The sequence below is a fragment of the uncultured Clostridium sp. genome, assembly GCF_947039605.1.
Classification (GTDB): domain Bacteria; phylum Bacillota; class Clostridia; order Clostridiales; family Clostridiaceae; genus Sarcina.
Window position 1 is genome coordinate 1 of sequence record NZ_CAMQZG010000018.1, and the last position, 57,671, is coordinate 57,671.

At 28.4% G+C, this 57,671-nt stretch carries 69 protein-coding genes and 1 other RNA gene; 58 read left to right on the top strand and 12 right to left on the bottom strand.

Features of this window, described 5'->3' with window-relative positions:
* The first annotated feature begins 163 nt into the window (after nt 1–163).
* Entirely contained in the window at nt 164–2,152 is a 1,989-nt protein-coding gene (locus tag Q0V24_RS08310) for an ATP-dependent helicase (protein ID WP_297520352.1), read from the top strand.
* Between the two features lie 72 nt (nt 2,153–2,224).
* Here the strand turns inward: Q0V24_RS08310 and Q0V24_RS08315 are convergent, their stop codons facing one another.
* Nucleotides 2,225–2,410, bottom strand: coding sequence for a hypothetical protein (locus tag Q0V24_RS08315; protein WP_297520354.1), 186 nt, complete (start codon nt 2,408–2,410; stop codon nt 2,225–2,227).
* Between the two features lie 357 nt (nt 2,411–2,767).
* Between Q0V24_RS08315 and Q0V24_RS08320 the strand changes: the two genes are divergently transcribed.
* The 3 genes from Q0V24_RS08320 (at nt 2,768) to Q0V24_RS08330 (ending at nt 5,980) form a co-directional block, all read left to right on the top strand.
* Nucleotides 2,768–3,292, top strand: a complete 525-nt coding sequence (locus Q0V24_RS08320) for a M20/M25/M40 family metallo-hydrolase (protein ID WP_297520519.1) — start codon at nt 2,768–2,770, stop codon at nt 3,290–3,292.
* A gap of 63 nt (nt 3,293–3,355) precedes the next feature.
* Complete coding sequence (locus tag Q0V24_RS08325; protein WP_297520356.1) at nt 3,356–4,327, top strand: RluA family pseudouridine synthase; 972 nt, start codon at nt 3,356–3,358, stop codon at nt 4,325–4,327.
* Nucleotides 4,328–4,369: 42 nt separating this feature from the next.
* A complete protein-coding gene (locus tag Q0V24_RS08330; protein ID WP_297520358.1) occupies nt 4,370–5,980 on the top strand; it encodes a polysaccharide biosynthesis protein in 1,611 nt (536 codons plus the stop codon).
* Nucleotides 5,981–5,987: 7 nt separating this feature from the next.
* Here the strand turns inward: Q0V24_RS08330 and spoVB are convergent, their stop codons facing one another.
* Nucleotides 5,988–7,505 carry a stage V sporulation protein B gene (gene spoVB / locus Q0V24_RS08335; RefSeq protein WP_297520360.1) on the bottom strand — a complete coding sequence of 506 codons (1,518 nt, stop codon included), beginning with the start codon at nt 7,503–7,505 and terminating at the stop codon, nt 5,988–5,990.
* 144 nt (nt 7,506–7,649) lie between these two features.
* On the opposite strand from spoVB, the gene Q0V24_RS08340 reads away from it, so the two are divergent.
* The 20 genes from Q0V24_RS08340 (at nt 7,650) to Q0V24_RS08435 (ending at nt 28,016) form a co-directional block, all read left to right on the top strand.
* Nucleotides 7,650–8,930 (top strand): hypothetical protein, encoded by a 1,281-nt coding sequence (locus Q0V24_RS08340; protein ID WP_297520362.1) that lies wholly within the window; start codon nt 7,650–7,652, stop codon nt 8,928–8,930.
* A gap of 71 nt (nt 8,931–9,001) precedes the next feature.
* Nucleotides 9,002–9,499 carry a hypothetical protein gene (locus Q0V24_RS08345; protein ID WP_297520364.1) on the top strand — a complete coding sequence of 166 codons (498 nt, stop codon included), beginning with the start codon at nt 9,002–9,004 and terminating at the stop codon, nt 9,497–9,499.
* Nucleotides 9,500–9,728: 229 nt separating this feature from the next.
* Complete coding sequence (locus Q0V24_RS08350) at nt 9,729–10,055, top strand: ATPase (protein WP_297520366.1); 327 nt, start codon at nt 9,729–9,731, stop codon at nt 10,053–10,055.
* On the top strand, nt 10,042–12,009 hold the full coding sequence (locus Q0V24_RS08355) for a V-type ATP synthase subunit I (RefSeq protein ID WP_297520368.1): 1,968 nt from the start codon (nt 10,042–10,044) through the stop codon (nt 12,007–12,009). The genes Q0V24_RS08350 and Q0V24_RS08355 overlap by 14 nt, the downstream gene beginning before the upstream one ends.
* Nucleotides 12,010–12,036: 27 nt before the next feature.
* Nucleotides 12,037–12,528, top strand: coding sequence for a V-type ATP synthase subunit K (locus Q0V24_RS08360; protein ID WP_297520370.1), 492 nt, complete (start codon nt 12,037–12,039; stop codon nt 12,526–12,528).
* A 37-nt stretch (nt 12,529–12,565) separates the two neighbouring features.
* A complete protein-coding gene (locus tag Q0V24_RS08365; protein ID WP_297520372.1) occupies nt 12,566–13,165 on the top strand; it encodes a V-type ATP synthase subunit E in 600 nt (199 codons plus the stop codon).
* 12 nt (nt 13,166–13,177) lie between these two features.
* Nucleotides 13,178–14,179, top strand: a complete 1,002-nt coding sequence (locus Q0V24_RS08370) for a V-type ATP synthase subunit C (RefSeq protein WP_297520374.1) — start codon at nt 13,178–13,180, stop codon at nt 14,177–14,179.
* Nucleotides 14,166–14,483, top strand: coding sequence for a V-type ATP synthase subunit F (locus Q0V24_RS08375; protein WP_297520521.1), 318 nt, complete (start codon nt 14,166–14,168; stop codon nt 14,481–14,483). The genes Q0V24_RS08370 and Q0V24_RS08375 overlap by 14 nt, the downstream gene beginning before the upstream one ends.
* A gap of 18 nt (nt 14,484–14,501) precedes the next feature.
* Nucleotides 14,502–16,277, top strand: coding sequence for a V-type ATP synthase subunit A (locus tag Q0V24_RS08380; RefSeq protein ID WP_297520523.1), 1,776 nt, complete (start codon nt 14,502–14,504; stop codon nt 16,275–16,277).
* A complete protein-coding gene (locus Q0V24_RS08385) occupies nt 16,270–17,652 on the top strand; it encodes a V-type ATP synthase subunit B (RefSeq protein WP_297520376.1) in 1,383 nt (460 codons plus the stop codon). The genes Q0V24_RS08380 and Q0V24_RS08385 overlap by 8 nt, the downstream gene beginning before the upstream one ends.
* Before the next feature lie 3 nt (nt 17,653–17,655).
* On the top strand, nt 17,656–18,300 hold the full coding sequence (locus Q0V24_RS08390; protein WP_297520377.1) for a V-type ATP synthase subunit D: 645 nt from the start codon (nt 17,656–17,658) through the stop codon (nt 18,298–18,300).
* Nucleotides 18,301–18,472: 172 nt separating this feature from the next.
* Nucleotides 18,473–19,045, top strand: coding sequence for a helix-turn-helix domain-containing protein (locus Q0V24_RS08395; protein WP_297520379.1), 573 nt, complete (start codon nt 18,473–18,475; stop codon nt 19,043–19,045).
* A 244-nt stretch (nt 19,046–19,289) separates the two neighbouring features.
* A complete protein-coding gene (locus Q0V24_RS08400; protein WP_297520381.1) occupies nt 19,290–20,504 on the top strand; it encodes an argininosuccinate synthase in 1,215 nt (404 codons plus the stop codon).
* Between the two features lie 60 nt (nt 20,505–20,564).
* Nucleotides 20,565–21,959, top strand: coding sequence for an argininosuccinate lyase (argH, locus tag Q0V24_RS08405; RefSeq protein WP_297520383.1), 1,395 nt, complete (start codon nt 20,565–20,567; stop codon nt 21,957–21,959).
* 3 nt (nt 21,960–21,962) lie between these two features.
* Entirely contained in the window at nt 21,963–23,000 is a 1,038-nt protein-coding gene (argC, locus tag Q0V24_RS08410) for an N-acetyl-gamma-glutamyl-phosphate reductase (protein WP_297520385.1), read from the top strand.
* Between the two features lie 19 nt (nt 23,001–23,019).
* Nucleotides 23,020–24,237: a bifunctional ornithine acetyltransferase/N-acetylglutamate synthase gene (argJ, locus tag Q0V24_RS08415; protein WP_297520387.1), complete on the top strand. Its 1,218-nt coding sequence runs from the start codon at nt 23,020–23,022 to the stop codon at nt 24,235–24,237.
* 44 nt (nt 24,238–24,281) lie between these two features.
* Nucleotides 24,282–25,163: an acetylglutamate kinase gene (gene argB / locus Q0V24_RS08420; RefSeq protein ID WP_297520389.1), complete on the top strand. Its 882-nt coding sequence runs from the start codon at nt 24,282–24,284 to the stop codon at nt 25,161–25,163.
* Nucleotides 25,156–26,328 carry an aspartate aminotransferase family protein gene (locus Q0V24_RS08425; RefSeq protein ID WP_297520391.1) on the top strand — a complete coding sequence of 391 codons (1,173 nt, stop codon included), beginning with the start codon at nt 25,156–25,158 and terminating at the stop codon, nt 26,326–26,328. Before argB ends, Q0V24_RS08425 begins: the two co-directional genes overlap by 8 nt.
* A 111-nt stretch (nt 26,329–26,439) precedes the next feature.
* Complete coding sequence (gene def, locus Q0V24_RS08430; protein ID WP_297520393.1) at nt 26,440–26,907, top strand: peptide deformylase; 468 nt, start codon at nt 26,440–26,442, stop codon at nt 26,905–26,907.
* A gap of 65 nt (nt 26,908–26,972) precedes the next feature.
* On the top strand, nt 26,973–28,016 hold the full coding sequence (locus tag Q0V24_RS08435) for a DNA polymerase IV (protein WP_297520395.1): 1,044 nt from the start codon (nt 26,973–26,975) through the stop codon (nt 28,014–28,016).
* Nucleotides 28,017–28,052: 36 nt separating this feature from the next.
* On the opposite strand, the gene Q0V24_RS08440 is transcribed toward Q0V24_RS08435, so the two are convergent.
* Nucleotides 28,053–28,877: a sugar nucleotide-binding protein gene (locus Q0V24_RS08440; RefSeq protein WP_297520397.1), complete on the bottom strand. Its 825-nt coding sequence runs from the start codon at nt 28,875–28,877 to the stop codon at nt 28,053–28,055.
* A gap of 125 nt (nt 28,878–29,002) precedes the next feature.
* On the opposite strand from Q0V24_RS08440, the gene helD reads away from it, so the two are divergent.
* From helD to Q0V24_RS08465, 5 genes are all read left to right on the top strand, one after another.
* Nucleotides 29,003–31,306: an RNA polymerase recycling motor HelD gene (gene helD / locus Q0V24_RS08445; RefSeq protein WP_297520399.1), complete on the top strand. Its 2,304-nt coding sequence runs from the start codon at nt 29,003–29,005 to the stop codon at nt 31,304–31,306.
* Nucleotides 31,306–31,566 (top strand): DUF1292 domain-containing protein, encoded by a 261-nt coding sequence (locus Q0V24_RS08450; protein ID WP_297520401.1) that lies wholly within the window; start codon nt 31,306–31,308, stop codon nt 31,564–31,566. The genes helD and Q0V24_RS08450 overlap by 1 nt, the downstream gene beginning before the upstream one ends.
* A 17-nt stretch (nt 31,567–31,583) precedes the next feature.
* A complete protein-coding gene (locus Q0V24_RS08455) occupies nt 31,584–31,889 on the top strand; it encodes a hypothetical protein (RefSeq protein WP_297520403.1) in 306 nt (101 codons plus the stop codon).
* Nucleotides 31,890–31,956: 67 nt separating this feature from the next.
* A non-coding RNA gene (gene ssrS / locus Q0V24_RS08460) (6S RNA) lies at nt 31,957–32,145 on the top strand.
* A 118-nt stretch (nt 32,146–32,263) separates the two neighbouring features.
* Nucleotides 32,264–33,472, top strand: a complete 1,209-nt coding sequence (locus tag Q0V24_RS08465; RefSeq protein WP_297520405.1) for an NADP-dependent isocitrate dehydrogenase — start codon at nt 32,264–32,266, stop codon at nt 33,470–33,472.
* A gap of 61 nt (nt 33,473–33,533) precedes the next feature.
* Here Q0V24_RS08465 and Q0V24_RS08470 read toward each other — a convergent pair whose 3' ends face one another.
* Nucleotides 33,534–33,734 (bottom strand): hypothetical protein, encoded by a 201-nt coding sequence (locus Q0V24_RS08470; protein WP_297520407.1) that lies wholly within the window; start codon nt 33,732–33,734, stop codon nt 33,534–33,536.
* A 294-nt stretch (nt 33,735–34,028) separates the two neighbouring features.
* Here Q0V24_RS08470 and Q0V24_RS08475 point away from each other — a divergent pair, with 294 nt between their 5' ends.
* From Q0V24_RS08475 to Q0V24_RS08500, 6 genes are all read left to right on the top strand, one after another.
* Nucleotides 34,029–34,235: a DUF896 domain-containing protein gene (locus Q0V24_RS08475; protein WP_297520409.1), complete on the top strand. Its 207-nt coding sequence runs from the start codon at nt 34,029–34,031 to the stop codon at nt 34,233–34,235.
* The gene (gene hprK, locus Q0V24_RS08480) at nt 34,235–35,143 is read left to right on the top strand and encodes an HPr(Ser) kinase/phosphatase (protein ID WP_297520411.1); all 909 of its coding nucleotides are present in this window, start codon (nt 34,235–34,237) and stop codon (nt 35,141–35,143) included. Before Q0V24_RS08475 ends, hprK begins: the two co-directional genes overlap by 1 nt.
* 22 nt (nt 35,144–35,165) lie before the next feature.
* Nucleotides 35,166–36,566: an aminopeptidase gene (locus Q0V24_RS08485; RefSeq protein WP_297520413.1), complete on the top strand. Its 1,401-nt coding sequence runs from the start codon at nt 35,166–35,168 to the stop codon at nt 36,564–36,566.
* A 66-nt stretch (nt 36,567–36,632) separates the two neighbouring features.
* A complete protein-coding gene (locus tag Q0V24_RS08490) occupies nt 36,633–36,854 on the top strand; it encodes a holin (RefSeq protein ID WP_297520415.1) in 222 nt (73 codons plus the stop codon).
* Nucleotides 36,855–36,978: 124 nt separating this feature from the next.
* Nucleotides 36,979–37,353: a RidA family protein gene (locus Q0V24_RS08495; RefSeq protein WP_297520417.1), complete on the top strand. Its 375-nt coding sequence runs from the start codon at nt 36,979–36,981 to the stop codon at nt 37,351–37,353.
* Between the two features lie 16 nt (nt 37,354–37,369).
* On the top strand, nt 37,370–37,615 hold the full coding sequence (locus tag Q0V24_RS08500; protein WP_297520419.1) for a TIGR03905 family TSCPD domain-containing protein: 246 nt from the start codon (nt 37,370–37,372) through the stop codon (nt 37,613–37,615).
* A gap of 27 nt (nt 37,616–37,642) precedes the next feature.
* Here Q0V24_RS08500 and Q0V24_RS08505 read toward each other — a convergent pair whose 3' ends face one another.
* Nucleotides 37,643–38,476 (bottom strand): PHP domain-containing protein, encoded by an 834-nt coding sequence (locus Q0V24_RS08505; protein ID WP_297520421.1) that lies wholly within the window; start codon nt 38,474–38,476, stop codon nt 37,643–37,645.
* 84 nt (nt 38,477–38,560) lie between these two features.
* On the opposite strand from Q0V24_RS08505, the gene Q0V24_RS08510 reads away from it, so the two are divergent.
* From Q0V24_RS08510 to cls, 7 genes are read left to right on the top strand one after another with little or no spacing between them, the layout of a single operon-like run.
* On the top strand, nt 38,561–39,130 hold the full coding sequence (locus Q0V24_RS08510) for an aminodeoxychorismate/anthranilate synthase component II (RefSeq protein WP_297520423.1): 570 nt from the start codon (nt 38,561–38,563) through the stop codon (nt 39,128–39,130).
* Nucleotides 39,131–40,492: an aminodeoxychorismate synthase component I gene (gene pabB / locus Q0V24_RS08515; RefSeq protein ID WP_297520425.1), complete on the top strand. Its 1,362-nt coding sequence runs from the start codon at nt 39,131–39,133 to the stop codon at nt 40,490–40,492.
* Nucleotides 40,489–41,238, top strand: a complete 750-nt coding sequence (locus tag Q0V24_RS08520) for an aminotransferase class IV (RefSeq protein WP_297520427.1) — start codon at nt 40,489–40,491, stop codon at nt 41,236–41,238. Before pabB ends, Q0V24_RS08520 begins: the two co-directional genes overlap by 4 nt.
* A gap of 2 nt (nt 41,239–41,240) precedes the next feature.
* On the top strand, nt 41,241–41,795 hold the full coding sequence (gene folE, locus Q0V24_RS08525; RefSeq protein ID WP_297520429.1) for a GTP cyclohydrolase I FolE: 555 nt from the start codon (nt 41,241–41,243) through the stop codon (nt 41,793–41,795).
* Nucleotides 41,796–41,804: 9 nt separating this feature from the next.
* Entirely contained in the window at nt 41,805–42,614 is an 810-nt protein-coding gene (gene folP / locus Q0V24_RS08530) for a dihydropteroate synthase (protein ID WP_297520432.1), read from the top strand.
* A 9-nt stretch (nt 42,615–42,623) separates the two neighbouring features.
* The gene (gene folK, locus Q0V24_RS08535) at nt 42,624–43,451 is read left to right on the top strand and encodes a 2-amino-4-hydroxy-6-hydroxymethyldihydropteridine diphosphokinase (RefSeq protein ID WP_297520525.1); all 828 of its coding nucleotides are present in this window, start codon (nt 42,624–42,626) and stop codon (nt 43,449–43,451) included.
* Between the two features lie 37 nt (nt 43,452–43,488).
* The gene (gene cls / locus Q0V24_RS08540) at nt 43,489–45,024 is read left to right on the top strand and encodes a cardiolipin synthase (protein WP_297520434.1); all 1,536 of its coding nucleotides are present in this window, start codon (nt 43,489–43,491) and stop codon (nt 45,022–45,024) included.
* A gap of 31 nt (nt 45,025–45,055) precedes the next feature.
* Here cls and Q0V24_RS08545 read toward each other — a convergent pair whose 3' ends face one another.
* A complete protein-coding gene (locus Q0V24_RS08545) occupies nt 45,056–45,472 on the bottom strand; it encodes a GNAT family N-acetyltransferase (protein ID WP_297520436.1) in 417 nt (138 codons plus the stop codon).
* A 33-nt stretch (nt 45,473–45,505) separates the two neighbouring features.
* Nucleotides 45,506–45,964 carry a DUF4883 family protein gene (locus Q0V24_RS08550; protein ID WP_297520437.1) on the bottom strand — a complete coding sequence of 153 codons (459 nt, stop codon included), beginning with the start codon at nt 45,962–45,964 and terminating at the stop codon, nt 45,506–45,508.
* 152 nt (nt 45,965–46,116) lie between these two features.
* Here Q0V24_RS08550 and Q0V24_RS08555 point away from each other — a divergent pair, with 152 nt between their 5' ends.
* Nucleotides 46,117–47,163 (top strand): pyruvate kinase, encoded by a 1,047-nt coding sequence (locus tag Q0V24_RS08555; protein ID WP_297520439.1) that lies wholly within the window; start codon nt 46,117–46,119, stop codon nt 47,161–47,163.
* A 254-nt stretch (nt 47,164–47,417) separates the two neighbouring features.
* Here Q0V24_RS08555 and Q0V24_RS08560 read toward each other — a convergent pair whose 3' ends face one another.
* On the bottom strand, nt 47,418–48,539 hold the full coding sequence (locus tag Q0V24_RS08560; RefSeq protein ID WP_297520441.1) for a site-specific integrase: 1,122 nt from the start codon (nt 48,537–48,539) through the stop codon (nt 47,418–47,420).
* The gene (locus Q0V24_RS08565; protein ID WP_297520442.1) at nt 48,496–48,636 is read right to left on the bottom strand and encodes a hypothetical protein; all 141 of its coding nucleotides are present in this window, start codon (nt 48,634–48,636) and stop codon (nt 48,496–48,498) included. The genes Q0V24_RS08560 and Q0V24_RS08565 overlap by 44 nt, the downstream gene beginning before the upstream one ends.
* Before the next feature lie 398 nt (nt 48,637–49,034).
* Here Q0V24_RS08565 and Q0V24_RS08570 point away from each other — a divergent pair, with 398 nt between their 5' ends.
* From Q0V24_RS08570 to Q0V24_RS08580, 3 genes are all read left to right on the top strand, one after another.
* Nucleotides 49,035–50,021 (top strand): hypothetical protein, encoded by a 987-nt coding sequence (locus tag Q0V24_RS08570; RefSeq protein ID WP_297520444.1) that lies wholly within the window; start codon nt 49,035–49,037, stop codon nt 50,019–50,021.
* Between the two features lie 4 nt (nt 50,022–50,025).
* The gene (locus tag Q0V24_RS08575; RefSeq protein WP_297520446.1) at nt 50,026–50,529 is read left to right on the top strand and encodes a hypothetical protein; all 504 of its coding nucleotides are present in this window, start codon (nt 50,026–50,028) and stop codon (nt 50,527–50,529) included.
* A 98-nt stretch (nt 50,530–50,627) separates the two neighbouring features.
* Nucleotides 50,628–51,218 (top strand): restriction endonuclease, encoded by a 591-nt coding sequence (locus tag Q0V24_RS08580; protein WP_297520448.1) that lies wholly within the window; start codon nt 50,628–50,630, stop codon nt 51,216–51,218.
* Nucleotides 51,219–51,254: 36 nt separating this feature from the next.
* Here Q0V24_RS08580 and Q0V24_RS08585 read toward each other — a convergent pair whose 3' ends face one another.
* The gene (locus Q0V24_RS08585) at nt 51,255–51,626 is read right to left on the bottom strand and encodes a helix-turn-helix domain-containing protein (protein ID WP_297520451.1); all 372 of its coding nucleotides are present in this window, start codon (nt 51,624–51,626) and stop codon (nt 51,255–51,257) included.
* Between the two features lie 177 nt (nt 51,627–51,803).
* Between Q0V24_RS08585 and Q0V24_RS08590 the strand changes: the two genes are divergently transcribed.
* The 12 genes from Q0V24_RS08590 to Q0V24_RS08645 all read left to right on the top strand — a co-directional run bounded on the left by Q0V24_RS08590 (nt 51,804) and on the right by Q0V24_RS08645 (nt 56,471).
* Entirely contained in the window at nt 51,804–52,004 is a 201-nt protein-coding gene (locus Q0V24_RS08590) for a helix-turn-helix transcriptional regulator (protein WP_297520453.1), read from the top strand.
* A 105-nt stretch (nt 52,005–52,109) separates the two neighbouring features.
* Nucleotides 52,110–52,292: a helix-turn-helix domain-containing protein gene (locus Q0V24_RS08595; RefSeq protein ID WP_297520455.1), complete on the top strand. Its 183-nt coding sequence runs from the start codon at nt 52,110–52,112 to the stop codon at nt 52,290–52,292.
* Between the two features lie 62 nt (nt 52,293–52,354).
* Nucleotides 52,355–52,558 (top strand): helix-turn-helix transcriptional regulator, encoded by a 204-nt coding sequence (locus Q0V24_RS08600; protein WP_297520457.1) that lies wholly within the window; start codon nt 52,355–52,357, stop codon nt 52,556–52,558.
* Between the two features lie 282 nt (nt 52,559–52,840).
* A complete protein-coding gene (locus tag Q0V24_RS08605; RefSeq protein ID WP_297520458.1) occupies nt 52,841–54,073 on the top strand; it encodes a DnaA N-terminal domain-containing protein in 1,233 nt (410 codons plus the stop codon).
* A 100-nt stretch (nt 54,074–54,173) separates the two neighbouring features.
* Complete coding sequence (locus tag Q0V24_RS08610) at nt 54,174–54,383, top strand: hypothetical protein (protein ID WP_297520460.1); 210 nt, start codon at nt 54,174–54,176, stop codon at nt 54,381–54,383.
* A gap of 12 nt (nt 54,384–54,395) precedes the next feature.
* On the top strand, nt 54,396–54,596 hold the full coding sequence (locus tag Q0V24_RS08615) for a hypothetical protein (RefSeq protein ID WP_297520462.1): 201 nt from the start codon (nt 54,396–54,398) through the stop codon (nt 54,594–54,596).
* A 15-nt stretch (nt 54,597–54,611) separates the two neighbouring features.
* Complete coding sequence (locus Q0V24_RS08620; RefSeq protein ID WP_297520464.1) at nt 54,612–54,983, top strand: hypothetical protein; 372 nt, start codon at nt 54,612–54,614, stop codon at nt 54,981–54,983.
* 33 nt (nt 54,984–55,016) lie between these two features.
* Nucleotides 55,017–55,175, top strand: coding sequence for a hypothetical protein (locus Q0V24_RS08625; protein ID WP_297520466.1), 159 nt, complete (start codon nt 55,017–55,019; stop codon nt 55,173–55,175).
* 4 nt (nt 55,176–55,179) lie between these two features.
* A complete protein-coding gene (locus Q0V24_RS08630) occupies nt 55,180–55,437 on the top strand; it encodes a hypothetical protein (protein WP_297520468.1) in 258 nt (85 codons plus the stop codon).
* 205 nt (nt 55,438–55,642) lie between these two features.
* Nucleotides 55,643–55,867 (top strand): hypothetical protein, encoded by a 225-nt coding sequence (locus Q0V24_RS08635; protein WP_297520470.1) that lies wholly within the window; start codon nt 55,643–55,645, stop codon nt 55,865–55,867.
* 26 nt (nt 55,868–55,893) lie between these two features.
* Nucleotides 55,894–56,040, top strand: a complete 147-nt coding sequence (locus tag Q0V24_RS08640) for a hypothetical protein (protein WP_297520472.1) — start codon at nt 55,894–55,896, stop codon at nt 56,038–56,040.
* A 5-nt stretch (nt 56,041–56,045) separates the two neighbouring features.
* Nucleotides 56,046–56,471, top strand: a complete 426-nt coding sequence (locus Q0V24_RS08645; RefSeq protein WP_297520474.1) for a hypothetical protein — start codon at nt 56,046–56,048, stop codon at nt 56,469–56,471.
* A 179-nt stretch (nt 56,472–56,650) separates the two neighbouring features.
* Here the strand turns inward: Q0V24_RS08645 and Q0V24_RS08650 are convergent, their stop codons facing one another.
* Entirely contained in the window at nt 56,651–56,860 is a 210-nt protein-coding gene (locus Q0V24_RS08650) for a KTSC domain-containing protein (RefSeq protein WP_297520476.1), read from the bottom strand.
* Nucleotides 56,861–56,991: 131 nt separating this feature from the next.
* Nucleotides 56,992–57,558 carry a hypothetical protein gene (locus Q0V24_RS08655; protein WP_297520478.1) on the bottom strand — a complete coding sequence of 189 codons (567 nt, stop codon included), beginning with the start codon at nt 57,556–57,558 and terminating at the stop codon, nt 56,992–56,994.
* Between the last annotated feature and the right edge of the window lie 113 nt (nt 57,559–57,671).

Here is a 57,671-nt window from a genome sequence, read left to right on the forward strand (position 1 = left end):
TTTTAATCGAAAAACAAAAAAAAGGACATCGACATTGTAGTTTGTCGACGTCCTGTAAGAACTAGTTTAAACTAGTTCTTTATTTTTTTTGAAAATTTTATATAATAGTACTTATAAATGTTAAGTATATAAATAAGATTAAATAAAGTTACAAGGAGATAAAATGCAAAATTTAGATGAATACCAAAAAGAAGCAGTTCTTGCAAAAAGCAAAAACACACTAATAGTTGCACCACCAGGGAGTGGTAAAACTACAGTAATAATAAATAGGGTTAATAATCTGATAGAAAATGGAACAAATGATAGGAATATAGTAGTCCTTACATTTACAAAATCAGCAGCCGAGAATATGAAAAAAAGATTCCTAAAAGATTTTAACAAAAATAGTAGCCCTTTTTTTGGGACTTTTCATGGATTATTTTACAAAATGCTTCTTAGATATCATGGCAAATTAGATATTATAAGTAATTTTGAATCATATGCAATAATAAAAAAGCAGTTAACAAAATCTAGTGATGATGTTAGCGATGAAAAAATTAAAGAGGTTTTGAATAATATTTCACTAAAAAAATCAAATTATTTAGATAGTGATGGTTTTAGTCCAACTATAAGTAAGGAAATATTTGATGAGTGTTATAAAGTTTACGAAGATTATAAAGAATATAAAAATCTTTTAGATTTTGATGATTTACAAAGAAAAGCTATCGAGCTTTTAAAAAGTAATGAGAGTGTATTAAATGGATATAGAAATTTATTTAAATATATACTTGTAGATGAATTTCAAGATTGCGACAACATTCAAATTGAATTTTTAAAACTTATAAATGAAAATACTTTCTGTGTTGGAGATGAAGACCAGTGTATATATTCATTTAGAGGTTCTAACCCAGAATGTATGGTAGAATTTGATAAGATTTTTGAAAAGGCACAAAAAATATATTTAAAATATAATTATAGAAGTAAAAATAATATAGTAGATTTTTCAAAAAAGATAATAGATGAAAATAAGTACAGACATAAAAAAGAAATAGTATCTTATTCAGAGAAAGTTGGTAATATACAATTTGTAGTTCCTTATGATGAATCAGAGCAAAGTAAATTTATAGCAGAGAAGATAAAAGAAAGAATTTTAAATGATGATATTTTATATTCTGATAATGTAATTCTTTATAGAACTAATGTAGAATCAAGAGCTGTTATTGATAGACTTATAAAGGAAAAAATTCCGTTTAAATTGTTAGATAAAGAATTTAACTTTTTTAAACACTTTGTATGTCAGGATTTAATAGCATATTTAAAGTTAGCTTTAGACCCAACTGATAAAGAAGCTTTTGCAAAGGTTATAAATAAACCATATAGATATGTTTCAAAGGGTGCGGTATATAAACTTAAAAAAAATGTTGAGAAAGTAAACTGTTTTGAAAATTTATTGATATCAGGAGAAATACATCCATTCCAAGTGAAGAAGATAGAAGAACTGCGTGATGATGTGGCAAATTTAAATAGACTTACACTTAGAACAGCAATTGATTTTATACTTAGTGATTTGGATTATTTGGATTATTTAAAAGATTATTCAAATAAGTATAGTCAAAACGTGGCTGATTTATTTGATATTGTAGATGAGTTTAAAGAATCAGCTAAGGAATTTAATAAGATAATACCATTCTTTGAGCATATAAAAAATGTAGAAGATAATCTTGTGAAATCTAAAGATGTGAAGCAGGATTCTGTAATTCTTAGTACAATTCATGGAGTTAAGGGGATGGAGTTTAAGAATGTGTATATTATAGACTGTGTAGATGAGATGTTACCTCATAAGAATGCTAAAGACCATGAAGAGGAGCGTAGGATTTTTTATGTTGCTATTACAAGGGCTATAGATAATGTAAGTATATATATTCCTAAGAATATCAAAGGTAATTTCACTCAGAAAACACCATTTGTACCAGATAGTATTATAAAATCAGATAAGCTTGAGTATACTGGTGGTTTTAAGGTAGGGCAAAAAGTAAATTCTAAAGTTAATGGAAAAGGTCAGATTGAAGCTATAAAAGATGGTATTGTATCAATAATATTTGGAAATATACTTAGAAGGTATGATATAAAGACTGTTGTAGAGGCTAAACTTATAACAGTTATAGAAGATTAAAAGTAATGTGATAAATATAAAAAGCCTAGTTCTCCATTTTTAGGGAACTAGGCTTTTAAAGTTTTAAGAATATTAACCTATATAAGCCATAAATACTCTTTCGATTGAAGTTACTTCATCTGTTGATAATACAACATCAGCAGCTATTGTAAATTCTACATCTATGTTGATAGTTCCAACAGTTTTATTAGCTATAAGTACTGTGTAAATATCTTGGTCTATTATTTTGTTGAATTTTAAATCGTTAATTTTAAACACCTATCTTTCTTTTTTATTTTTTTCTTGTACAAATAAGTTATCGACAGAATCAAATGAAAATTTATGTTTAAATAAATAACATTTTTTTACTAAAAAGTAAATAGATACTATAGAAATTCGGTGAAATGTTATGTGTAGTATTAGAATCTTAAAATGAAGAGATATTTACGAGTATTTTTATCTTAACTAAAATACTCGTAAACGATAATTAAATTATTAAAAACAAATCGTAAAGTTTATTTCATTAATTTGAAGTCTAAAATAGCTTAATATATAATTTTAGTGAATATTAAATTTAAAGGAGATTTTAATAGGAATAAGAGCTGATATGGATGCATTACCATAGCTGCAAGTTTAATTATGAGTTTACAGACTGTAATTAGTAGAGAAATATCAGGAGCTGTTATTACTATTGGGCAAATTGAAGCTGGGACAGCTCCAAATATTATACCAGATCAAGCTATACTAAAAGGCATAATAAGAACTTTAAGTAATGAGAAAAGAGAATATATTGTAAGACGTGTAGAAGAAATAACCAAAGGTTTAGTTAGAACAATGAGAGGTGAAGTTTCTATATTTATTGAAGAAAGTTATCCATCATTAATAAATAATTCAAAATGTGTAAAACTAGTAAGGGATGCAGCTCAATTAATTCTTGAAAAAGAGAATATTCTAGAGCAAAAAAAAACTAAATTAGGGGTTGAAAGTTTCGCATGTTTTGCAAAAGAAGTTGATTCAGTATTTTATTTTTTAGGTGTGAGAAATGAAAAAAAAGGGATGATACATCCAGCGCATAGTACATTATTTCAAATAGATGAAGAGTCTATAGAAATAGGGATAGCATTGCAGTGCCAAAGTGCATTTAATTATTTGACAAAGTAATTAAATATCGGTAATCTATAACAATGGATAAATTTAATTAAAAGAACAGTAGGAGTTGGAAGAATGAATATAGAAATAGGATTGAACGAAGCAGGACAAAGATTAGACAAGTTTCTAAGAAAGCTTTTAAAGGATGTACCACTAAGTACTATCTTCAAAGCATTAAGAAAAGGTGACGTAAGAGTCAATGGAAAAAAACAAAAAGAAAAATATTCACTTGTTAAAGGTGATTTAGTAACAATAAAATACATAACAAGCAATGCTAAAAATGAATCTCCAAAAAAATTCCAAACTGTAGATGCTTCAAAAATTAAAATAGTTTATGAAGATGAAAATATGGTTTTAGTGGAAAAATGGCCAGGAGTATTAGTTCATGCTGATCAAAAAGATGGAGACCCAACATTAAATGACTATGTGTTATCACATTTATTTAAAAAAGGGGATTATGTTCCAAAAAATGAAATTACATTCACACCAGCACCATGTAATAGATTAGATAGAAATACATCTGGAATAGTATTCTTTGGTAAAAACTTTGAATCTCTTAAAGCAATAAATGAAATGCTAAGAGAGAGAACAGTTGAAAAATATTACTGTGCATTAGTTAAAGGAAGAGTAAAAGAAGGAAGATATGAAGCTTTCATAACTAAAGATGAGGCTAATAATAAATCACAAGTATTCTATGATAATAAGGCAAATACTAAAAAGATTGCAATGGATGTTAAAGTCTTGGAAACAGATGGATTATTCTCATTCTTAGAAATTGAGTTAATCACTGGTAGAAGTCATCAGTTAAGAGCACATCTTGCATTCTTAGGACATCCAATAGTAGGTGATTATAAATATGGAGATAGAAAACTTAATTCATTCTTTGAAAATAAGTTTGGATTAACATTCCAGTTCTTATACGCTTATAAAGTTGTATTTAGAGATGTTCCAGAGAAACTTGAATATCTAAAAAACAAAACAATCACAGAAGCATTACCTCCAATCTTTAAAAAGATTAAAAGAGATGTGTTTAAAGTTAGATTCTAAGATAAATTAAAATAATTTTATTTTTATGGGGGAAATTAAATTATGAAAGAACAATCAATAACAAGGAGTTTTGCTATATTATCTATAGCTGGTATTTTAGCAAAGCTTATGTCACTTTTATATGTTCCAGTACTTAAAGAAGTTTTAGGACCAGAAGGACTTGGAATATATTTTAAAGTTTATGATGTTTTTGTTTTTATTTATGCCGTTACAAATGTAGGAATGCAAACTGCTATATCTAAGTATGTAGCAGAACTTGCAGCCGTTGGAAATTATAAAGATGCTATTAGAACATTTAAAATTTCCAGAACATTATTAATAATTGTTGGAACGATATGTACAGCCATAATGTTTCTTGGTGCTCAGGGTATAGCTAATATAACTGGGAATCCAAACATTGTATATGGACTTATGTTTTTATCACCGGCAATAATAACTACTTGCATTCTAGCAACTTATAAAGGTTATTTCCAAGGTAGAAATCAGATGAAACCAGTAGCAATTGCAAGTCTGGTAGAACAATTTGTAAATGTTATAATAAGTATTGCGTTTGCAATGGTTCTTATGAAATATGGACCGGAAATTGGTAGTGCAGGTGGAACACTTGGAACTTCAATAGGGGCTGTGATAGCGGTTGGATATCTAGTATATGTATATTACATATTTAAACCAGAAGCAGAAGCTAAAGAGAAGCAAGATAGTTCAGTTAAAAGAGTAAAACCAAAAAAGATGATGAAAATTCTTATAACTTATGGATTGCCAATAACACTTAGTGCAGGTCTTCAGAATTTTGGGAATCTTATAGATATGGCAAATGTTAGTTCAAGACTTGCGGTAGCAGGTTTTTCATCGGCTAAAGCAGATGAATTATATGGATTATTAGGGCAGTGGAGAACACTTATAAATGTACCTATGATATTTATAACTTCATTATGTATAGCAATGTTACCTGTATTATCGAAAGCTAATGTTTTAAAAGATCAAATATCAATGAAAAAGAATATAAAATTTTCATTTAGAATAACATATTTAGTAGGAATACCATCTGCTATAGGATTAGCTGTATTAGCAGAAGAAGTGTATCAGTATATGTATGGAGATTCTACAGGCTATGGAATGATGGTAATTGGGTCAATGACTGTAGTTTTAATGGCATTAGTGTTTGTACAAAATATAGTATTGCAAAGTATTAATAATTTTTACTATGTAGTTATGACACTTATAGTAGGACTTACTGTAAAATTCTTTTCAAACTATATTTTAGTAGCAAACCCTGATATTAATATATATGGAGCTGTTATAGGATTCTATTTATACTTTATAATAGTAATATTTTTAAATAATATAAAAATTAAAGATGTGACAAAAATTAATATAGGTCACATGAAATTACTTAGAAAACCATTAATAGCATCAATATATATGGGGTGTGGAATAGCTTTAGCTAGATTTATAATAAGTAAAATGTTTGTAGTAGCTAATTTTGGAACATTAATTGGATTAGTTTATACAGGAGTTTTAATTATAATAGGAGTGCTTTTATATGGACAAGCATTGCTTATGCTTAAAGCTATAAAATCTGAAGATATAAAATCTGTATCACCAGGTCTTTATAATAGAATACCTAAAAAAATAAAAGATAAGTTGCAATAATTGCAACTTATCTTTTTCTTATAACAAACCTTTTTTGCCTTGTAAGGAAAATTAATAAACCAAATAATAGTACAACTAAAATTGATATTATCAAACTTTGAAATCTATAATCAATAAAATTTGTGTAAGCTACAACAATTTTAAGGATATAGAATCCAAGTGCACCAGTTAAAGAATAAATAATTATATTAGGTAAGGATATATCTATATTTATAAGTTTATAAACCTCATATAAATTTAAAAGTAAGGTTAATATAGATACAATAAACATAGTAATAGCAAAACCAAGTACATTTATGGATGGTATTGCAGTTAAAATGAATAATAAGGAAATTTCAACAATTTCAATTATTACAGTATTCTTTAAAATTGCCTTAGGCTTATCTAGTCCATTCAAAATTCCAAACATTGTATTAGCAGCAAATAAAATAGGCATAGATATAGAAGCGATTTTTATATATAGCCCTAAATCATCTCTATCAAAAAATATTCTACCTAAGGAATTAGGGATACATAAACAAAGAATAGTTGTACAAATTCCAACTATAAATGATACTTTTAACACATTCTTAATTCGTCTAACTACTCCTGAATAATCATTTTTACTAAGACTTTGCGAGAGGTCAGGAATTAAAAGAGTGTTAAGTGAGCCTATAATAATAAGTGGGAAGGTAACTATAGTTAGAGCCATTCCAGAATACCGACCAATTATAGATAAAGCCTCTGAATATTCTAAACCAGCTAGCATAAGCCGTCTTGGAATGATAAGTGTGGATATGGTTGCAAAAATACTAATAAAGAATCCATTTAAACAAAGTGGTATAGAAGTAGATAAAATATCTTTTAATAATACTTTTTTAGACTTTGTATTTAAATTAGATTTTGGGATATCTTTAGTTGAAAATTTAAAAAAGCCATAAAGAAGTAAAAGACTTTGGAATTCCCCAAGGCATATAGAAATATATACAAGAACAACTAAGTTCTCTAGACTAGTACATTTAAACATAAGTATTAAAACAAATAAAATAATAATTCTGATACCTTTTTCTAGGATATCAATAGTTGCAGGTATTTTAATTTTACCACTACCGTAAAAATAACCTTTTAATATATTAGATAAAGCAATACAAATCATAGCAGGACATGTCACCATAATTGCTTTGATAGTTCTAGGGTCACGAACCCACCATTCTCCAATCTTAGGCGAAAGAAAGAAAACCAATATACCTATACAAAAAGCCCAAATAAAATTAAATTTAGCAATAGTTTTCATGCTCTTAAAAATATTATTAAATTCATTTCTAGCTGAATAAATTGCTGTAAATTTTGATATAGAAGCAACAATGCCAGCAGTCATTAAAGAGATAAATAGATTATATATAGGCATAACAAGACCAAAAAGACCCATTCCTTCAGGACCAAGAATTTTCGAGAGATATATAGAAAATATAAATCCTAAGACACCGGTAGCTAAATTAGATGTTGTAAGTAAAAAGGAGTTTTTATAAAAATTATCTTTAGACATAGTCTCACCACCTTTAAAAATATTCAATAGTAAAGAATATTCTATGTAGAGTAAAAATATTCTTTATTAAAATATATTATGTAATTAATTTTTTGAGTAAAACTTACATATATATGTAAATGAATTAGAATAAGGTGGTGTTTTATGAAAAAGTTTTTTTTACTTATATTAGTAGGCGGAATATTGGTAAGTTCATATTGTATTGTTAAGTTGAAGATGGAGGGAGTTTCTAAAGAGAAAAATCAATATAGGACAGAATTTATTTCAAGTGGTTTAGAGGGGGCGGAAGATTTTGTGTTTGATGAATTGAATAATATTTATGTTTCACTCGAAAATAAAGTTATAAAAATAAATAATGATAATACAAAAGAGATACTTTTTGAAGAAAAAAAAATAAAAATAAAAGATATTGCATATTTAGAAAATGAGATTTTTTATTTATATGATGATAAATTAAATGCTTATTGTTTAAAAACAGGTCGGCATAAATTAGTTGTTGATGAAATACCAACACAAGGCGATTATTCAGATAACAAGATTTTAGTTAAAGATGGTGAGTTATATATAACTGTAGGGTCTGCAACGAACTCTGGCGTGGTAGGGAAAGACAATAAATGGAGAGCGAGTAATGCTTATGATTTACCTGCAAAAGAAATTTTTTTGAGCAATAGCAAATTTGATGGAACTAGTCCATATAGTTCATACAAAACTATTAATGAAGAAGAGAAAACAAGAAGAGAAAATAAAATTGGTAATGCAAGTATAATAAAAGTAAATCCAAAGACTAAAGAATCTATATTAATAGCAGATGGAGTACGTAATGTGGAGGGGATAGATTTTGATAGTGAGAATAATATATATATGACTGTTGGTGGAATTGAATATAGAGGGGCTAGGCCATTATATGGGGATGCGGATTATATATACGAGCTAAAAGAAAATAGTTTTTATGGGTGGCCAGATTATAGTGGTGGAGATCCAGTGGATTCAGTAAGGTTTAGAAAGGAAGGGAAAGCAAAGCAAAGCTTTATACTAAAAAAACATAAACATAAACCAGAGGCTCCAATTTATCAGCATAATGAGGTGAGCTCATTAGGTTCAATGGCAATAGATAGACATGGAGATATAGAAAATAAAGATTCCTTTTTTATTTACGATAAATTAAGTGATAGTATTTTTAATATACAAAAAACAGGTGCAAAGAAAAAAGTTTTAGAATTGAAAAATTCAGATATAGAAAAAATTTTAATAAATGATGAGAGTTTATATTTATTAGATAAAAAAAATGGATATATATTGAAAGTGTTTGAAGATACTAATTCTATAGAAATAGCTAATAATATTAAAATATTAATTTTAGCAGTTATAGTGATGAGTATTCTAGGTATAACACTAATATTATTTATAAAAAGAAAATGTAAATAAGAATACTTGTATTGATTTTTTTAAGTAAAATATGTAAACTTAATGTAATATATTTCTAGGAGTTGGTTATTTTGCGAATAAGTCCTAAACGGACCGTTGTTAATCTTAAATATATAGAATTAAAAGGAGATATTTTAGATGTAAGTTTAGATGATACAGGGGTAATCTATAATTTAATCAAAAGCAAAAATAATGAGGACATTAGTTTAAGTTATTTAAAAGATTCAAAAGATGAAGAGGGGAAATTTGATTGTTGCACTTTATTTTTTTCCTTAGGAACATTAAGCAAAGGAGATTCAAAAGTGTTGATACAAGATATATCCAAATTAATAAAATTTGATGGTGAATTATATTTATGGGATAGAATAAAAGTTAAAAATGAGATCATAAGAGATAATGTAATTGTAAAAATGCCAGATGAAACGGATAAAAAATTTCAACTGATGAATTTGAATCCATTTTATGAATTTAATGATTCTAGATGTCGAGAATTGCTAAAAAATAACTTTATGATTATAGAAACTTTGATTTGGGATAATGTTATTTATATAAAGGCTAAAAAAATATAAAATCATCAGTCAATGCCAACTTTTATTAAAAATAAGTTTCTAAAAAGCAAACAATGTGTTAATAATGGCTAAAAGTCGCCTATTAGGGAAAATAAGTTATTGAATTTAAATTCATATTGTGTATAATAATAATTAGATTAAGTGTTAATCAATACTATATTTAAGTGTTAATCAATACCGTATAAAGTGTTGAAAGATATATTATAATATTTGTAAAGGTGGTGAAATTTTGGCGATAGAAATAATTAGTGAAATTCAAAAAGCAGAGCAGTACGCAAAAGATATTTTAGTACAAGCTAACAAAGATAGTAAAGATATAACATTAAAAGCTACTTTACAATCTGAAAAAAATTATAATCAAGTTTTAGAAGTAGCCAAAAAAGAAGCAAATGATATAATTAATGCTTCAATTACCAAAGGTAATGTAGAAGCAGAAAAATTATTTGTAAAAGGCAACGAAGATTGCAAAGATATAATAGCTCCAGAACAAGTTAAATTAGATGAAGCTATTAAATTAGTAATTGAGAGGATTGTGAATATTCATGGCAATAGTTAAAATGAATAAATTCACCTTGCTTACTTTTGAATCTGAAAAAGAAAAACTTCTAGAAAAGCTTCAAGGGAATTCAGAAGTTGAATTCATAAATCTTCAAGATCAAAATGTGATTGAGGAAAATGAAGTTTTAGCTACCTTAAAAAAGTCAGATATAGATTCTGAAACATTAATAATTGAAGAAAATGTATCTAAGACAAAATCAGCATTAGCATTCTTAAAAAAATATGTAGCTAGTACTGGAGGGCTTAAAGCTCTAAGAGAAGGAAAACAAAGTTTAACTTTAGAAGAACTTGAATCAAATGTTATGAATAGTAACTGGGAGACTGTATATTCAAAGGTTAAGGAAGTTGAGATTGAGCTTGCTAGTTTAGAAAATGAAAAAACTAAGTTAGAAAGTGAGTTAGAAATATTAAAACCGGTAGCAACACTAGATGCTCCATTAGGTGAATTAAAAAGTACAAAATCAACTACAATGTTTTTAGGGAGTATATCAAAGCAAAGTAAAGAAGCTTTTATAAACGAACTAAATAAAGAAATTCCAGATTTGTATATGGAAACAGTATCTGAAAATAATCAAGATACATACATTTTCATGGTTGTGTTAAATAAAGATGCAGAATTATTAGATGACTTAACTAAGAAATTTGGTTATTCAGCATTCCAATCTAAGCAAACTAGAATTCCTAGTGAAGTTATAAATGATTTCACAGGAACAATAAAAGAAATTGATTCTAAGAAATTAGAAATCAAAAAAATGCTTAGTGGATTTACAAAAGAGAAGGATATATTAGAACTTTCTCATGAATACTATCAAAATAGTTTAATGAGAAAAGAAGTAAATAAAAACTTCTTAAACACTGAAAATACAATGATTATACAAGGTTGGATACCAACTAAAGAAAATAGTAATTTAGAAACTTTAGTTAAAGAAGTATCTGAAGAAAATTATTATATAGCATTTGAAGCAGTAGAAGAGAAAGAAATTGCAAGTGTACCTATAAAACTAGAAAATAAAGGTCCAGCAGCAGCTTTTGATTCTATAACAGAAATGTATAGTTTACCTATGTATGATGAGATAGACCCTACACCATATCTTACACCATTCTACATGATATTCTTTGGAATAATGGTTGCAGATTTTGGTTATGGATTAGTATTATTCATAGGAAGTATCTTAGCACTTAATTTCTTAAACTTAGAAAAATCTAAGAGAGATTTTGTTAAATTCTTTATGTGGCTTAGTTTAGCAACATGCGTATCAGGTTTAATATTTGGTACAGCATTTGGAATAGACTTAGAAAAAACATTGGGAATAGGCATTATAAACCCAGGTAGAGATACTAATACATTACTTATGCTATCAGTAGGACTTGGAGTTATTCAAATCTTATTTGGTTTATTTGTAAAAGCATATATGCTTATAAGAAATAAACAATATCTATTTGCATTCTTTGATGTTGGGTCATGGTTAATGTTATTGTCAGGACTTGCAATGTTACTTACAGATGGTTTCTTAAAAACTATCGGAATAGCGCTTGCAATAGCTGGTTCAGTAATAATTGTTTTAACACAAGGTAGAGCAGAAAAAACTATGGGTGCAAAACTTGGACAAGGTGCATATGCACTTTATGGAGTTACTAACTATGTTGGGGACTTAGTTTCATATACAAGACTTATGGCACTTGGAATTGCTGGGGGATCAATAGCGGCAGCGCTTAACCTTATAATAGGAATGATGCCAGAGGGTATTGGTTCAATACTAATAGCACCAGTAATATTTATATTAGCACATGTATTTAACATGGGATTATCATTGCTTGGTGCTTATGTTCATACAGCTAGATTACAATATGTTGAATTCTTCTCAAAATTCTATGAGGGTGGCGGAAGACCATTCAGCCCATTTAAAACAGTTGATAATTTTATAAGTTTAAAAAAAAATAAAATAAAATAATAAAGACAATTTAGGAGGATTTTAGTTATGGAAAATTGGATTACGTTTTTTAATTTACACGGTGGAGTTATATTTGGTGCTTTAGGAATCGCACTTGCAGTAGGTCTTTCAGGTATAGGCTCAGCTAAGGGAGTTGGAATAGTTGGGGAAGCGGCAGCAGGACTTGTTACTGAAGAACCAGAAAAGTTTGGTAAGGCATTAGTTCTTGAACTATTACCAGGTACACAAGGATTATATGGTTTCGTTATAGGTTTCTTAGTATTTAACGCTTTAGGTGGTGGAGTTAATTTATCACAAGGTATATACTTACTATTCGCTTGTTTACCAGTAGGAATCGCAGGACTTTGGTCAGGAATTGCTCAAGGTAAAGCAGCAGCAGCTGGTATCCAAATATTAGCTAAAAAGCCAGAGCATACAACAAAAGGTATCATATTTGCAGCTATGGTTGAAACTTATGCTTTATTAGGATTCGTTATCTCATTCTTATTAGTAAATGGAGTTACAACTTTAATTAAATAATTATTATTGAAATTAAGTTGAGATTGGAGAAGTGATTATGTCAAACTTAGAAAATATAACTTCTAAAATCAAGAAAGATGCGGAAGTACAAAAAGATCTTATAATAGCTAAGGCTAATGAAAGTTCAAAATTAATTATAAATAAAAAGGAATCAGCAGCAAAAAAAGACGCTGCTGATTTACTAGAAAAGTCAAAGCATGAAGCAATAACTAAAAAAAGTAGAATATTATCAAGTGCTAATCTAAAAGTTAGGAATGATAAACTTGTTGCAAAACAAACAGTTATAAGCAGTGTTTTTGATGAAACAAAGAAAAAGCTAAATAATATGACAGATGTTGAATTCAAAAGTTTTATAACAGATAAAATTTTAAACTCTGATATAATTGGAGATGAATACATCATAGTTAATGAAGATAAAAAGAAGGTAGTTAACGAGATATTTATAAGTGAATTAAATACAAAGTTAGTTGCTGGAAATAAAAAAGGTGAACTTAAAATTTCAGATATAAATGGAAATTTTGAAGGTGGATTTATAATAGAGAGAGAAGGTATAGAAATAAATAATACTTTTGACTCATTAATTGATTCTTTAAAAGATGAGATGGAATTTGAAATAGCAAAGGTAATGTTTAGTTAAGGAGGATATCAGATGAATGAAATGCAATTTACTCAAGTTCTTCCAAGGCTTAGAGTATTAGAGACTAGACTCCTTGATAAATCAAAGATAGATAGAATGATTGATAGTAAATCAGCAATTGAATCTTTAAGAGTATTACAAGAAACTGATTATAGTGCACATATTACTGATGTGAAAAAAGCAGAAGGATATGAAGAGGTTCTATCAAAAGAATTAGTTTCAATGTATACAAATCTATATAAGATTTGTCCAGTTAAACAAATTATTGATTTAATAGCTGTAAAGTATGATTATCATAATCTGAAAGTATTAGTAAAAGGAAAATTATTGAATAAAGATTTTTCTTACATGCTAATACCAGTAGGAGCTAATGATTTATCAAAATTAAAATATGCTGTAGAGAATGATTACTACAGAGATTTAGACCCTTTAATGAAAGAATGTTTAGAAAAAACATTCATTGACTTTGAAATGAATAAAGACCCTCAAAGAGTGGATACTATTATGGATAAATATCAATTTGAAAATATTTTAGCTTTAAATAAAGTTATAAATTATCCTAAAATTGATAAGTATGTAAGTGCCTTTGCGGATTTAACAAATATAAAAACTTTACTAAGAGTAAAAAAGCAAAAAAAGAACAAAGAGTTTTTACTAGATGTATTAGTTAAGGGTGGAAGTATAGACAAGGATAGATTGGTTTTACTATTAAATGAATCTAATGAAAATATACCAGTTAAGTTAGCTCATACTAATTATGAAAACTTACTTAAAGAAGGCATAGCTGATTTTACAGCAAGTGGATCGGTTAGCACATTAGAGAGATTAATAGATAATTATATTATGGGAATGATGAAAGATGCTAAGTATATTACATCAGGTCCAATGCCAGTTTTAGCTTATGTTTATGCAAAGGAAAATGAAATTAAGCAAATAAGAACTATAATGGTTGGAAAGCTTAATAATATTGCTGAAGAAGTAATAAGAGAAAGGCTGCGTGATGCATATGTATAAGAAAGTAGGAGTTGTTGGAGATAAAGATTCAGTTTTAGCATTTAAGGCTTTAGGAGTGGATGTATTTCCAGTAGTAGAAGTTGAAGAAGCAAGAAAAACAATTGATAGACTTGCAATGACAGATTACGCAGTTATATTTGTGACAGAGCATGTTGCTAAAGATATAGAAGAAACTATAGAAAGATATAATAAAAAATTGTTACCTGCTGTTATATTAATTCCAAGTAATCAAGGAACATTAAACATGGGATTAAAAAGAATTTCAACGAACGTAGAAAAAGCAGTTGGTGTTAACATTTTATAGGAAGGTAGGTTGGATAACTTGAAAATCGGAAGAATTGTAAAAGTTGCAGGACCTCTAGTAGTAGCTGAGGGAATGGAAGAAGCTAATATATATGATGTAGTAAAGGTTGGAGAAAAAGGTCTTATAGGTGAAATCATAGAGATGAGAAATGATAAGGCTTCTATACAAGTTTATGAGGAAACATCAGGAATTGGTCCTGGAGATCCAGTTGTAACAACTGGAGAACCATTATCAGTTGAACTTGGACCAGGACTTATAGAATCAATGTTTGATGGAATACAAAGACCACTTAATGCTTTTCTTAAAGCTGCAAAATCTAACTTCTTAACAAGAGGAGTTCATGTAAAATCATTAAATAGAGAAAAAAAATGGGACTTTGTTGCAAGTGCTAAAGTTGGAGATGAGGTTGGAAGTGGAGACCTTATAGGAACTGTTCAAGAAACTCCAGTAGTAGAACAAAGAATTATGGTACCTTATGGAATAGAAGGTAAAATTAAAGAAATAAAATCAGGTGAATTTACAGTTGAAGAAGTTATTGCAATAATAGAAACTTCAAAAGGTGATAAAGAAGTTAAATTAATGCAAAAATGGCCTGTAAGAAAAGGTAGACCGTATGCAAGAAAAATGAACCCAGTTGAGCCAATGACAACAGGACAAAGAGTTGTAGACACATTCTTCCCAGTTGCAAAAGGTGGAGCTGCTGCGGTTCCAGGACCTTTTGGAGCTGGAAAAACAGTAGTTCAACACCAAATAGCTAAATGGGGAGATGCTGATATAGTTGTTTATGTTGGATGTGGAGAGCGTGGAAATGAAATGACAGACGTTCTTAATGAGTTCCCAGAACTTAAAGATCCTAAAACAGGACAAAGTCTTATGAAAAGAACAGTTCTTATAGCTAATACTTCAAATATGCCAGTTGCAGCTAGAGAAGCTTCAATATATACAGGAATTACAATTGCTGAATATTTCAGAGATATGGGGTACTCAGTAGCTATAATGGCTGACTCAACATCAAGATGGGCTGAGGCATTAAGAGAAATGTCTGGTAGACTTGAAGAGATGCCAGGGGATGAAGGATATCCAGCATATCTTGGATCAAGACTTGCTGATTATTATGAGAGAGCGGGTAAAGTAGTTGCTCTTGGAAAAGATGAAAGACAAGGAGCTATAACGGCTATTGGAGCTGTATCACCTCCAGGAGGAGATATTTCAGAACCAGTTACTCAATCAACACTTAGAATAGTTAAAGTTTTCTGGGGACTTGATGCACAACTTGCTTATAAAAGACACTTCCCATCAATAAACTGGTTAAGTTCATATTCATTATATCTTGATAAAATGGGTAAATGGATGGATGAAAATGTAGCTGATGATTGGTCAAAAATCAGAACAGAAGCTATGGCATTATTGCAAGAAGAAGCTAATCTTCAAGAGATAGTTAGACTTGTTGGTATAGATGCTTTATCAGAAGGTGATAGATTAAAGCTTGAGGTTGCAAAGTCAATAAGAGAAGATTATCTGCAACAAAATGCTTTCCATGAAGTTGATACTTATACATCACTTACAAAACAATATAAAATGTTAAAAGTAGTAACTGCATTCCAATTAGAAGCTGAAAGAGCTTTAGAAGTTGGAGTTTACTTAGATAAAATATTAAATCTTGAAGTAAGAGATAGAATAGCAAGAAGTAAATATATTCCTGAAACAGAAATATCTAAAATTGATGATGTTTTAGTAGAATTAAAAGAAGCGATAGATAAATTAATCAGCGAAGGAGGGGTTCTAGATGCTTAAAGAGTATAGAACAGTAACAGAAGTTGTAGGACCTTTAATGGCTGTTGAAGGTGTTGAAGGTGTTAAATATGATGAGCTAGTTGAAATTGAACTTCAAACTGGTGAATTAAGAAGAGGAAAGGTTCTTGAAGTTAATGGAGATAAGGCAATGGTCCAAATCTTCGAGGGTTCTTCAGGAATTAATATAAAAGGAACTAAAGCTAGATTCCTTGGAAGACCACTTGAACTTGCAGTATCAGAAGATATGCTTGGAAGAGTCTTTGATGGAATGGGTAAACCTAAGGATAATGGTCCAAAGATTATACCAGAAGCTAGACTTGATATAAATGGAGAGGCTATTAACCCAGTTGCAAGAAATTTCCCATCAGAATTTATTCAAACAGGTATTTCTGCAATTGATGGTCTTAATACACTTGTTAGAGGACAAAAACTTCCGATTTTCTCAGGAGCAGGACTTCCTCACTCACAACTTGCAGCACAAATAGCTAGACAAGCACAAGTTTTAAATTCAGATATAAACTTTGCTGTTGTTTTTGCAGCTATAGGTATTACATTTGAAGAAGCAGAGTTCTTCGTAGAAGAATTTGAAAGTACAGGGGCTATTGATAACTCAGTGTTATTCATGAACCTTGCATCAGACCCAGCTATCGAAAGAATAGCTACGCCAAGAATGGCTCTTACAACAGCTGAATTCTTAGCTTATGAAAAGGGTATGCATGTACTTGTAATTATGACAGATATCACAAACTACTGTGAAGCTTTAAGAGAAGTTTCAGCAGCTAGAAAAGAGGTTCCGGGGAGAAGAGGATATCCAGGATATCTATATACTGACCTTTCAACTTTATATGAAAGAGCAGGAAGACTTGTTGGTAAGGAAGGTTCAATAACACAAATTCCTATATTAACAATGCCAGAGGATGATAAAACTCACCCAATTCCTGACTTAACAGGATATATCACAGAGGGACAAATTATTCTTTCAAGAGAATTATATACTAAAGGAATAATGCCTCCAATAGATGTATTACCATCACTTTCAAGACTTAAAGATAAAGGTATTGGTAAAGGAAAAACTAGAGAAGATCATGCTGATACAATGAACCAATTATTCTCATCATATGCACAAGGGAAACAAGCAAAAGAACTTGCTGCTATCCTTGGAGAAAGTGCACTTTCAGATGCTGATAAAGCATATGCTAAGTTTGCAGAAGCATTTGAAAAAGAATATATAGCACAAGGATTTACAACAAATAGATCAATAGAAGAAACATTAGAACTTGGATGGAAACTTCTTAAAATATTACCTAAGACAGAGCTTAAGAGAATCAGAGATGAATATCTTGAAAAGTATATGCCGGTAGGAGAGGATGAGTAGAGTATGGCACAAAGATTAAATGTCAATCCTACTAGAATGGAGCTTTCAAAGCTAAAGAAAAGAATTGTTACAGCTACTAGAGGGCATAAATTATTAAAAGATAAGCAAGATGAATTGGTAAGACAATTCATCGACCTTGTTAAATTTAATAATAAGTTAAGAAAAGAAGTTGAAGCGGAACTTGGTGGATCTTTAAAGGATTTTGTAATGGCTAGAGCAGGAATGAGTTCAGAGTTCTTAGAAGAAGCAATATCATATCCTAAAGATAATATTAAAGTAGAAGTTAGTAATAAAAATATAATGAGTGTTAATGTTCCAATGATGAACTTCAAGCGAGAACTTGAAGGCGATGAAGGAAGTATTTACCCATATGGATTTGCTAACACTTCAGCAGAACTTGATGATGCTATTGGAAAACTGTATAGTATTTTACCAAAGCTTTTAGAGCTTGCAGAAGTAGAAAAATCATGCCAGTTAATGGGTGATGAAATTGAAAAAACAAGAAGAAGAGTTAATGCCTTAGAATATATGACAATTCCTCAACTTCAAGAAACTATTAGATTTATTAGAATGAAGCTTGATGAGAATGAGAGATCTGCATTAACAAGACTTATGAAAGTTAAATCAATGATTCAAGAGAGAGCTTAAAAGGTGTCCCAATTAATGGGACACCTTTTATTATTTTTCGTATAGTGTAGGAAAGAATAAAAAAAATTTAATAATATAAATTTTTTAAAAATTAATTATGTTATTATTCTTACAAATATGGTATAATTTAGGAAAGGTTTTCAAGTACTAATTAAATATAGGGGGTATGTTTATGAAGGAAGTTATGAAACTTGTTGGCATTGAACAAATAAAAGCTTATTCTGATCCGTATAGACTTAGAATAATAAGCTTTTTAAGAAATACTAAGGATGCAGCAACGGTTAAAGAAATAGCAGATTATTTAGGTGAGGTTCCAGCTAAAGTGCATTATCACATAAAAAAGTTAGAGCGTGTAGGGATTTTAGAACTTGTAAGAACAAAAGAAATAAAAGGGATAATAGCTAAATACTATTATTTAACAGCAGAAAATTTTGTTATAGAGGCAGAAGAGATAAATAAACAAACAAAAAAGGTTTATAAATCTCAAATACTTAACATAGTAAATGAGTACTATGATAAATCTAAAGAGAAATCAATAGAGACCCTTATGAAAAAAGTTGACCATAATAATGAGAATAATGCTATATCTGTTATATTTAGAGATATGTGTATTGATGAAGCATCATTTAAAGAGTTTGACTTAGAGATGAGAACATTAGTTAAAAAATATGAGGCTTTAGCAGAGAAGAGTAAAGATAAGAATAAGTGTCATATATTTTCAGTTTGTTTAAACCAGGGCGAGTAGTTTAAATTAAATGGTGAATAATTTAGACTAAATAAGAAATGGTTTAATATAAAAGAGTTTATTCGAATGAATAGCTCTTTTTTTTATGCATTATAATGTATAAAAATAGTTATTTATGTATATTTAAATAGCTTTAATTAGGGGATTAAGTTAATATTGTGAATATTTATAAATAAAACTTGTATTTTTATTAATTAAGATATATAATACTATTATAGTTTACAAATAATGGAAGGTGATTAAAGTGGAAAAAATAAAAAAAGTGATACTTGCATATTCAGGGGGATTAGATACATCAATTATAATTCCATGGCTTAAGGAAAATTATGATTGTGAAGTTATAGCTGTTGCAGGAGATGTAGGACAAGGAAAAGAGTTAGAGCCATTACATGAAAAAGCTTTAAAAACAGGAGCTAGCAAATTATATATTGAAGATTTAAAGGAAGAGTTAGTGGAAGAATTTATTTTTCCTTGTTTAAAAGCAAATGCTCTTTATGAAAATAAATATTTACTTGGAACTGCATTTGCAAGACCTTTAATAGGAAAAAGACTTGTTGAAATTGCAAAAAAAGAAGGTGCTGATGCAATAGTACATGGATGTACTGGAAAAGGAAATGATCAGGTAAGATTTGAAATGGCTATAAAAGCTTTTGCACCTGATATGAAAATAATTGCACCATGGAGAATTTGGGATATTAAATCAAGAGATGAAGAAATTGATTATGCAATTGCGAGAAATATAGATATACCTATGACTAAGGAAACTAGTTATAGTAAGGATAAAAATTTATGGCATCTTAGTCATGAAGGTTTAGATTTAGAAGATCCTATGAATGAGCCTAATTATGATGATATTTTAGAACTTGGTGTTAGTCCAGAAAAAGCACCTGATAAAGCTACTTATATTAAATTAGGATTTGAGCAAGGTATTCCAGTTACTATAGATGATATTAAATATGGCGCTGTTGAATTAATTCAAAGGTTAAATGAAGTTGGTGGTGCTAATGGAGTTGGAATTGTTGATTTAGTTGAGAATAGACTTGTTGGTATGAAATCAAGAGGAGTTTATGAAACACCTGGTGGAAGTATTTTATACTATGCTCACAGAGAGTTAGAGACTCTTACAATAGATAGAGATACTATGCATTATAAAGATTCAGTTAGTCAAAAACTTGGCGAGATGGTGTATTTTGGAAAGTGGTATACACCTCTTAGAGAATCATTAATGGCATTTGTTGATAAAACTCAAGAGTTTGTTACAGGAGAAGTAAGATTAAAACTTTATAAAGGAAATATAATTACAGCAGGGATTAATTCAGAGTATTCATTATATGATGAAGAAATTGCTACATTCGATGAGGATGAAGTTTATAATCAAAAAGATTCAGAAGGATTTATAAATCTTTTTGGACTTCCAGCAAAAGTTGTTGCTAAAAAAAGAAATAATTATTTTAAATAATATTAAAAGCTTGCCTTATATTTAGGGCAAGCTAAATTTTAAATTATAGGAGAGATTGTTATGAAATTATGGTCAGGAAGATTTCAAAAAGAGGTTAGTGATGAGTTGAATGATTTTAATTCATCTATTCATATAGATTATAGAATGTATAAAGAAGATATTTTAGGGAGTAAGGCACATGTTACAATGCTTTCAGAGTGTGAAATAATTCCAAAAGAAGATGGAGAAAAGATAAAAGAAGGCTTAGATAAAATTCTCCAAAAAATAGAAAGTGGTGAAGTTGAGTTATCTAAGGACCAAGAAGATATTCATATGAATATAGAAACGCTTCTTATTAAAGAGATAGGTGAGGTAGGAAAAAAACTACATACTGCTAGAAGTAGAAATGATCAAGTTGCTTTAGATATTAGAATGTATCTTAAAAATGAAATTAATATTATGAAAAAACTTATATTAGATTTTCAAGAGGTATTAGTAGAGAAAGCACAAGAGAATACAACAACAATAATGCCAGGATATACACATTTGCAAAGAGCACAGCCTATAACTTTTGCACATCATATTTTAGCTTATTCAGAAATGTTTAAAAGAGATTTTGAAAGATTAGATGATTGCTATAAAAGAATGAATTCATTGCCACTTGGTAGTGGTGCACTAGCAACTACAACATATCCTATAGATAGAGTTATGGTTAAAGATTTATTGGGATTTGAGAGAGTATGTATGAATAGTATAGATGGAGTTTCAGATAGGGATTTTGCTATTGAACTTGCAAGTGATATTAGTATTGCAATGATGCATTTATCAAGATTTAGTGAAGAGGTTATTTTATGGTGTTCTTCAGAATTCTCATTTGTAGAGTTAGATGATGCATATTCAACAGGTTCGTCTATCATGCCACAAAAGAAGAATCCAGATGTAGCAGAACTTGTTAGAGGTAAGTGTGGAAGAGTCTATGGAGATTTAATGGGGTTATTGAGTCTTATGAAATCTTTACCACTAGCTTACAACAAAGATATGCAAGAAGACAAAGAGTTAATCTTTGATTCAGTTGATACTTTTAAAATGTGTATTTCAATTTTTACTAATATGATTAAGACAATGAAGGTAAAAGAAGAAAATATGAGGGCATCATGTAAAGATGGGTTTATAAATGCTACTGATTTAGCAGATTATTTAGTTAAGTGTGGAATTGCATTTAGAGATGCACATAGAATTCTTGGAGAGATGGTATTTTATTGTATAGAGAATAATAAAGCTTTAGAAGAACTAAGTTTAGGTGAGATGAAAAAATTCTCTAGCATATTTACAGATGAAGCTTTTGAAGCTATTGATTTAGTTAATTGTGTTGAAAATAGAAATGCAATAGGGGGGCCAAGTTCAGTTCAAACTAAAGAGAGAATTAAAGAATTAAAAGAGTATATAAATAAAAGTCGTGAGGCTTTGGAGGTATAAATTATGGTTAAGGTTGGTATAATTGGGGCTACCGGCTATGTTGGAATAGAACTTTTATCTTATTTATTAAGGCATCAAAAAGTTCAGGTTGTTGGGATAAGTTCAAAAAGTTTTAAGGATATGAAGATATCTGATATCTATAAAAATTTATTGAAGATAAGTGATTTAATTTGTGAGGATGAAGATGCTGTTATTGAAAAGTCAGAAGTTATATTTGCAGCATTACCACATGGATTAAGTGAGAAAATAGCGAGTAAATTAATTGATTCTAAAAAGGTTTTAATTGATATAGGAGCTGATTTTAGATTAAGCGATGAGGGGGATTATATAAAATATTATAATAAAAAATATTCTGATAAAGAGCTTCATAAAAAGGCTATTTACTGTATACCTGAATTGCATCGAGAAAAAGTTAATAAGCAAATGATTATAGCAAATCCAGGGTGTTATCCTACAAGTATATCACTTGGTTTAGGACCTGCTATTACAAATGATATAATTGTAGAAAATAGTATTATAATTGATGCTAAATCAGGTGTTACAGGTGCTGGAAAGGTTGCAAATGATAATACTCATTATGTTGATTGTAATGAGAATTTAAAGCCATATGCATTAGGAGGAACACATAGACATACCCCAGAGATAGAAGAGGTTTTAAGTAGTTTATCTGATAGGAAATATCAGATTACTTTTACACCACATTTAATACCAGTAAATAGAGGGATACTATCAACAATATATTTTAATTTAAAAATAAATATTAGTGTTGAAGCTATTTATAAAAAGTATTGCGAGTATTATAAGAATGAAAAATTTATTGTTATTTTACCAGTTGGAGATGTTGCTAATATAAAGCTTGCTAGAAATTCTAATTATTGTTATATATCTATTCATAAAGATGAGAGATGTAATAGATGTATTATAGTTTCTACTATAGATAATATGGTTAAAGGTGCAGCAGGACAGGCTATACAAAATATGAATTTAAGATTTGGATTTGATGAAGATATGGGAATTGATATGATTCCAAAAATCTTTTAGATAAAGGGGGCTATATAAAATGAAAGTTTTAAGAGGAGGTATTACTGAGGCAAAGGGGTTTCTAGCTTCAGGAATACATTGTGGGATAAAAAAAAGAAAAGAAAAATTAGATTTAGCATTGATATATTCAGAAATTCCAGCAGTTGCGGCTGGGGTTTATACTCAAAATATAGTTAAAGGAAATCCTATAGAAGTTTGTAAAAAGCATCTTGAAAATGGTATTGCACAAGCAGTTATTATTAATAGTGGTAATGCTAATACATGTTCTGGTATTGATGGATTAGAAAAAGCTTATAAAATGGCATCATTAATAGCCGAAGAGTGTAAAATTGGTATGGAAGATGTTTTAGTTGCTTCAACAGGAGTTATAGGAGTTCCTTTAAATATACAAGCAATTGAAGATAATGTAGCTAAATTAGTTAGCTGCTTAAATAAAAAAGGTAATATATATGCTAGAGAGGCTATTATGACAACTGACCTTATAAAAAAAGAGGTTGCAGTTTCCTTTAATATAGGTGATGAAGTTGTTACTATAGGTGGTATAGCAAAGGGATCTGGGATGATAAATCCTAATATGGCCACGACACTTGCTTTTGTTACAACTGATATAAATATAAATAAAGTATGTTTAGAGAAAGCTCTTAAAATTGCAACAGAAAAAAGTTTTAATAGAGTTAGTGTAGATGGAGACCAGAGCACAAACGATAGTATATTAATACTTGCTAATGGAAAAGCAGAAAATGAGTTAATAAGTATTGAAGGTGAAATTTACAATGAATTTTTAGAAGCACTTACATTTGTATTGATGGAACTTGCAAAGCTTGTTGCAAAAGATGGGGAAGGTGCAACTAAACTTATTGAATGCAGGGTTAATAATACTAGAACTGAAGATGAGGCAGTTATTCTTGCAAAGAGTGTTATACAATCAGATTTAGTTAAAACAGCTATTTTTGGAAATGATGCTAACTGGGGTAGAATATTATGTGCGTTAGGTTATAGTGGTGTTATATTTGATCTAAATAAGATTGAAATAGCTTTTGAAAGTTCAAAAGGCTATCTTGAATTATTTAAGAATGGAAATCCGATTGGGTTTAGTGAAGAAAAGGCAAAAGAGATATTAGAAGAATCAGAGATTAATATTTTAGTGAATATTAATTCTGGAAATTATAGTGGATATGCATTTGGATGTGATTTAAGCTATGAATATGTACGAATTAATGGAGATTATAGAACTTAAAAATTATTGTTTTTTATAGATAAAATAAAGGGGGCTTATAAACTATGAAAATCAGTAATTTAGATAAAGCTAATACTTTAATACAGGCACTACCTTATATTCAACAATATAATGATAAAGTTATGGTTGTAAAATATGGTGGAAATGCTATGAAAAATGAAACTTTAAAGGAAGCTGTTATAAAAGATATAATACTTATGAGTTGTGTTGGAATAAAAGTTATCTTGGTTCATGGAGGTGGACCTGATATTAATAAAGTTTTGAAAAAAGTCGGTAAGGAATCAGAATTTATAAATGGGCTAAGATATACAGATAAGGAAACAATGGAAGTTGTACAGATGGTTTTAGCAGGGAAAGTGAATAAAGAGTTAGTTGCACTTATAAATAAAAATGGTGGAAATGCAATAGGCTTATGTGGAATAGATGGAAATATGATGAAAAGTGAAAAGAAAATAGCAGAAGTAGATCTAGGATATGTAGGTGATATTGTTGAGATTAATTCAAAGGTAATTTTAGATGCTTTAAAAAATAATTATATTAGCGTAGTTGCAACAGTTGCACAGGGACTCGATGGAAATATTTACAATGTGAATGCTGATACCGCAGCATCAAAAATAGCAGCAGCAATAAATGCAGAAAAGATAATATTACTTACAGATGTACCAGGGCTAATGTTAGATATTGAGGATAATGATACTTTGATTTCTAATATAGATAAGAAAAACTTATATAAACTAATAGATGATAATATTATAAAAGGTGGAATGATTCCAAAGATAGAATGTTGTATGGATGCACTTGAACATGGGGTGGGAAAAGCACACATAATAGATGGAAGAATACCACATACGATACTTTTAGAACTTTTTTCGGAAACTGGGATAGGAACTATGATAGAAATTGGGGAGGGAAATGATAATGAGTGATTATAATGCAAAAAGACATAGAGAGTATTTAGTAAACTCATATGCTTTTAATGAAATTACATTTGAATACGGTAATGGGAGTTATTTGTATGATGATAGAGGAAATGAATATTTAGATTTCACCTCTGGGATTGGAGTTAATTGCCTTGGGCATTGTAATGAAAAAATAGTAAAAGCAATAAAAGAACAGGCAGAAAAGTTACTTCATATTTCAAATATATATTTAAATAAAAACTCTATTGATTTAGCAGAAAAGTTAGTAAAGATATCAGGAATGAAAAAAGTGTTTTTTTCAAATTCAGGTGCAGAAAGCAATGAAGGTGCTATAAAAATAGCAAGAAAGTATAGTTATGATAAGTATGGTAAAGAAAGAGGAACTATTTTAACTCTGAATAAATCATTTCACGGCAGAACAATGAGTACATTAATGGCAACAGGACAAGAAAAATTCCATAAATATTTTCATCCATTTCCAACTGGATTTAAATACTTTGCTGCAAATGATATAGAAGCTTTTAAAAGTACATTAGATGATACTGTTTGTGCTATTATGTTAGAAGCGATTCAAGGTGAAGGTGGTGTTAATCAATTAGATAGCAATTTTGTGAAAGAAATTACTGCTATATGTGAAGAAAAAGATATTTTACTGATTTTTGATGAAGTTCAAACAGGGATAGGTAGAACAGGAAAGTTTTTAGCTCATGAGTACTTTGATGTTAAAGCTGATATAGTTACACTAGCAAAAGGGCTAGGTGGTGGAGTACCTATTGGAGCCATATTGTGTGGTGAAAAAACAGAAAATACCATAAAATATGGTGACCATGGATCTACTTTTGGTGGAAATCCTTTAGTTACGGCTGTTTCTAATGTTATTATTGATGAATTTATAGAAAATGATTTTTTAGCTGAGATAAATAAAAAAAGCAAATATATTTTCAATAAACTAAAAGATATAAAAAGTGATAATATAATAGAAGTTAGAGGAAGAGGTTTGATGGTAGGAATAGAAGTTAAAGGAGATATTGGTTTATATGTTAATAAAGCTATTGAACAGAAATTGTTAATTTTAACAGCGGGAGGCTCTACATTAAGGCTTTTACCACCTTTAAATATATCTTATGATGAAATAAATAAATGTATCGATGTATTAGGTAATATATTATAGTATGAGATAGTTAATTTGCTTTTTTAAAACAATTTATATAATGAAAAAAATATAAAAATATGTTTTAATATAATAAGAGATAAATGAAATGGTTTAGGAGGAGCAGATTAAATGGCTGTAAAAAAAATTATACAATTAGGCGATGCGCGTCTTAGTAAAGTATCAGAAGAGGTAAAAGACGTAAGTGAAATAAAAGGATTATTAAAAGATTTAAAAGATACTCTTGCAACAGTTGAAGGAATTGGCCTTGCTGCACCACAGATAGGTGTGAATAAGAAAGTAACTTTAATAGATTTTTTAGATGATGTAACTAGATATGTATTAATAAACCCTAGAATAATAAAAACTTCAAAGAAAACAGCAGTTGATTATGAAGGTTGTTTAAGTTTTGTAATGCATGAGGGTTTAGTTGAAAGACCTACAAAAGTTGAAATAGAAGCTTTAAATGAACATGGCGAGCTTATGAACTATAAAGTAGATGGACTTTTAGCTAGATGTTTCTTACATGAGATTGATCATTTAGAAGGTATAATGTATACAGATAGAGCAACTGAAATGTATGAATTAGTTGAAGAATAATAAATTAAAGTTAGAGTGAGATTATCTTACTCTAATTTTTTGTTTTATAGTAGGATGGTGTTGTAATGGAAAGGGTTATATTACATGTAGACATGGATGCATTTTTTGCATCAGTTGAAATTTTAGATAATAAAAAGTTAGAAGGAAAAGCGGTGGTTGTTGGTGGAATATCAGATAGAGGAGTTGTTACTACTTGTTCATATGAGGCAAGAAAGTATGGTGTTAAATCAGCAATGCCTATATATATGGCACAATCACTTTGCCCTGATATAATTATTGTGCCTGTTAGACATTATAGATATCAAGAAATATCAAGTTTAATATTTAATATGTTTTCAGAATTTGTAGATAAGATTGAAAAGGTAAGTATAGATGAAGCTTATTTAGATATAACTGACTTAAAGGTAGAGCCTATCAGATTTTCAATGATGCTAAAAAGTGAAGTGAAAAAAAGATTTGGATTAACAATGTCAGTAGGTATTTCATATAATAAATTTTTTGCAAAAATAGCATCAGATTGGAATAAACCTAATGGAATAATGAAAATTGATAAAAATAACTTTAAAGAAATAATTGGTGGATTAAAAATAGAGCGGATTCATGGGCTTGGAGATAAGTCTGTGGAAAAGTTACAGAATATGGGGATATTAAAAGTTTCTGATATGTTTAATTTATCAAAAAGTTATTTTGTGAGTAGTTTTGGGAAATTAGGTGAAGAAATATACTTAAGAATACGAGGAATTGATAATAGAGAGGTTATTAGTGATTATAGTAGGAAATCATATGGGAAAGAAAATACATTTAGAGAAGATATTTTTGATAAAAAAATATTTAATGATTACTTAACGGAATATGTTAATGCTATTTACTCATATCTTAATAGAAATAATTTAAAAGGAAGAACATTAACTATTAAAATTAAAACAAATGATTTTATAAGTCATACAAAAAGTAAAACTTATTTAGAATACTTAGAAAATAAGCAGGAAATACTTCAAAAAACATTAGAACTGTTCGATAAGATAGATATAAATAAACCTTTAAGATTAATAGGGCTTACAATATCAACTTTAGAAGAAAAATCTGATGAGCAAATTAGTTTATTCTAAAAGGCAAGAATAGTAGCGCTTACCTTTTAAAATAATTTATTTGAAATTAGAATTTATATAAGTAGTAACTTCAGTTTTATAACTAGGAATAGTTATATCAAAAGTTTTTTCTAATAAGGAACAATCTAAGCTAGAATTATAAGCTGTTTTTGTAAATTTAGAGAGAATTGAATCAGGGAATGGAGAAACTTCTTTTGGGAAATCAATAAAATTAAAAATAAATTTAGTTAAATCTAATTTAGAGCAAGAATTTTTAGTAGCGCAGTTATAAGTTCCAAATTTAGTAGTTTTTGATATAGTTAATATTATAGTTATAATGAGATTTATAGGTGTTGGATTAACTATTTTTTCGCTACAAAATATAAGTGGAGTTTTAGCATTGCTGATTATCTGCTTAATATAACAATTTTCTAGTCCAAATACCCAAGATAATCGAAGAATAAAATAATTTTTAGTATTATTTGTTAGGATAGCTTCAGAGCCTTTTTGGGATTCACCAAGAGTATTTATTGGATTAGATATTATATTCTCTACAAGTGGAAGTATAGGGTAATCACCGTATACTTCATGTGAAGAAAGATAAATTAGTTTTATATTTAGTTCATTGCATATTTTAGAAATAATATTTATTGTATTAGTGTTTTGCTTTATAGCTTGACTACCAAGCTTTTGACATTCATCAATATCATATATAATATCAGTATGAAGTATTATGTTAATTTCATTTTTGAGAATAAAATCCTTTAAAGATTTATGTGATATATGTTCACTGATAAATTTTATTGACTCATTATTAGATTTTAAAGTATCATGTATATTTTTAAGTAAGGGATTATTATAATTTGTAATTAAGAAATTCAAATTTAGAAACACTCCTTTAAAATTAAATTTAGGTTTATTTAATGTATATGCAAAGTAACACATTATGTTGACAAAAAAATATAAATATTATTATAATAAATAGTTAATGATTGTAGGAGGTATTTATGGATATTAATGTTTTAGACAAAGAAAGACAGATTCTAAAGGATACTAAATTATGGTTAGATTTAGAAATAGAGAGAATTAAAAACGAAGAAAATGAGTTGAAAGGGAGAGTAAGTGCCCTAGAAAAAAATAGTAAGGGTGCTTATAATCAAGAATTAGATATAAATAAAAAGCTCTATAATATATTAAAGAAAAATATGGTTTCATATGAAGAAGCTAAAGAAAAACCTTATTTTGCTAGAATTGATTTTAGAGAATATAGAAGAGAACCTGAAACTTTTTATATTGGAAAAACAGGTCTTGGAGATATGGAAAATGGAGAAGAAAAAGTAATTGACTGGAGAGCTCCGATAGCAGATTTATATTATAGTGGTACTCAGGGAGAGGCTTATTATGTTGCTCCAGTTGGTGTTGTAGAAGGTGAACTTAAGACAAAAAGAAAGTTTTTATTTAATAAAAATAATGATATAGAGAAGTGTTTTGATGAGGGGATTAATGAAATAATTCTTAAAGCTCAAGATGACGAGGAGAATGTTTTAATAGATGAGTTCTTAAAGGTGAATTTAGAAGAAAGTACAGGTGATAAACTTAAAGAAGTTGTTGCTACAATTCAAAAAGAACAAAATGATATTATTAGAGCTGATAAAAGTTTTCCTATGATAATACAAGGTTCAGCAGGTTCTGGTAAGACAACAGTTGCACTTCATAGACTTGCGTATCTTATGTATAGACATAAAGAGACTTTAAGTGGAAGTGATATACTTGTTGTAGCACCAAATAAAATTTTCTTAGATTATATATCAGAAGTTTTACCAAACCTTGGTGTTGATAAAGTTCCACAAATGACTTTTGAAGAATTAGCAGTAAAAAGATTAGCATTAAAAGGTAGTTTAATAAGTAAAGATAAAAAACTTGTTAAAATAATAGAAAACTCAGAAGATAATGAAATTAAGTACCTTAAAAATGAAAGCAAGTTAAAAGGAACATTAGGATTTAAAAGTATTTTAGATAGATACATAAGAGTCTTAGAAAGAAATGATAGCCAAGTAGAGGATATAAAAGTTGATAGATATTCACTATTTGATACTAAAGAGATAAAAAGACTTTTCTTAAAGGATTTAATAAATTATCCTATTAATAAAAGAAAAGATGAGATAAAAAGATATTTTGAAAAAAAATTAGGACAAAAAGTATTGGATGTTTTAAATAAAATTGATTTCCAATATGATTATACAATTTCAAGAAGTAAAAAAACAATTGAAGATGAAGTTGAGAGAAGACGAGAAGTTATAAAGCTTTATGATGAAAGAGATAATAAAAAAGTTGAGATAAAAAAAGCATCAAAAATAGCATTTAATAAGTATTTTGAAGACTGGAAAGGTATTAGTACAAAAAATATTTATTATGAGTTATTTACAAATGATGAGATTTTACAAGAAGTTACTTCAGGTAAAATACCACCTAAACTTATTTCATATATATCTGAGACTCTTAAAAGTAATTTAGAAAGCAATTTAATTGATGCAGATGATTTAGCGGGGATGTTATATTTAGAATTTAAAATAGCAGGACTTGCAGAGGAAGATATGTTTAAGCATATAGTTATAGATGAAGCACAGGATTATGCACCATTACAGCTTGAAGTTATTTCAATGATGAGTAGAGGTAGAAGTCTTACAATAGTTGGGGATATAGGACAAGGAATATATTCATATAAAGGAATAAATTCATGGGATAATATTGTCGAAAATCTTTACAAAGAAAAAGGTATTTATAAAACTTTAACACAAAGTTATAGAAGTACAGTTGAGATAATAAAGTTTGCTAATGTTATATTAAAGCAGCAAGAGAATTTCCCAAAACCAGCTATGCCAGTTTTAAGGCATGGAATGGACCCAGAGATAAAAGAGTTTAAACTTGTAAAAGATTTTGCAAGTGATGTTGATGTTATAGTTAAAAAGGTAAGAGATGAGGGCAAAAAATCTGTTGCTATAGTTTGTAAGAGCTTAAAAGAGTGTAAAAGAGTTAGAGAGAATATGAAAAAGTATTCTGATAATAATTTTGTAATGGTTAAGAATGATGATAAAAAAATAGATTTAGATTTAATAATAATACCATCATACCTTACAAAAGGATTGGAATTTGATTGTACGATAGTTTATAATCTTAGTGAAGAGAATTATTCAAATAATGAATTAGATAAGAAATTACTTTATGTTGTTCTAACAAGAGCACTACATTATGAATATGTATTTTATAAAGGAGCTATATCTAGTTTAATAAGCAAAGAGGAGATTATATAATGGAAGAAAAGAAAATAATGGCATTTAAAGATATTGATGGAAATAAAATTGAGTTTGAGGTTGTTGCAGAAATATACCTTGATGAAGAAACAGAAAATGAGAAAAAATATTTATTACTTTCACCAGTAGAAGATGGAAAAGAAGAGGATATGTTTGCGTTTAGAGTAGATATAACTGAAAATGGTGAAGAATTTAATATGGTAGAAGATGATGCTGAATTTAATGAAGTTAAAAAAGTATACAAAGATCTTTTATATTAGGAGCAAGTGATTTAAATATGGAAAATATAAAAACTTACTTAGAAGAAAATAATTTTGAGGTTATATCAAATAGTGGTAATCAAATAGTGATAGCTTACAAGTTTGATTTAGTTGAACTTAATGCAGCTAGAACGTTTGTTGATGAGTTAGAAGATTCGTCAGATTCAGAAAAAGATGATGAGTATAAAGCGTATTTAGCTGATATTGCATCAGATAATTTAGAAGATGTTCTAGAAGAAATTTTAGATGAATTTGATATAGAATTAAGCTATGAAATTACTGAACTTAGTGAAAATAAACAGATGCTTATTTTAAAAAAATAATAAAAATAAATATGTGTAAATGTTTTCCTTGACTTATAATTTAAGTTTGATATAATTAAAACATAAAGACATCCTAAGGTGTTCGCGAAGCTTATAAATTCAGCCTACATGATAACTACGGGATTTGTAAAATGCTTAACAATGTCGCGCTTCGATGGAGAAATCCTATACTGAAGATAACAGAATTAGGTTGCACATAGCCCACCTGCGAGACGCAGGTATGAATAAATAAGTGTGACGGCATTTCGGGAGTTAATTGAAATTTAAGCCTCTGTAGCAATACAGAGGCTTTTTGTTATATATAAATATAATTATTCCCATTTTTGGCAAAATAAGGTATAATTTTAACAAAAGGTTTTAGGGGGGTTATTTAAATGGTTAAAATTAGTATGAAAGTACCTTTAGTTGAAATGGATGGGGATGAAATGACTAAAGTGCTTTGGCAGTGTATAAAAGAGGAGCTTATAGTACCTTTTATAGATTATAAGGCAGAGTATTATGATTTGGGGTTAGAGAATAGAGAAAAGACAAAAGATGCTGTAACAATAGAGTCAGCAGAGGCTACAAAAAAATATGGGGTTGCGGTTAAGTGTGCTACAATAACACCAAATAAAGATAGAGTAAAAGAATATAATCTATCAGAGATGTGGAAAAGTCCAAATGGGACTATAAGAGCAATTTTAGATGGAACTGTATTTAGAGAGCCTATAATAGTAGAAAATATAAAGCCGCTTGTTAAAGGATGGAAAAAGCCTATAATAATAGCAAGACATGCTTATGGGGATATATATAAAGGAACTGAATTAATAGCTCAAAAAGGTGATACAGTATATTTAACTGTTGAGGGGAAAAATGGTGTGCAAAAATCAGAAATATTTAAATTTGAGAATACTGATGGAATTATTATGGGAATGTATAATACTAAAGCATCAATTGAAAGTTTTGCAAAATCATGTTTTGAATATGCATTAGATAGTAAGTTAGATTTATGGTTCTCAACAAAAGATACTATTTCTAAAACATATGATCATACATTTAAAGATATCTTTGAAGAAATTTTTGAAGAAAAATATAAAGAAAAATTTAATGAGGCAAAAATAGAATATTTCTATACTTTAATAGATGATGCAGTTGCAAGAGTTGCAAGGTCAGAAGGTGGATTTATATGGGCGTGTAAAAATTATGATGGTGATGTTATGTCAGATTTGGTTGCTACAGCATTTGGATCACTTGCAATGATGAAATCTGTATTGGTTTCTCCAAAGGGTTACTATGAATATGAAGCAGCACATGGAACAGTTCAAAGACATTATTATAAATATTTAGAAGGTGAAGAAACTTCTACTAATTCAGTTGCAACTATCTTTGCATGGACAGGTGCATTAAGAAAAAGAGGAGAGTTAGATAAAATTGAAGAATTAGTAAGATTCTCAAATGCATTAGAAGAAGCTACAATTAAAACAATTGAAAGTGGTATAATGACTAAAGATTTATCTGTAATTGCAGAAGGGCAGGTTAAGGCTACTGTGAATTATAAAGACTTTATTATAGCAATAAAAAATGAATTAAGTAAAAGAATATAAAAAATATCCCTAGCATAAAGTTTGCTAGGGATATTTTTTGTATTTGAAATAAATTAAATAGCTAGGCAATTTTTTCATTCTTTGCTTTGCTAGATTGCCTTACATGTTTTTTGTATCTTAGTCCTTGTTCTTTTTGGATAAAGTAATCTAAGTTTTGGCTTAGGTTTATTATTAAAGGATTATTTCTTCTCATAAATAATAAAAGGAAATTCAGAAGATACTTTCTTCTAGTAATTTTTCTATATAAAGTCTTTTTTTTCAATTTAAGTCCCCCTTTTAAACTAACATTAGACAAATATTCTTAAAACTCAACTAATCTTTCTAAAAATATTATATATCGCTTATAAAAATTTGTAAAATACTTATTTACTTCAATTTTTGCTAGTAATTGACAATTAAATACAGCATTAGATTAGATTGATGAGGAAAACTAGCGAAGGATGTATAAGTTAGGGAGGAATGATGTGATTAATTGGTATTTAGATATTGATAAAAAACAATAAAATAAGGTAAAATAAGAATATAGATAATATGTATACAAAAGGAGATTTTAAAAATGGAACTAAAGAAACTTACAGAAAGAATAAGCGAACTATCAAGAAAAAGTAAAGTGGAGGATTTAACTCCTGAAGAAAAGAAAGAACAAGAAGAACTAAGAAGAGATTATATAGATAGATATAAAAATAATTTAAGAGCTCAATTAGAAGAGATGAGACCAGGTGAGGCTGATAAAAAAAATAAAATGTTAAAGGGTGGTATATAGTGGGAGTTACTGTAGAAAAATTAATTAAAGATTTTGAACTAGAGATTATACAAAAAGGAGAGGCTAATATTCCGATTGATGTTCAAGATATCAATAGACCAGGCTTACAACTAGCAGGGTTTTATAATTATTTTGCACCAGAGAGAATACAAGTTATTGGTAAGGCAGAGTGGAGTTTTATAAGTGATATGGCTCCTGATTTAAGAAGAAAAAGAATAAATAAATTTTTCTCTTTTGATATTTCATGTTTAGTGATTACTAGAGATTTAGATGTGCCAGAAGATATATTAGCATCTGCAGTTAAAAATAAGACTTGGCTTGTTAGAACTGATATGATAACTACTAAATTTATAAGTAAACTTACTTTATACTTATCAGATATGATGGCTCCTGAAACAAGATTACATGGAGTTTTAGTTGATGTATATGGGATAGGGATGTTAATAACAGGAGAAAGTGGTATCGGAAAAAGTGAAACAGCGCTAGAACTTATTAAAAGAGGTCATAGACTTGTAACTGATGATGCCGTTGATATAAAAGAGATTGATGGAGAACTTATAGGAACATCTCCTTATATAACTTTTGGGATGTTAGAAGTTAGAGGTATGGGGATTATTGATGTATCTGCATTATATGGATTAAGTTCAATACTACCATCAAAAGAGATAAAAATAATGATTCATTTTGAACATTGGAAAGATGATGGAGATTATGACAGACTTGGAATTGATAATGTCTATGAAGATATTTTAGGTGTTAAACTTAAAAAAATCAGAGTACCTATCAGACCAGGTAGAAACATAGCTGTAATTATAGAGGCTGCTGCTGCAAATTACAGATATAATTTAATGTCTAATACAAATCCTGTAGATATTATAGAACAAAGAATGGTTGAATCAAGAGAATAATAAAAAAAGAGGAGAATTATTTATGAGTAAAAGTTTAATGAGAGAGAATAAACTTGCATGGGATGCTTATGAGAAAGCTGATTTAGCAGAAGTTTTTGCATTATCAGATAGATACAAAGTGTTCATGTCTGAGGCTAAAACAGAAAGAGAATGTGTTGATGTTATGGTTAAAGAGGCTAAAGTGCAAGGGTTTAAAGATTTAAAATCAGTTTTAGCTAATAAAGAGATATTAAAGGCTGGCGATAAAGTTTACTTCAATAATATGGGGAAAAGTTTAGCAATGTTTGTTTTAGGTAGTGATGATATAGAGAATGGACTAAGAATAATTGGTTCACATGTTGATGCACCTAGAATTGATTTAAAACAAAATCCTTTATATGAAGATAATGGACTTGCACTTTTAGACACTCATTATTATGGTGGAATTAAGAAATATCAATGGGTTACATTACCATTAGCACTTCATGGTGTATTTATTAAAAAAGATGGAAGTAAGGTTAATGTTGTTATAGGAGAGGATGAAACTGATCCTGTTATAGGAATATCAGATTTATTAATTCACTTATCAGCAGATCAACTTGATAAAAAGGCTAGAAATGTTATAGAAGGTGAAGGGCTTAATCTACTTGTTGGTAGTATGCCACTTGCTGGGAGTGATGAGAAAGAAAAAGTTAAGCATAATATATTAAATATACTTAATGAAAAATATGATATAGATGAAACTGATTTTATATCAGCAGAACTTGAAGTAGTCCCTGCTGGAAAAGCAAGAGATTATGGTTTAGACAGAAGTATGGTTATGGCTTATGGTCATGATGATAGAATATGTGCCTATACATCATTTGAAGCTATTTTAGAGGTGGAGAATCCAGATAAGACTATAGTTGGTCTATTTGTTGATAAAGAGGAAATAGGAAGCGTTGGAGCTACTGGAATGCATTCTAAGTTTTTTGAAAATGCATTAGCAGATATAATAGATTCAATGGGGAACTATTCAGATTTAAAAGTTAGAAGAGCATTACAAAATTCAAAAATGCTCTCAGCAGATGTTACAGTTGCATATGATCCTAATTTTGCGAGCGTAGTTGAAAAAAACAATATTGCATATTTTGGAAAAGGTATTGTATTTAGTAAGTATACAGGTGCAAGAGGTAAGTCTGGTTGTAATGATGCTAATGCAGAGTATGTTGCATACCTAAGAAATATGATGGATGAAAACAATGTTACTTGGCAAACTTCTGAACTTGGAAAAGTAGACCAAGGCGGCGGTGGTACAATAGCATATATTTTAGCACAGTATAATATGGAAGTTATTGATTGTGGAGTTGCACTTCATAATATGCATGCTCCATGGGAAGTTGCATCTAAAGCAGATATATATGAAGCAAAAAAATGTTATAAAGTATTTTTTGAAAAAGCTTAATAACTCACTAAATAGACCTTCTTTGAATATATTAAATTATAAGTATATTCAAGGGAGGTCTTTTTTATGAATGAAAATAAATTTAATTGGAAAAGATTAAAAAATTATGGATTATGGGTTTCAGTGTTAGCATTAGCACCAATGCTTTTAGATGGATTTGGAGTTGATATACTTCCAGCTAATTATGAAATAATAACAACGGCAGTTCTTGGTATTTTAGTAACAGCTGGAATATTAAATAATCCTACAACATCAAATAAAGGTTTTTTAGATGATGGAAAAAAATAAAGTTCACTAAAATTTAAAATGTAAAAGGTTCTCTTCTTTAGTAAAATCATTGAAATAATAGAAGATATATATTACTATCTTAGTATATACAAAATTTAGAAACAAAGCTAAAGGAGAGGACAAAATGAAAGAAATAATAAATACTAATAATGCACCAGGTGCAATAGGACCATACTCACAAGGGGTAAAAGTTGGTGAACTTGTTTTCACTTCAGGACAAATTCCATTAAATCCAGCTACAGGAGAAATGCCTGAAACAATAGAGGAACAGACAAAACAATCTTTAGAGAATGTAAAAGCTATATTAGAAGCAAGTGGTACTAACATGAATAATGTTATTAAAACTACAGTGTTCTTAACAGATTTAAATGATTTTGTGAATATGAATGAAGTATATGCAACTTATTTTAAAGGTGATAAACCAGCTAGAAGTGCGATAGAAATATCTAAGCTTCCAAAAGGTGCAAAAATAGAGATAGAAGCTATAGCAACTATGTAATACTAGGGGGTATGAAATGAATTACAAGACGAGTGGAGTTTGTTCAAGGGAAATACATTTCGATATTATTGATGAAGAAGTTAGAAATGTTGTTTTTATAAATGGATGTCCAGGGAATTTATTTGGAATAGCTAAGTTAGTTGAGGGTATGAAAATTGATGAAGCAATTGAAAAACTAGAGGGTATTGATTGTAGAGGAAAAGGTACATCTTGTCCTGATCAGTTATCAAAAGCATTAAAAGAATATAAAAATAACATATAAAATAATAGGAAGCCTTTTGGCTTCCTATTATTTTTCGTAAAGACTCATAAATTTATTGTAGTAATATTCTTTAATGCTCATATCACCGATATATCCATGTTTTGTATCATTCTTAAAACTACCATGACAATCAGAGCCACAAGTAATAATCATGTTATGTAACATTGCATAAGAAGTGTAATTATTATTCTCTTCTTTAGTATTTTGGAAATAAATAGCTTCAACACCATCTAAATCAAAACTTAGAACCTCTGATACAGGGGCTTTTTTTATAAGTTTTGGGTGTGCTAATACAACTAAAGCATTAAATTTCTTTAAAAGTTTAATTCCATCGCGGACATCTAATTTTTCATTAGGAACATATGCAGGAGAGGAATCTCCGATAAAGTTTTCAAAAATATAGTCCCACTCATAGTCATAACCAGCATCAATTATAACTTGAGCTATATGAGGCCTTGCAATAACCCCTTTTCCTTTTTCTAAAACTTTTTTATAATCAATGTTTATATTAAAACAAGTTTTTAAATTTTCTACTATTTTTTTAGCTCTAACTATTCTTTTTTCATGCAAGTTATCTAAAAATACTTGGAATTCTTCATTCTTATATGAAGAATCTTTAAAATAACCCAATAGATGGATAGTTGCACCTTTATATTCACAACTAAGTTCAATACCAGGGATAAATTTTACGTTAAGAGCCTTAGCTTCTTTTTGTGCTTCATCTAACCCTTTTGTAGTATCATGGTCAGTTAGTGCAATAGACTTTAAATTTAATCTTGAAGCTTCTTGAATTACTTTAGTTGGTGACATAAGACCATCAGAAGCAGTTGAATGACAATGGAATTCTGCTTTAATTTCCATAATAACCTCCTGAATATATAAATTTCAGTTTTATAAAATTTCTGATATAATTATTCTAACACATTTAAAAGGAGATATAAAAATATGTTTTTAATGATAGATAATTATGATTCTTTTGTCCATAATTTGATTATGTATTTCAAAGAAATTGGCGAAGAAGTTATGATTATGAATAGAGATGAAGTAAGTAAAGAACAGATAGAAGTTATGAATCCAAAAGGAATTATAATTTCACCAGGTCCTAAATCTCCAAAGGAAAGTGTGAATTGTTTAGAAATAATAAATGGTTTTAAAGGGAGAATACCTATTCTTGGGATATGTCTTGGACATCAATGTATAGGTGAGGTTTTTGGTGCAGATATAATTAAAGGTACAAGACCTATACATGGAAAGGTTGAATACATTGAAAATGATGGTAAAGGGGTTTTTAAAGATTTACCTAATAAGTTTAAAGTAACAAGATATCATTCTTTGATAGTGAGTGAAAAAGACCTACCTAGTTGTTTAGATATTACAGCTAAAACATTAGATGGTGTAATAATGGGAGTTAGACATAAAAAATATGATGTTGAGGGTGTTCAATTTCATCCTGAAGCTCTTTTAACTGAATTTGGTCATGATATGCTTAGAAATTTTATTAAGAGGTGTGATTAGATGGATTTTAAGATTAATGAATTTAAAAGTAATTTAGATGCAAATCAGATATATGAGATATGGAAAGATGAAAAAGATACTATATTATTTGATAGTGCAAAAAAAGATAGTAAGTATTCGAGGTATTCATTTATTGGATTAAATAAATTTTTGAAATTTAGGTCAAAAGATGGAGTTAGTTTTATAAATGATGAGGTCGTGATGGGAAATCCACTTGTTATATTAGAAAATATTTTAAATGAATATAAATTAGAATATGAAAGTGAAATACCATTTTTAGCAGGAGCTATGGGTTTTTTATCATATGATATGAGTTTTAAACTAGAAAAAATAGAGAGTAAACATAAAGATGAACTTGGAATAGATGATTTATATTTTCTTTTTTTTGAAAATGTAATTATCTTTGATTTAGAAAAAAATAAAAAATATATTACATCATTAGGTGTTAAAGAAAATTCAGATAACACAATTAATTTAATAAAAAATAAAATAGTTGAATTTGAAAAGTCTTATGTGAAGAGGGATGCATATTCTTATAATGAAGATTTCACTAAATTTAATTCTAAATTTACAGAAGATGAATATATGAATGCTGTTGATATGGTAAAGGGATATATAGAAGAGGGTCATACTTATATAATGAATATGACGCATCAGTTTGAATGTATAAATACTGAAAATTCTTTTGATGTATATTCAAAGCTTAGAGAGATAAACCCTGCGCCATTTTCAGCATATTTAAATATAGATGATTTTGAAATAATATCATCATCACCAGAGCGGTTCTTTAATATTATTGATAATAAAATAGAAACTAGACCGATAAAAGGGACAATGCCAAGAGGTTTAACTTCTATAGAAGATGAGAAGAATAAAGAGATATTACTTAGCAGTGAGAAAGATAAATCAGAATTATTAATGGTAGTTGATTTAGAGAGAAATGATTTAAGTAAGGTATGTGAGCCTTTTAGTGTTAAAGTTACAGAATTATTTAAGTTAGAAGAGTATCCAACAGTATTCCATTTAGTTTCAACAATAGAAGGAAAGCTTGAAAAAGAAAAAAGTACTATTGCAGCTATGAAAGCTTGCTTCCCAGGGGGTTCTATAACAGGAACACCAAAGTATAGAACTATAGAAATTATAGATGAATTAGAGCGTACTAGAAGAGGATTATATACAGGGGCAATAGGATATTTTGATTTGAGAGGAAATTGTGATTTTAATATTGTAATTAGAACTATATTAAAAAAAGGAAACAAAGCTTCATTTGGTGTTGGTGGAGGAATAACTATAGAATCTGACCCTAAAAGTGAATATAAAGAGACTTTAGATAAAGCAAAAGCTTTAATGAGGGTGTTATGAAGATAACTTATATAAAAGAAAATAATAAAATAATTACTGATTCAGGTTATTTTTTTTCAAAGGCTATATTTGAAACAATTTTAATTAGGGAAAAGGCTGTTTTTTTAAGAGAGCATATAGATAGACTTAATAAAGCCTTAATAAGGATAGGTGTTAATCAAAATATAGATATGGATGCTATAGAGAATTTTATATTTACAAATCAGTTATCTTTTTGTGCATTAAAACTAGTTGTCAGTGAAAAGAATATTATTGCTACCACTAGAGAAATTATGTATAATGACAAAGATTATCAAAAAGGTTTTAATTTATTAGTAAGCAGAGTTCAAAGAAATACCACATCCATATTTCCATATATAAAATCTACCGCATATATGGAAAATTTAATAGAAAGAGAAAAAGCACTTTTAGATGGATATAATGATGCTATGTTTTTGAATGAAAAAAATATGGTGAGTGAATGTAGTACAAGTAATATATTTTTTGTTAAAGATAAAAAAATTTTTACTCCAGTAATTTCATGTGGGTTATTAAATGGTATAATTAGGAATTGGATTATAAAAAGTTATAAGGTAGTCGAAGGTGAGTTTAAGTTAGATGATTTATTAAGTGCACAAGAAGTATTTATAACTAATTCTTTAGTTGGAATTATGAGCGTATATAAAGTAAATAATAAATCATATGTAGAGAATATGATAACAAAGAAAATAAGAGAAGATTATTTAAAGGTATTGGAGGATATATAAGATTGGATAGAGAAAAAATATTAGAGGGTGTAAAACTTATATTACAAGGCATTGGTGAGGATATAACAAGAGAGGGACTATTAGAAACTCCAGATAGAGTTGCTAGAATGTATGAAGAAATATTTGAGGGTATAAATAAAGATGCGGGTGAATTTTTAAGTAAGACATTTACTGTTGAGAGTAATGATTTAGTTTTAGAAAAAGATATAACATACTTTTCTATGTGCGAGCATCATTTAGCTCCATTTTATGGAAAGGTTCATATTGCATATATTCCAAATGGAAAAGTTGCAGGGCTTTCAAAACTTGCTAGAGCTGTAGATGTTTTTTCAAGAAAACCACAGATACAAGAAAGATTAACATCAGAAATTGCAAATGACATAATGAAGTATCTAGATGCAAAAGGTGTAATGGTAATTGTTGAGGGTGAGCATATGTGTATGACTATGAGAGGGGTTAAAAAGCCAGGAACAAAGACAGTCACAAGTAGTTATAGAGGGTGCTTTAAAACAAATGAAGCATTGAAAGCAGAAGTGTATAGAATGATTTCTTTATAGGAGGGTTTTATGTTAATAGGTAATAAGAATTTTGAGATAGGAAAAAGAACTTACATAATGGGTATACTAAATATAACACCAGATTCTTTTTCAGATGGAGGAAATTTTAATGATATAAAGGCAGCACTAATACAAGTGGAAAAAATGATATTAGAGGGAGCTGACATTATAGATATAGGGGGAGAGTCTACTAGACCAGGACATGCAGTAGTTAGCATTGATGATGAGCTAGATAGAGTTATTCCTATAATAAAAGCGATAAGAGAAAAGTATGACATTCCAATATCTATAGATACGTATAAAGGAATAGTTGCACAAGAGGCTATAAAAGCAGGTGCGAATCTTATAAATGATGTTTATGGATTCAAAAAATGTGATTATATAAGTAAAGTTGCTGCAAAATATAATGTACCATGCTGTCTTATGCATAATAGAGAAAATAGTAATTATATAGAAGATATAATCGATGTTATGAAAAAAGATTTAAATGAGAGTATTGATATAGCAATTAAAGCTGGTGTCAAAAAAGATAATATAATGATTGATCCAGGTATAGGGTTTGCAAAAACTTTAGATAATAATCTAGAAGTTATGTATAGACTAGAAGAACTTAAAGAATTAAAGTATCCAATATTACTTGGAACATCAAGAAAATCTATGATTGGATTAACACTAGATTTACCAGTAGAGGAAAGATTAGAGGGAACTTTAGCTACAACTGTACTTGGAATTAATAAAGGAATTGAATTTGTAAGGGTTCATGATGTTAAAGAAAATAAAAGAGCAGCACTAATGAGTGATGCAATGATTAGGAGGTAATAGTATTTGATGGATAAAATAGTTATAAAAGATTTTGAAGTCTTTGGAAATCATGGAGTATTTGCAGAGGAAAAAACACTGGGACAAAAATTTGTATTAGATATAATTTTAAACTTAACAACAGAGGAAGCGGCAAAAACAGGTGATTTAACAAAATCAGTTCACTACGGAGAACTTGCTCATAAATTAGAAGTTGAATTTAAAAAGAATAGTTATGATTTAATAGAGACAGTAGCAGAAAAAATGACAGAGTTTATATTATTAGAATATGAACTTGTAGAATCGGTAAAGATAAGAGTAAAGAAACCTTGGGCACCTGTACACAGAACACTTGATACTCTTTATGTGGAAATTGAAAGAGCTTGGAATGATGTCTATTTATCATTTGGATCTAATATGGGAGATAAAGGTGAGAATATAGATAAAGGTTTAGATATAATAAGAAATTCAAAATACACTAAAATTTTAAAAGTTTCAGATATTATAGTTACAAAGCCGTGGGGGTATGAAGATCAAGATGACTTTTTAAATGGAGCATGTAGAATAAGAACTTTATTATCACCAAAAGCATTAATGAAATTTTTATTAGAAGTTGAAAAAGACTTAAATAGAGAAAGAATTATAAAATGGGGACCAAGAACTTTAGATTTAGATATTATTTTTTATAATGATTTAGTTACAGAAGACGAAGAGGTTGTATTGCCACATCCTAGAATGCATCAAAGAGAGTTTGTACTTAAACCATTAGCTCAAATAGCACCATATAAGATACATTCTTTATATAAAAAGAGAGTATTTGAATTGCTTGAGTTATTAGAAAAAAATAATTCAAAATAAAATATTTATATTTTGAAATTCAATTTAAGGAGTAAATATGAATAAAATACTGAAATTTTTATTTAGTCGTATGGTAATTGTTGGCTTTTTGATTTTACTACAATTAGTTACACTTTTATATGCAATATGGGAACTAAGTGAATCATTTGTTTACCTATATGTATTTTTTATAGCTCTAAGTATTGTAGTTGTAATATATATTGTTAGTAGAAATGACAATCCGTCCTACAAGTTAGCATGGACAATATTAGTTTTGTTAGTTCCGGTATTTGGAGGATTGTTTTATTTGATTTTTGGTGGGAATAAGACAAGTAAAAAGTTTAGAAGAAAAATAGAACTTGCATATAAAAAACATGAAAGTTTAATTCCAGAAGGTAAAGGAATGATAGATAGTATAGCTATAGAAGATAAGCAAGTTGCGAATCAGATGAGATATATAGATGAATTTGCTAAATATCCGCCCTATGAAAATACACTAACAGAATATCTTTCGCCAGGAGAAGACTTTTTTGAATGTTTTATAAAAGAACTTAAAAAAGCAAAAAAATATATTTTTTTAGAATATTTTATAATAACAGAAGGGTATATGTGGGATGAAATCTTGAAAATTTTAGAAGAAAAAGTTAAAGTTGGTGTAGAAGTAAGAGTAATGTATGATGATATGGGCTGCCTTAGGACACTACCGTATAAGTATGAGGATGTGCTAAGGGAGAAAGGAATAAAGTGTGTAGTGTTTAACCCATTCCTACCATTGCTATCTCTTAGAATGAATAATAGAGACCATAGAAAGATAGCTGTAATAGATGGGTATATTGGATTTACCGGTGGAATAAATTTAGCTGATGAATATATAAATAAAATAGTTAAATTTGGACATTGGAAAGACTCTGCAATATATCTAGAAGGTGATGCTGTTTGGAGTTTAACATTAATGTTTTTACAGGCTTGGAATTTTGATAATCCAAATGAGGAAAATTATGAGCAATTTAAACCAATACCAAATATTAATAAAAAATTTGAATCAGATGGATATGTTCAACCTTATGGAGATAGCCCTTTAGATGGCGAAACTGTTGGAGAAAATGTATACTTAAATGTTATAAATAAAGCAAAAGATTATGTATATATAACAACACCTTATTTAATAATTGATAATGAGCTTGTAACAGCACTAATACTTGCGGCTAAAAGTGGAGTTGATGTAAGGATTATAACACCACATATAAGAGATAAATGGTATGCTCATATTGTTACAAGAGCATATTATGCGTATCTTATAGAATCTGGAGTTAAGATCTATGAGTATACGAATGGATTTATTCATTCAAAAACATTTGTATCAGATGATGATATAGGAATTGTAGGTACTATAAATATGGACTACAGAAGTTTATATTTGCATTTTGAATGTGGAGTATTCCTATATAAAACAAAGTCAGTTGGTCAAATAAAAGAAGATTTTATAAATACTATGGGAATTTCACAAAGATTTACATTAGATGATTGTAAAAAAATAAAAGCATCAAATAAAATAGTGAGATCAATACTAAGAGTATTTGCTCCATTATTATAAAAAAATTAAGAGAGCTAGAAATCTAGCTCTCTTAAAATTTTTTTATATAGAAAAGTTCACCAATACCATTATTAATAGCTGAAATGTGACCACACTCTTCAAAGCCCATTTTCATATGCCAACCTTGTGAGGTTATGGCATTGCTCATTGTTGAGCTAAGTAAAAAGTTATGTCCCTTATCTTTTAAATGTTTTTGAGTAAAACTTAATAAGTTTCTTGCAACACCTTTATTTCGATAATTTTCATCAACAACTATATATCCTATAAAAGGCATATGTGTCCATAAATATTCAAACTTAAGACAAGCAACAACTGTAGATGAAATAGTATCTTCAAATACAATAACTTCCTTTTCTTCTATTTTTCTTTTGATAAATTTTTCATCATTATGCAAATCTAATTGAGTACAAATATTCAAGTCAGTTAACGTAGCAAATCTAACACTCATAAAAACCTCCATTAATATAAATAAATTTGAAAATTAATTTTTTAATATAAAATTACAAATAGACTCTGCTTTTAAAGAGAGTGGAAGTGAACTTATATCTAAAAAGTCTTTTTCATATACCCCATCCCATGGATATATAGATATTATATCATTTCCATATACGTCTATAACATACTTTTGGGTATTATTCTTTATATGAAGTTTAAATAAACATTCGATATCAGAACTAAGTGGTAAGGTTATAGATTTTAAATCAAGTTCATTTACCATATCTGAAATAAGTTTAGTAGAATTTTTATCTAAAATAACTTCTTTGTAAAATTTATTTTCGATAAGTTTTATTTCTGTGATATCAGTTGTAATTAGTTCTTTTAAACTTTCAGAATAATGAGATTCACTTGGTTTGTTTTTGTTACTTGAATATTCAATCGTTGAACATGAAATAAAGTTTAAGCTTATAGATAGAATAGAGAATAGAATAAATTTTTTCATAAAAAACTCCTTGAATTTACTTATCTAATTATTATGTATAACTAGTGATATATAAATTCTATTCAAGTAATAAGATAAATATTAATAAAAAGTAATATTTTTACATATTTGTTAATATATCTTAAGAGTAAATAAGTTTAATAGGAGATTATATGTATTTAATAGCAACAATTGGGCCAAGATCTTGCGAAAATAACATTATAGACGCTATAGTAAAGGGCGGCGCTGATACAATAAGGATAAACTTATCACATGGGAAATATGATGATATAGATAAGGTTATAGGATACATAAGGCGAAATTATCATGATGTAAAAATACTTATGGATTTACAAGGTCACAAAGTAAGAGTTTCTCATAAGCTTAAAAAAGAATTTTTTGCTGATAAAGGTTTAGTAACTTATTTTTGTTCTCAGGATGATTATGAGAGTTTAGTTGAATCTCATTCTGGGAATGAAAAGATAATACCTCTTAATATATCTAGCGAACAAATTAGGTCAGTACAGCTAACAAAAGTGTATATGAAAGATGGGATAATGCAATTTAATGTTTTAGAAAATCGTGATGGAATTATAAAAACTATAACTAAGATAGGGGGAATGGTAAGAGCAGAAAAAGGGTGTAATCTTCCAGGATTGCAAAGAGAACATCTAGATTTAACAGAAAAAGATAAAAAAGATATTCAGTTTGCGTTAAATGAAAAGGTTGATATTTTATGCTATTCATACTGTTCATCAGAATCAGATTGTGAAAAATTCAAGAAACAAGTTTTTGATACACTTAGAAGAGGAGATAAAATACCAAGACTTTTTGCGAAAATAGAAACTAAAGAAGGTGTTAAAAATATTTCAGTAATAGCTAAGGCACTAGATGGTGTAGTTATTGCAAGAGGTGATTTAGTACCAGAAAGTGATCTTTTAGCACTTCCAATTATTCAAGAAAAAATAGTTAGTACTCTTAATAAACAACAAAAAGAAGTGATAGTAGCAACGCATGTATTAAATTCAATGAAGAAAAAAGGTACAAAACCACATATTAGTGAACTTTCTGATATATATAATATGATAAGAAAAAATGTAAGTGGATTTATGCTAACGGGAGAGACAACGATTGGTGATAATCAATTTGAAGTTGTAAAAACATTAAAGCAAGTTATGGATTATTATAGTAAGATAAGCGAAAAAATTAAAAAGAAATAGTAAATTTAAATAAAAAAAGAGTGCCTCAGAATAAATTCTGAAGCACTCTTTTTTTATTTGGTACCGAAAATGGGATTCGAACCCACACGATTTCTCGTCAGATTTTGAGCGAAACCCAGTGTGTTTACCATAATATTCCAAGGTGTGTTAATGTGCTTATATACTAACATTAATGGTATATTAGTCTTTGCAAGGATATAGTATATTTTATTATAAAACATATTTAAATGACCTAAAAATGACCTAAGTAAAATTTAACTAAACATTTTATCTATGTTATTAGCAGCTTCAACTTCTAGTTCAGATAATACATGAGTATAAAGGTCTGCGGTTATACTTATTGTACTATGCCCTAAATTTTTACTTGTAACCTTTAATGAAGTACCAGCTTTTAAATGTAAACTTGCATTAGTATGGCGAAGGTCATGAAATCTAAGATGTTTAAAATCATTTCTTTCTAAAAATGCTGCAAAAAGTTTTGAGAAACTTTCTGAGCTAAGAGGTTCACCATCCATTTTACAAAACACTAAATCAAATCTATTAGGGATACCATCATATTTTAATAGTTTAAACTCGCTATAACAGTATTCTAAACGATTTAATAACACTTTAGGTATATTTATAGTTCTAAGACTAGAATGTGTTTTAGGCTCTTTAAACCCCACTGTGTTATTAAGTCTATCTCTAAATGTAACTTGGTCAATAATAAGAGTTCCTTTTTCAAAATTCACTTTATCCCATGATAAACCTAAGACTTCACCAGAACGCAAACCTAAAAGTATTGCTAAGTGAATTGGAACTTCATATCTTGTTTCTTTAGAAATTTCTAAAAGCTCTTTAGCCTCAGATTCAGTCAAAAAATTGGCTGTATTAGTTTTTTTGAATTTAGGTGGATCTATATAATCTATTGGATTAAAATCTATAAATCGTTTTCGCTTAGCATCATTTAAAGCTTTATTTAAAAGCCTATGATATTTAACTACTCCATTTTTACTTAGATCATTAGCTAAAGTTGAATAAAAGGCTTCTATATGCATGGAATTTAGGTTATTTAATGTAATACCTGCAAAGAAATTTTTTATTCTAGTATTTATCATATCTTGATAATAGACAAATGTTCTAATTTCTAAATTATTTTTTCTTAACTCATTCCAGCTCATTAAATAATCATAAGTATCTAGCTTAGTTGGAAGTATAAAGAGTTTTTTATTTAATTTGTTCTTTTCCTCTACTAAGCGAACTTTTGCATCTTTTTGCTTATCAAAAGAGGCTAATTGTTTTTGCTTTAGTTTTTTATCAATAGGGTCTCTATAATTGCATATAACGCAATATTTACTGTGCTTTTTTCTTACGAATATACTTGTTATTTGTATCATTTTGTTTTTCCTCTCTTGTTAAAGTATTATTTTTATAAACTATTTTATCATCTTCAAATACAATTATTATTCTTTTTAAAATATCATTAATATTCAAAATTTCCCCCTTAAAATAAAATGTATTTGGAGCTCCTAAATTCATATTATAACTGATAATACTAATAAACAAGTGGATTTACAGTTTGTTAAGGTGTCGATATACCGACAAAGTTCTTTAAAGTAGACTTAGTCTATATTTGGATTATATAGGTATAAATAACATATTAAATTTAGTTCATATGTTATTGTGCAATGTTATAAAATGACATGGTGTATTATGTCTTGTAGAATTTAACAATTTATTAATAATGATACAAAATATGTAAAATTAGAATGAGATAGAGTAAAATAAAGGGAATCACTAATTGGCAAAAATATTTATGGTGGTTGCTAAAAAAATATTTTAATGAAATTTATTGTATTTAAAAAGTATTTAGATGCGAACAGGGGGACATAATGAAAAGAAAAATAGAAATGTTAGAGGTTAAGTTAGTAGCAAAAAATAAAACAGATCATGATGATGACTTTGAAGTAAGAGAATTTTCAGAGTTTGTTATAATAAAAGATATTTTTGACTATCATTATAATAAGGAACTTTCAAATAAACGAGAATTTAAAGGAAGACATATAGCTTTTTTAATTGAATTAATTAAAAATATTGAAACGGATAGTGAAGAAAATAAAATTGCTAATAGTCAGTTTATAAAAATGAATTATATAAAATACAATAAAGCAACACAGGTTGTAGATACTGATTTTGTACGGGCTTTTAAAAAGGCTAAGAACCAGGGCGATTTAGATAATCAACATTATATTCACACGAATTTAAGAGATTGCAATATAGCAATAATAGCTTGGGAAAATATAATGGGTGCAGTATCAAAAAGTATGTTAGAATATGAATTTAATAGATCATATAAAGCTTTTATCAAAGAAAATTATAAATTAGAAGGTGAACTTGAACTGCGTGATAGATTATTAAACTTTGAACTGAAAATAAATCATTTACCTTGCACTAAATTTTTAGATGAATTACAATCTTTAAATAAAATATCTTTATTTAAATTTAATATAGGTAAAAATTTCATTAATTTAGATGAGGATGTTAAATTTGGAAATGAGACTATATTTAAAGATTCCGTTGAGTTAATTTATAAGCCTATAATATATAATAAATGTTTTAAGAAAGAGGTAACTAAATATATAAAAAATATGAATAAAGATAAAGTCACTAAAATAGTTATATCAGGAACTAAGGATGGTTCACCTATAAGTATTGATACGGAAAAAATTAAGTATAATAAGTATATAGAGGTTAAAGAAGATATTGATGGTTTAGTAGATAGTGAAGATATACAAAATATTTTAATAGAACTACTTGCTGAAGTGATAGAGAATTATAACCCAGATATATGTATAGCACTTGATGAAGCAGAGGAGTGATTATGTGTTTAAAAAAATATTAATAATTTTCCAAAATTTTTTAAAGTCAGCTAATAAAAAAGAATTGTGTGAAATATTTATAATACCTCTAATATTAAGTTTAGGTTGTTTTTTTATTACAAAAAAAGTAGATGTAATAGATAATCTATCAGAGTTTAATGATGCTATTATAACTATAAGTTCACTATTAGTTGCATTTGGTGTTGCATCGTTAACGATTTTAGCAACATCAGCTAGTGATAATATATCATTAGCAAAGAAAGAACAAACAGATCGAAAAGACCGAATGAATTACTATATAAGTTATTATAAGTTATTAATGATTCGAAGTGTGTTTAGTTTGGTTTATCTAATTATGATATTATTTATAGCTATTTCGATAAAGTTTTTAGGTGATACCATTAGTTGTGCAATTATAGGGTACATAGAATTTTATCTTATAGCAACAGCTATAATGCTTCAAATTCTTACAGTAACTAGCTTATATTTTTTGTTTTCCAGAGAGTAATTAAATTAAAAGGCATATTTAATCAAAAATTCAGATTAAATATGTCTTTTTGAATATAAAGTTATTTTTTCGACCAAAATATAACTTGAGGTGAAAAAATGTATTTTATAATAGGTGTCATAATATTTAGTGGTATTATTTTTTTATTGGCAATTAGAGATATAAAACAGTGTAGTAAATATGAGCAAACAAGAACTAATGAAAGAAGAAATAATGTGCACAACTCACTTAGAAAGACTGAAGAGAAAAAGAGTACTTTAAATTATGATAATAGGAGCATATATGATATTTCGAAGGGTATTAAGTTTAATTTAAATCCAAGACAGTTTGAAATATTTTGTTCGTTATTATTTAAGGAGTTAGGTTATGAGGTTGAACTTACTCAATATCAATATGATGGTGGAAAAGATATTATATTAGATAAACATATTATAGTAGAATGTAAAAAGTTTATAACACAACAGGTTGGAAGAGAGATTTGTCAAAAACTTATAGGAGCAATGGTTCAAAATAAAGCTGATGAAGCAATAGTTCTTAATACAGGTTTATTTAATGCTAATGCAAGACAATATGCACGAGAAGTTGATTCAATAACTTTATTGGGTTTGGGGGATATTAGTCATATGCTTGATAAAATAGGTCTTAAAAAAGCAAATTACATATATCAAAGAACTTTAGATAATAAATAAAAATAGCTATAGATCATTACGTATCTATAGCTATTTTTATTTGCTATCATTTTCTTTTTCTAACAGTTTATTAATATCAAAACCTACAGTTTTTAATTTTTTTACAAGTTCATTTAATTCATCTTGAGTTATTTCTTGCTTTAAACCTTTAGCGACTTCTATTGTATATGTGTGATTATCTAATAATGTAGTATATACGTTAGAGTCTTTATTAGATGTTCGGCCAAGAAGATAATCTACAGTAACATCAAAGTAATCAGCTATTTTAACCAGCATGTCTTTATCAGGGTTTCTCCTGTTTTGTTCCCACATTCCAATAGTACTAGCACTTATTTTGAAAATATCACCTAATTCTTTTTGGCTAAGAGATTTACTTTCTCTAAGATTTTTTATAATCTTATCAAACAAATTAGCACCTCCAATATTGATATATCTTTATATTACCACAAATTGTGGGTGTGTTTTTTAAATTCACACAAAAAAATTTCAAAAAAACATTGACCACACTAATAGTGGTGTGTTATTCTAAATACAGAGTCACACTAATAGTGTGCAAAGTTTGAAAGGAGTGAAATTATTTTGATTATGAATTTAATTGATTTTAGAAATGATTTAGGTTCTTCACAAAAAGAAATAGCAAGAAAATTAGGAATAACCTATTCTTTTTATTCCAAAATAGAGACTGGTGAAAGAAGACCTAGTTATAATTTTTTAAATAAATTTAAAAAAACATTCCCGAATGCAGATATTGATAAAATTTTTTTTGCAAATAATCCACACTTATAGTGTGCTTTGTGGAAAGCAATAATTTAATTTTATAATCTATTCGATAATTATGCAAATTAAATACCACTATATGACTTATAAGAATAACTTTAGGGAGGTAATCAAATGAGAAGAGAAGATTTAAAGGAAATATTAACTGTAAATGAGGTTGCTGCATATTTAGGAATTAGTAGAGCACATGCTTATGAACTATTTAAACAAGAAAGGTTTAGAGTTATAAGGATGGGGAAATGTATCAGAATACCTAGACATAGCTTTTTAAATTGGGTAGATAATAATGAAAAATAGTTAACACAGAAATATAACAGACTGTTGCTAAACTAGGGATAGAAAGTACAGGAGGTTATATTATGTATGAACTAAAGATAAAGAAATTTAGAACACAAAAAAAACTCACACAAAAGCAATTAGGTGAGTTAGCACAGGTAAGTAGAAATTATATATCAGAACTTGAAAATGATAAATATTATCCAACAATTGACGTATTAATCAGAATTTGTGTAGCACTAGAAGTAGATCCAAACTCAATTGTAGGGTGGGAAACTGCATCTTAGGAAATGACCTAAATAAATATATTTAGGGGTGAGATTTGTGGATTTAAAAATTTTTAGAAAATATATGAGTGTATGCAAGGAACTAGGAATTACACCTACATACATTCAAGTTTTAGAATTAAAAGTTAATAAACATTAGGACGTGTATTACTTTTAATTAGTATTAAAAAATCAACTAACGTTAATTTATTTTTAAGTATTATTTCTAAATTATAAGTTATTTTCAGAAAATTATCAATGTGAAAATATGGAAGTTGATATGGTAAAGGGGAATTTTGAATTATGAAACTTGAGGAATTATTATTTAATGAACAACCAATCACTATTAATAAAAAGTTAGCGGCTGTTTTAGGGCTTAAAGAAGCAGTTGTTTTTCAACAAATACATTATTGGTTGGATATAAACAAAAGAAATAAGACAAATTTTAAAGATGGCCGTTATTGGACCTTTAATAGTTTGAAAGATTGGCAAGAAAATGATTTTGAATTTTTAAGTTTAAGGACTTTAGAGAGAACATTTCAAGGGTTAGAAAAAGATGGACTATTAATTACAGCAACTTTTAATAAAATGGCTGGGGATAAAACTAAGTGGTATTCATTGAATTATGAAAAATTGTTAGAAGTTGCAGAATTGAGACTGGATAAAAAGAAGAATTTATCTAAAAAAAGAAGTGAATTTGGTAAAAAAGGTGCTTTAGCAAAAAAAGAAAATAAAGATGAAATGGATAAAAATATACCCATTCCACCAAATTGGCAGGATGGTCAAAGTATCTGCCAAATTGGCAGAATGCTTCCACCAAATTGGCAGAATGGTTCCGCCAATTTGGCAGAAGCAATACCAGAGACTACTACAGAGACTACTACAGAGATTACTATTAGTAATAGTAAGGGCAAGCCTTTTACTTTAGAAAATAAAGAAAATAGTTTTATAAATTTATTTGAATCTAGTATTTGTATTTTGAAAACAACACCTAAAATCAAATTTTTAGAAGTTATAGAAAAGCAAGATGAAGAATTTTTAGAAGTATTAATAGATTATTGTAAAACTAAAAAAGCTAGATCATATAGCTATTTTGAAAAAGTTTTAGAGGAATGTTTGGTTAAAGAGGTAAAAACAAAAGAGGCCTTATATAATTCGATTTCAGATTTCCATAAAGAGCAAGAGGATAAAAAGATTGCAGCTTTAAAAGAGAAGCAGGATGGAAAAATAAATCCACAAGCAGCAGAAGATTATTTAAAGGGAGTTCAAGAAATAAAAATTGATGAAGAAATGATTTCTAAAAAAGATTGTTTTGATGAAATTAAAGAAATTATTAAACCTAATTTAACAGAAGTAGCATTTAAAACATGGATAGCGTGTTTAAAATTTTTAAAAGAAAAAAATACGGTAACAGTAGTGGCACCTAATGATTTTTCAAGAGGTATCGTAAAGAAAAGATATGAGAAAGACATTATAGCAGCATTAAGAAAAGCTAAAATACACTATGAATTGATAGAATATAAGATTACAGCATAAGAGGGAAATATGGAGATACTACTAAGCAACTATAAGACTTCAAGGGGATGGACATATCAAGAGTTAAAATTTAATTTTGAATGTTTAGGAGGAAATAGTAATGGAAAAAGGAATAGTGCTAGGAGCAATGGAGATTGTTCAAAGGAAAGTAAACAAAGCAGAGCATAGACTCAACTGGATAAGAGAACAAATGCAAGAACAAGGAATTGAGGAAGAAAATATTGATAAATGGTTTGATGAACTAGAAGAAAATATTACAGATATTAGATATCAAGCAGAAGAAATAGAAGAAAAGTTAAGTGAAGAGTAAGGGGGAGTTAAGATGGCAACAGTAAAAATTGAAGTTAATTGCTATGAAGTAAAAGAAATAAAAGAGTGTTTTAGTTGCAAGGGACATGTAGAAGTTGATGAAGCTGGAGTTGATATAGTTCTTGGAGATAATACAACTTTCATGTGTGATGATTGTGGTGATGTGTTTCTTAAAAAAATGCTTACAGAGTTCACAGGAGTGGACCATAACTAAGTTGGAGGTGTAATTATGATAAAAGGGTATAAAAGTTTGAGTGAAGAAAATAAAAATTTATATGATAGGTTTTTAGTGAATTTTTTAAATGGATGGGGACTAAGAGCTAGAGCGGAGATTGAGGTTAAAGAGGTTTACTGGTGTAGAGAAACAACTAGATTTATAAAAACAGTAGATGGATATAGCCGAATAGGAGAAGAATATGAAAAAATAGTTAATGGAGCTTGGAAAAGGATATCGAAGCAACAAGAACTAAAAAAAGAATACAAAAGAAATATGATTGACAATAAAATTTATGCAAGAAAAAAAGAATATTTAAGATTCGATTATTTTCATGGTACTAGTGAATATTGGTTACATGTTTATGGTGCAAATGACTATTATTAATGGATGTACTTATGGGAAGGTACAGTGGATTTTATGATGACTTTCAATGCAGCACTTGAAGCTTATAAATTGGGCAAGAGAATACAGAGCATAGTCAGTAATAATATCTATTCAACTGGGAAAATAGATATTAAAAATGCTTGTAATAGAGAAAAACAAGGTTTTTGGTGCTTATTAAAAAAGGAGGCGTAGAAATATGTTTGGTAGTGATATTTTAAAAGATTATTATGTTATATTTTTTGATTTTAAAATAAATAAATATTTTGTTTATAAGTATTTAAGAAATAGAAAGCTTACAGGTAGACAGAGGTGGGATATGATTTATAAAAATGAATATTCACCAAAAATAATTGCAAGTGGAGAAGTAGTTAGTGCAAGAAAGTATGAAGAGCTTATAGAAAGTTTAAAGTTGCCAAGTAAGAGATGTGAAAGAAATATGACTTTTGATATATAAAACGAAATTTTAAAGAAGAAAGGTGAGGAACATAATAAAGATAAGATTAACCTTTGTTGATGATATAAAGGGAAATGAAGAACTAAAGATAATAACTAAATTACTAGAAAGAGATACAAACTTGATAAGGGAAGAGGGAAAAGTAAGTACTCAAATATTTATTTAGATGTGGAGGTGCAAGACGATTTGTCGGGTGGAGAGAATTGTGGAAGTGAAATATCAAGCATTACGAGAAGATAAAGAAATAGCTATAAATTTTATAGAAGCTATATTTAAATCTAAAAATGGAAGAAGAGATTTAAAGAAAGATGAAATGCTTGAGAAAGATATTTTGGCTTTGGTAGAAGAGGGAATAACAAAAGTTGAAATAAGAAAGAGACTTGGAATTACAGAGTATAAACTATATGACATTTTAAGTAACTTGACATAATAATTAAAGTGTAGAGGTAGAAAGGTATGTGGATAGGAATTAGTGTTGAAGAAGTTATAAGTAGAGCATGTGAAAAAGCTTTACCTAAAATTCAAAGAATTATAAAGAAGAATGAGGGCAAGGAAAAGAATAAAAAGAGAGTTAGAAATAGACAGGAACTTAGGGGGAAGTAAAGTTTATGGATAAACAAATGTTGCAACAATTAAGATATAGACTTAATCAATATAGAGTTATCGTAGCAAAAAGAAGAGCATTAGAGATAAGACTTAAAGAGGTAGAACAGTTAATAGGACTTAAAGGAGTAGGTTATGACAGTGTAGGAGGGGGTTCTGGAATAAGTAGAACAACAGAAAATCAAGCTATGAAATTAATTCAAGCTAGAGAAGAATTGGAATTTAATATAGCTCATAAAGGCATTGAAGTAGATAAAATAGAAAATGCATTAAGTGTTCTAGATCCAGGGGAGCGAGAAGTAATTGAATGTAAGCATATAGAAAATCATAAATGGGAAACTGTTTATTACAACGTTAAAAAAAGTGATAAAACTTGTAAAAAGCTTGAAAGAGAAGGGTTAATAAAAATGATGGAGATATTAAATTATTAGCGTTCCTTTTCTTGAAAAAAAGAAATCAATATAGTGAATTTTGGATATATATACAGTATCAGTGAATTCAGATGGAGATAAAACAGGAAAATTAATTGCGAAATTAAAAAAATCATAGAACCTTATAAAACTAAAATAGTAATATGCAATGGTCCTATGATAATACTAGAAATTGTAAACTAACCAACTCTTTTGAATTGATAAGAATTTTTTATATATGCAGCATGATATTGTCCATGAGAATTAGCATTTAAAAGATTGTCATATACGTTTGACGGAACGTTAAAATAATCATAAATACTAGTTCTGAATTGAACTCTTAAAGTCATAGAGCTTCCATCATAACCAATTGCAACTAGATTGCTAGAATTTACAGAAATCATATTCATAGTAAGTTTCCTCCTTATATTTTATTAGGATAATTTTACCATGAGAGGGGAGGCGGTACAAGTTAATAAAGTGTAAAGAGTCATGATGATAGCATTAGTGGTTCCATTTTAGTTTGAAGGAAGATTTTATATTATGGGATAATCCATAATATAAAATCTACTTTTTTAGTTGGACTAATTTTAACAGTTGGAAATTTTTTATCAAAGAGTTCTAACCACTGTTTACATTGTTTAGTTGATAAAAATTCTTTATAAGCTTTCTGTAAATTTAAGTACTGAGTACAAATAGCATTTTTATTTTTAATACCTGAGATATTAGGGATATCTAATTTATCACAAATTGGTGTATTTAAAATAGGATAGTCAGAATTTATGATTGCGAACATTTTTGTTATATATGCTTTTTGACATTTGTTAGTTTTGATTTTAAGGTCAATTATAGAGGCTTCCAAAGAAAGCTTAGATTTATTTTTATTATATTCTAAGAAATTTAAAAAAATTTGTTTTACTTCATTAGTACATCTATTCATATGACAAAATTTAAAGAAAATTTTAGAATAATACGTGTTTTTTGTTACATCATATGACCTGAGGTTTTCAGCTAAAAATTGAAAGTTTTTAATTTCATCTAAAAGAGTTGGTGTATTTAAAGTAATTTTAACTATCGAGAGTGAATATTTTGAAAAATTTTGTATCATTAAATATCTCCTTTATAATTATTGTATTATTGTATTCTTACCAAAAATATGAAGATAAATTCAATATGAAGCAAAGAATATGAAGATATAAGGTAAAGAGATATTTTAAATTT

Coding starts and splice junctions, on each gene's coding strand:
- argJ (WP_297520387.1), top strand. CDS start 23,020: ATGAAAGTTTTAAGAGGAGGTATTACTGAGGCAAAGGGGTTTCTAGCT.
- def (WP_297520393.1), top strand. CDS start 26,440: ATGGCTGTAAAAAAAATTATACAATTAGGCGATGCGCGTCTTAGTAAA.
- Q0V24_RS08590 (WP_297520453.1), top strand. CDS start 51,804: ATGAATTTAATTGATTTTAGAAATGATTTAGGTTCTTCACAAAAAGAA.
- Q0V24_RS08490 (WP_297520415.1), top strand. CDS start 36,633: ATGAATGAAAATAAATTTAATTGGAAAAGATTAAAAAATTATGGATTA.
- cls (WP_297520434.1), top strand. CDS start 43,489: ATGAATAAAATACTGAAATTTTTATTTAGTCGTATGGTAATTGTTGGC.
- Q0V24_RS08485 (WP_297520413.1), top strand. CDS start 35,166: ATGAGTAAAAGTTTAATGAGAGAGAATAAACTTGCATGGGATGCTTAT.
- helD (WP_297520399.1), top strand. CDS start 29,003: ATGGATATTAATGTTTTAGACAAAGAAAGACAGATTCTAAAGGATACT.
- folP (WP_297520432.1), top strand. CDS start 41,805: ATGTTAATAGGTAATAAGAATTTTGAGATAGGAAAAAGAACTTACATA.
- Q0V24_RS08630 (WP_297520468.1), top strand. CDS start 55,180: ATGTTTGGTAGTGATATTTTAAAAGATTATTATGTTATATTTTTTGAT.
- Q0V24_RS08615 (WP_297520462.1), top strand. CDS start 54,396: ATGGCAACAGTAAAAATTGAAGTTAATTGCTATGAAGTAAAAGAAATA.
- Q0V24_RS08560 (WP_297520441.1), bottom strand. CDS start 48,539: ATGATACAAATAACAAGTATATTCGTAAGAAAAAAGCACAGTAAATAT.
- Q0V24_RS08510 (WP_297520423.1), top strand. CDS start 38,561: ATGTTTTTAATGATAGATAATTATGATTCTTTTGTCCATAATTTGATT.
- Q0V24_RS08360 (WP_297520370.1), top strand. CDS start 12,037: ATGGAAAATTGGATTACGTTTTTTAATTTACACGGTGGAGTTATATTT.
- Q0V24_RS08450 (WP_297520401.1), top strand. CDS start 31,306: ATGGAAGAAAAGAAAATAATGGCATTTAAAGATATTGATGGAAATAAA.
- Q0V24_RS08310 (WP_297520352.1), top strand. CDS start 164: ATGCAAAATTTAGATGAATACCAAAAAGAAGCAGTTCTTGCAAAAAGC.
- Q0V24_RS08385 (WP_297520376.1), top strand. CDS start 16,270: ATGCTTAAAGAGTATAGAACAGTAACAGAAGTTGTAGGACCTTTAATG.
- argB (WP_297520389.1), top strand. CDS start 24,282: ATGAAAATCAGTAATTTAGATAAAGCTAATACTTTAATACAGGCACTA.
- Q0V24_RS08325 (WP_297520356.1), top strand. CDS start 3,356: ATGAATATAGAAATAGGATTGAACGAAGCAGGACAAAGATTAGACAAG.
- Q0V24_RS08495 (WP_297520417.1), top strand. CDS start 36,979: ATGAAAGAAATAATAAATACTAATAATGCACCAGGTGCAATAGGACCA.
- Q0V24_RS08500 (WP_297520419.1), top strand. CDS start 37,370: ATGAATTACAAGACGAGTGGAGTTTGTTCAAGGGAAATACATTTCGAT.
- Q0V24_RS08475 (WP_297520409.1), top strand. CDS start 34,029: ATGGAACTAAAGAAACTTACAGAAAGAATAAGCGAACTATCAAGAAAA.
- Q0V24_RS08395 (WP_297520379.1), top strand. CDS start 18,473: ATGAAGGAAGTTATGAAACTTGTTGGCATTGAACAAATAAAAGCTTAT.
- Q0V24_RS08330 (WP_297520358.1), top strand. CDS start 4,370: ATGAAAGAACAATCAATAACAAGGAGTTTTGCTATATTATCTATAGCT.
- Q0V24_RS08390 (WP_297520377.1), top strand. CDS start 17,656: ATGGCACAAAGATTAAATGTCAATCCTACTAGAATGGAGCTTTCAAAG.
- Q0V24_RS08340 (WP_297520362.1), top strand. CDS start 7,650: ATGAAAAAGTTTTTTTTACTTATATTAGTAGGCGGAATATTGGTAAGT.
- folK (WP_297520525.1), top strand. CDS start 42,624: ATGGATAAAATAGTTATAAAAGATTTTGAAGTCTTTGGAAATCATGGA.
- Q0V24_RS08570 (WP_297520444.1), top strand. CDS start 49,035: ATGAAAAGAAAAATAGAAATGTTAGAGGTTAAGTTAGTAGCAAAAAAT.
- Q0V24_RS08505 (WP_297520421.1), bottom strand. CDS start 38,476: ATGGAAATTAAAGCAGAATTCCATTGTCATTCAACTGCTTCTGATGGT.
- pabB (WP_297520425.1), top strand. CDS start 39,131: ATGGATTTTAAGATTAATGAATTTAAAAGTAATTTAGATGCAAATCAG.
- Q0V24_RS08595 (WP_297520455.1), top strand. CDS start 52,110: ATGAGAAGAGAAGATTTAAAGGAAATATTAACTGTAAATGAGGTTGCT.
- Q0V24_RS08550 (WP_297520437.1), bottom strand. CDS start 45,964: ATGAAAAAATTTATTCTATTCTCTATTCTATCTATAAGCTTAAACTTT.
- Q0V24_RS08435 (WP_297520395.1), top strand. CDS start 26,973: ATGGAAAGGGTTATATTACATGTAGACATGGATGCATTTTTTGCATCA.
- Q0V24_RS08555 (WP_297520439.1), top strand. CDS start 46,117: ATGTATTTAATAGCAACAATTGGGCCAAGATCTTGCGAAAATAACATT.
- Q0V24_RS08370 (WP_297520374.1), top strand. CDS start 13,178: ATGAATGAAATGCAATTTACTCAAGTTCTTCCAAGGCTTAGAGTATTA.
- Q0V24_RS08355 (WP_297520368.1), top strand. CDS start 10,042: ATGGCAATAGTTAAAATGAATAAATTCACCTTGCTTACTTTTGAATCT.
- Q0V24_RS08610 (WP_297520460.1), top strand. CDS start 54,174: ATGGAAAAAGGAATAGTGCTAGGAGCAATGGAGATTGTTCAAAGGAAA.
- Q0V24_RS08640 (WP_297520472.1), top strand. CDS start 55,894: ATGTGGATAGGAATTAGTGTTGAAGAAGTTATAAGTAGAGCATGTGAA.
- Q0V24_RS08520 (WP_297520427.1), top strand. CDS start 40,489: ATGAAGATAACTTATATAAAAGAAAATAATAAAATAATTACTGATTCA.
- Q0V24_RS08645 (WP_297520474.1), top strand. CDS start 56,046: ATGGATAAACAAATGTTGCAACAATTAAGATATAGACTTAATCAATAT.
- argH (WP_297520383.1), top strand. CDS start 20,565: ATGAAATTATGGTCAGGAAGATTTCAAAAAGAGGTTAGTGATGAGTTG.
- Q0V24_RS08465 (WP_297520405.1), top strand. CDS start 32,264: ATGGTTAAAATTAGTATGAAAGTACCTTTAGTTGAAATGGATGGGGAT.
- Q0V24_RS08425 (WP_297520391.1), top strand. CDS start 25,156: ATGAGTGATTATAATGCAAAAAGACATAGAGAGTATTTAGTAAACTCA.
- argC (WP_297520385.1), top strand. CDS start 21,963: ATGGTTAAGGTTGGTATAATTGGGGCTACCGGCTATGTTGGAATAGAA.
- Q0V24_RS08455 (WP_297520403.1), top strand. CDS start 31,584: ATGGAAAATATAAAAACTTACTTAGAAGAAAATAATTTTGAGGTTATA.
- spoVB (WP_297520360.1), bottom strand. CDS start 7,505: ATGTCTAAAGATAATTTTTATAAAAACTCCTTTTTACTTACAACATCT.
- Q0V24_RS08545 (WP_297520436.1), bottom strand. CDS start 45,472: ATGAGTGTTAGATTTGCTACGTTAACTGACTTGAATATTTGTACTCAA.
- Q0V24_RS08650 (WP_297520476.1), bottom strand. CDS start 56,860: ATGAATATGATTTCTGTAAATTCTAGCAATCTAGTTGCAATTGGTTAT.
- Q0V24_RS08580 (WP_297520448.1), top strand. CDS start 50,628: ATGTATTTTATAATAGGTGTCATAATATTTAGTGGTATTATTTTTTTA.
- Q0V24_RS08625 (WP_297520466.1), top strand. CDS start 55,017: ATGATGACTTTCAATGCAGCACTTGAAGCTTATAAATTGGGCAAGAGA.
- Q0V24_RS08375 (WP_297520521.1), top strand. CDS start 14,166: ATGCATATGTATAAGAAAGTAGGAGTTGTTGGAGATAAAGATTCAGTT.
- Q0V24_RS08600 (WP_297520457.1), top strand. CDS start 52,355: ATGTATGAACTAAAGATAAAGAAATTTAGAACACAAAAAAAACTCACA.
- Q0V24_RS08655 (WP_297520478.1), bottom strand. CDS start 57,558: ATGATACAAAATTTTTCAAAATATTCACTCTCGATAGTTAAAATTACT.
- Q0V24_RS08620 (WP_297520464.1), top strand. CDS start 54,612: ATGATAAAAGGGTATAAAAGTTTGAGTGAAGAAAATAAAAATTTATAT.
- Q0V24_RS08365 (WP_297520372.1), top strand. CDS start 12,566: ATGTCAAACTTAGAAAATATAACTTCTAAAATCAAGAAAGATGCGGAA.
- Q0V24_RS08605 (WP_297520458.1), top strand. CDS start 52,841: ATGAAACTTGAGGAATTATTATTTAATGAACAACCAATCACTATTAAT.